62 protein-coding genes and 1 tRNA gene (2 of these 63 only partly in view) are annotated in these 57,671 nt (G+C 43.5%); 24 read left to right on the top strand and 39 right to left on the bottom strand.

What is annotated here, in order from left to right; genetic code table 11:
- The 12 genes from PBV53_RS06720 to coaBC all read right to left on the bottom strand — a co-directional run.
- Window positions 1–1,343: the 5' portion of a DNA-directed RNA polymerase subunit A' gene (locus PBV53_RS06720; RefSeq protein WP_270096676.1), read on the bottom strand. It extends 1,303 nt beyond the left edge of the window; only the first 1,343 of its 2,646 coding nucleotides appear in the window; the start codon lies at window positions 1,341–1,343; the stop codon falls past the left edge of the window.
- Between the two features lie 11 nt (window positions 1,344–1,354).
- On the bottom strand, window positions 1,355–3,169 hold the full coding sequence (gene rpoB / locus PBV53_RS06715; protein ID WP_270096381.1) for a DNA-directed RNA polymerase subunit B: 1,815 nt from the start codon (window positions 3,167–3,169) through the stop codon (window positions 1,355–1,357).
- On the bottom strand, window positions 3,166–4,803 hold the full coding sequence (locus tag PBV53_RS06710; RefSeq protein WP_374708513.1) for a DNA-directed RNA polymerase subunit B'': 1,638 nt from the start codon (window positions 4,801–4,803) through the stop codon (window positions 3,166–3,168). The genes rpoB and PBV53_RS06710 overlap by 4 nt, the downstream gene beginning before the upstream one ends.
- A 240-nt stretch (window positions 4,804–5,043) precedes the next feature.
- A complete protein-coding gene (locus tag PBV53_RS06705) occupies window positions 5,044–5,280 on the bottom strand; it encodes a DNA-directed RNA polymerase subunit H (protein ID WP_270096380.1) in 237 nt (78 codons plus the stop codon).
- Between the two features lie 46 nt (window positions 5,281–5,326).
- A tRNA-Lys gene (locus PBV53_RS06700) sits at window positions 5,327–5,403 on the bottom strand.
- A 555-nt stretch (window positions 5,404–5,958) separates the two neighbouring features.
- A complete protein-coding gene (locus tag PBV53_RS06695) occupies window positions 5,959–7,194 on the bottom strand; it encodes an adenosylhomocysteinase (protein ID WP_270096379.1) in 1,236 nt (411 codons plus the stop codon).
- A 50-nt stretch (window positions 7,195–7,244) separates the two neighbouring features.
- Window positions 7,245–8,549, bottom strand: coding sequence for an amidohydrolase family protein (locus tag PBV53_RS06690; RefSeq protein ID WP_270096378.1), 1,305 nt, complete (start codon window positions 8,547–8,549; stop codon window positions 7,245–7,247).
- Window positions 8,550–8,565: 16 nt separating this feature from the next.
- Entirely contained in the window at window positions 8,566–9,204 is a 639-nt protein-coding gene (locus PBV53_RS06685) for an HD domain-containing protein (protein ID WP_270096377.1), read from the bottom strand.
- Window positions 9,205–9,211: 7 nt separating this feature from the next.
- Window positions 9,212–9,967, bottom strand: coding sequence for a 4-phosphopantoate--beta-alanine ligase (locus PBV53_RS06680; protein WP_270096376.1), 756 nt, complete (start codon window positions 9,965–9,967; stop codon window positions 9,212–9,214).
- 14 nt (window positions 9,968–9,981) lie between these two features.
- Entirely contained in the window at window positions 9,982–10,932 is a 951-nt protein-coding gene (locus PBV53_RS06675; RefSeq protein WP_270096375.1) for a prohibitin family protein, read from the bottom strand.
- 97 nt (window positions 10,933–11,029) lie between these two features.
- On the bottom strand, window positions 11,030–11,911 hold the full coding sequence (locus PBV53_RS06670) for a pantoate kinase (protein ID WP_270096374.1): 882 nt from the start codon (window positions 11,909–11,911) through the stop codon (window positions 11,030–11,032).
- Complete coding sequence (gene coaBC / locus PBV53_RS06665) at window positions 11,901–13,145, bottom strand: bifunctional phosphopantothenoylcysteine decarboxylase/phosphopantothenate--cysteine ligase CoaBC (protein WP_270096373.1); 1,245 nt, start codon at window positions 13,143–13,145, stop codon at window positions 11,901–11,903. Before coaBC ends, PBV53_RS06670 begins: the two co-directional genes overlap by 11 nt.
- 95 nt (window positions 13,146–13,240) lie before the next feature.
- Between coaBC and PBV53_RS06660 the strand changes: the two genes are divergently transcribed.
- From PBV53_RS06660 to PBV53_RS06650, 3 genes are read left to right on the top strand one after another with little or no spacing between them, the layout of a single operon-like run.
- Complete coding sequence (locus PBV53_RS06660) at window positions 13,241–14,251, top strand: Vms1/Ankzf1 family peptidyl-tRNA hydrolase (RefSeq protein WP_270096674.1); 1,011 nt, start codon at window positions 13,241–13,243, stop codon at window positions 14,249–14,251.
- A gap of 11 nt (window positions 14,252–14,262) precedes the next feature.
- Window positions 14,263–15,036: a DUF7109 family protein gene (locus PBV53_RS06655; RefSeq protein ID WP_270096372.1), complete on the top strand. Its 774-nt coding sequence runs from the start codon at window positions 14,263–14,265 to the stop codon at window positions 15,034–15,036.
- Between the two features lie 30 nt (window positions 15,037–15,066).
- A complete protein-coding gene (locus PBV53_RS06650; protein ID WP_270096673.1) occupies window positions 15,067–15,867 on the top strand; it encodes a 23S rRNA (uridine(2552)-2'-O)-methyltransferase in 801 nt (266 codons plus the stop codon).
- A gap of 18 nt (window positions 15,868–15,885) precedes the next feature.
- Here PBV53_RS06650 and PBV53_RS06645 read toward each other — a convergent pair whose 3' ends face one another.
- Window positions 15,886–16,176: a DUF211 domain-containing protein gene (locus PBV53_RS06645; RefSeq protein WP_270096371.1), complete on the bottom strand. Its 291-nt coding sequence runs from the start codon at window positions 16,174–16,176 to the stop codon at window positions 15,886–15,888.
- Window positions 16,177–16,385: 209 nt separating this feature from the next.
- Here PBV53_RS06645 and PBV53_RS06640 point away from each other — a divergent pair, with 209 nt between their 5' ends.
- Complete coding sequence (locus PBV53_RS06640; RefSeq protein ID WP_270096370.1) at window positions 16,386–17,024, top strand: histidinol phosphate phosphatase domain-containing protein; 639 nt, start codon at window positions 16,386–16,388, stop codon at window positions 17,022–17,024.
- 8 nt (window positions 17,025–17,032) lie between these two features.
- Here the strand turns inward: PBV53_RS06640 and PBV53_RS06635 are convergent, their stop codons facing one another.
- From PBV53_RS06635 to PBV53_RS06620, 4 genes are read right to left on the bottom strand one after another with little or no spacing between them, the layout of a single operon-like run.
- A complete protein-coding gene (locus tag PBV53_RS06635) occupies window positions 17,033–17,626 on the bottom strand; it encodes a hypothetical protein (RefSeq protein WP_270096369.1) in 594 nt (197 codons plus the stop codon).
- A gap of 32 nt (window positions 17,627–17,658) precedes the next feature.
- Entirely contained in the window at window positions 17,659–18,204 is a 546-nt protein-coding gene (locus PBV53_RS06630) for an XTP/dITP diphosphatase (RefSeq protein ID WP_270096368.1), read from the bottom strand.
- Window positions 18,197–18,769, bottom strand: coding sequence for a Kae1-associated kinase Bud32 (locus PBV53_RS06625; RefSeq protein WP_270096367.1), 573 nt, complete (start codon window positions 18,767–18,769; stop codon window positions 18,197–18,199). The genes PBV53_RS06630 and PBV53_RS06625 overlap by 8 nt, the downstream gene beginning before the upstream one ends.
- Window positions 18,769–19,776, bottom strand: coding sequence for a bifunctional N(6)-L-threonylcarbamoyladenine synthase/serine/threonine protein kinase (locus tag PBV53_RS06620; RefSeq protein WP_270096366.1), 1,008 nt, complete (start codon window positions 19,774–19,776; stop codon window positions 18,769–18,771). The genes PBV53_RS06625 and PBV53_RS06620 overlap by 1 nt, the downstream gene beginning before the upstream one ends.
- A 116-nt stretch (window positions 19,777–19,892) precedes the next feature.
- Between PBV53_RS06620 and PBV53_RS06615 the strand changes: the two genes are divergently transcribed.
- Complete coding sequence (locus tag PBV53_RS06615; protein WP_270096365.1) at window positions 19,893–20,156, top strand: hypothetical protein; 264 nt, start codon at window positions 19,893–19,895, stop codon at window positions 20,154–20,156.
- Between the two features lie 151 nt (window positions 20,157–20,307).
- On the opposite strand, the gene PBV53_RS06610 is transcribed toward PBV53_RS06615, so the two are convergent.
- The 6 genes from PBV53_RS06610 to PBV53_RS06585 form a co-directional block, all read right to left on the bottom strand.
- Window positions 20,308–21,375: a hypothetical protein gene (locus tag PBV53_RS06610; protein ID WP_270096364.1), complete on the bottom strand. Its 1,068-nt coding sequence runs from the start codon at window positions 21,373–21,375 to the stop codon at window positions 20,308–20,310.
- 159 nt (window positions 21,376–21,534) lie between these two features.
- Window positions 21,535–22,656: a DNA topoisomerase IV subunit A gene (locus PBV53_RS06605; protein ID WP_270096363.1), complete on the bottom strand. Its 1,122-nt coding sequence runs from the start codon at window positions 22,654–22,656 to the stop codon at window positions 21,535–21,537.
- Between the two features lies 1 nt (window position 22,657).
- The gene (locus tag PBV53_RS06600; protein ID WP_270096362.1) at window positions 22,658–24,526 is read right to left on the bottom strand and encodes a DNA topoisomerase VI subunit B; all 1,869 of its coding nucleotides are present in this window, start codon (window positions 24,524–24,526) and stop codon (window positions 22,658–22,660) included.
- Window positions 24,527–24,764: 238 nt separating this feature from the next.
- Window positions 24,765–25,196, bottom strand: a complete 432-nt coding sequence (locus PBV53_RS06595) for a nucleoside deaminase (RefSeq protein WP_270096361.1) — start codon at window positions 25,194–25,196, stop codon at window positions 24,765–24,767.
- A gap of 82 nt (window positions 25,197–25,278) precedes the next feature.
- Window positions 25,279–26,499 carry a peptidase U32 family protein gene (locus tag PBV53_RS06590; RefSeq protein WP_270096360.1) on the bottom strand — a complete coding sequence of 407 codons (1,221 nt, stop codon included), beginning with the start codon at window positions 26,497–26,499 and terminating at the stop codon, window positions 25,279–25,281.
- Between the two features lie 88 nt (window positions 26,500–26,587).
- Complete coding sequence (locus PBV53_RS06585) at window positions 26,588–26,914, bottom strand: hypothetical protein (protein WP_270096359.1); 327 nt, start codon at window positions 26,912–26,914, stop codon at window positions 26,588–26,590.
- Between the two features lie 140 nt (window positions 26,915–27,054).
- On the opposite strand from PBV53_RS06585, the gene PBV53_RS06580 reads away from it, so the two are divergent.
- On the top strand, window positions 27,055–28,251 hold the full coding sequence (locus PBV53_RS06580) for a multidrug effflux MFS transporter (protein WP_270096358.1): 1,197 nt from the start codon (window positions 27,055–27,057) through the stop codon (window positions 28,249–28,251).
- 55 nt (window positions 28,252–28,306) lie between these two features.
- Here PBV53_RS06580 and PBV53_RS06575 read toward each other — a convergent pair whose 3' ends face one another.
- On the bottom strand, window positions 28,307–29,428 hold the full coding sequence (locus PBV53_RS06575) for a cytochrome c biogenesis protein (protein ID WP_270096357.1): 1,122 nt from the start codon (window positions 29,426–29,428) through the stop codon (window positions 28,307–28,309).
- Window positions 29,391–29,846 carry a hypothetical protein gene (locus PBV53_RS06570; RefSeq protein WP_270096356.1) on the bottom strand — a complete coding sequence of 152 codons (456 nt, stop codon included), beginning with the start codon at window positions 29,844–29,846 and terminating at the stop codon, window positions 29,391–29,393. Before PBV53_RS06570 ends, PBV53_RS06575 begins: the two co-directional genes overlap by 38 nt.
- A gap of 398 nt (window positions 29,847–30,244) precedes the next feature.
- On the opposite strand from PBV53_RS06570, the gene PBV53_RS06565 reads away from it, so the two are divergent.
- Both PBV53_RS06565 and PBV53_RS06560 read left to right on the top strand, forming a co-directional pair.
- Window positions 30,245–30,520: a zinc ribbon domain-containing protein gene (locus PBV53_RS06565; protein ID WP_270096355.1), complete on the top strand. Its 276-nt coding sequence runs from the start codon at window positions 30,245–30,247 to the stop codon at window positions 30,518–30,520.
- A 348-nt stretch (window positions 30,521–30,868) separates the two neighbouring features.
- On the top strand, window positions 30,869–31,402 hold the full coding sequence (locus tag PBV53_RS06560) for a J domain-containing protein (protein WP_270096354.1): 534 nt from the start codon (window positions 30,869–30,871) through the stop codon (window positions 31,400–31,402).
- Between the two features lie 23 nt (window positions 31,403–31,425).
- Here the strand turns inward: PBV53_RS06560 and PBV53_RS06555 are convergent, their stop codons facing one another.
- The 4 genes from PBV53_RS06555 to PBV53_RS06540 all read right to left on the bottom strand — a co-directional run bounded on the left by PBV53_RS06555 (window position 31,426) and on the right by PBV53_RS06540 (window position 33,578).
- A complete protein-coding gene (locus tag PBV53_RS06555; protein ID WP_270096353.1) occupies window positions 31,426–31,767 on the bottom strand; it encodes a hypothetical protein in 342 nt (113 codons plus the stop codon).
- Between the two features lie 10 nt (window positions 31,768–31,777).
- A complete protein-coding gene (locus tag PBV53_RS06550) occupies window positions 31,778–32,026 on the bottom strand; it encodes a hypothetical protein (RefSeq protein ID WP_270096352.1) in 249 nt (82 codons plus the stop codon).
- Between the two features lie 166 nt (window positions 32,027–32,192).
- The gene (locus tag PBV53_RS06545; RefSeq protein WP_270096351.1) at window positions 32,193–32,747 is read right to left on the bottom strand and encodes a cohesin domain-containing protein; all 555 of its coding nucleotides are present in this window, start codon (window positions 32,745–32,747) and stop codon (window positions 32,193–32,195) included.
- A 588-nt stretch (window positions 32,748–33,335) separates the two neighbouring features.
- Entirely contained in the window at window positions 33,336–33,578 is a 243-nt protein-coding gene (locus tag PBV53_RS06540; protein ID WP_270096350.1) for a hypothetical protein, read from the bottom strand.
- A 689-nt stretch (window positions 33,579–34,267) separates the two neighbouring features.
- Here PBV53_RS06540 and PBV53_RS06535 point away from each other — a divergent pair.
- On the top strand, window positions 34,268–34,630 hold the full coding sequence (locus PBV53_RS06535; protein ID WP_270096349.1) for a hypothetical protein: 363 nt from the start codon (window positions 34,268–34,270) through the stop codon (window positions 34,628–34,630).
- A 19-nt stretch (window positions 34,631–34,649) separates the two neighbouring features.
- Here PBV53_RS06535 and PBV53_RS06530 read toward each other — a convergent pair whose 3' ends face one another.
- From PBV53_RS06530 to ahbA, 9 genes are all read right to left on the bottom strand, one after another.
- Window positions 34,650–35,429 (bottom strand): dihydroorotate dehydrogenase electron transfer subunit, encoded by a 780-nt coding sequence (locus PBV53_RS06530; RefSeq protein WP_250867742.1) that lies wholly within the window; start codon window positions 35,427–35,429, stop codon window positions 34,650–34,652.
- A complete protein-coding gene (locus tag PBV53_RS06525) occupies window positions 35,429–36,331 on the bottom strand; it encodes a dihydroorotate dehydrogenase (RefSeq protein WP_270096348.1) in 903 nt (300 codons plus the stop codon). The genes PBV53_RS06530 and PBV53_RS06525 overlap by 1 nt, the downstream gene beginning before the upstream one ends.
- Window positions 36,332–36,354: 23 nt before the next feature.
- Window positions 36,355–37,284, bottom strand: coding sequence for a hydroxymethylbilane synthase (gene hemC / locus PBV53_RS06520; RefSeq protein ID WP_270096672.1), 930 nt, complete (start codon window positions 37,282–37,284; stop codon window positions 36,355–36,357).
- Between the two features lie 13 nt (window positions 37,285–37,297).
- On the bottom strand, window positions 37,298–38,566 hold the full coding sequence (gene hemL, locus PBV53_RS06515) for a glutamate-1-semialdehyde 2,1-aminomutase (protein ID WP_270096347.1): 1,269 nt from the start codon (window positions 38,564–38,566) through the stop codon (window positions 37,298–37,300).
- A 72-nt stretch (window positions 38,567–38,638) separates the two neighbouring features.
- A complete protein-coding gene (gene hemB / locus PBV53_RS06510; protein ID WP_270096346.1) occupies window positions 38,639–39,613 on the bottom strand; it encodes a porphobilinogen synthase in 975 nt (324 codons plus the stop codon).
- Window positions 39,614–39,625: 12 nt separating this feature from the next.
- Complete coding sequence (gene hemA, locus PBV53_RS06505) at window positions 39,626–40,894, bottom strand: glutamyl-tRNA reductase (protein ID WP_270096345.1); 1,269 nt, start codon at window positions 40,892–40,894, stop codon at window positions 39,626–39,628.
- Window positions 40,895–40,987: 93 nt separating this feature from the next.
- The gene (locus tag PBV53_RS06500; RefSeq protein WP_270096344.1) at window positions 40,988–41,668 is read right to left on the bottom strand and encodes a precorrin-2 dehydrogenase/sirohydrochlorin ferrochelatase family protein; all 681 of its coding nucleotides are present in this window, start codon (window positions 41,666–41,668) and stop codon (window positions 40,988–40,990) included.
- A complete protein-coding gene (gene ahbB, locus PBV53_RS06495; RefSeq protein WP_270096343.1) occupies window positions 41,669–42,148 on the bottom strand; it encodes a siroheme decarboxylase subunit beta in 480 nt (159 codons plus the stop codon).
- Entirely contained in the window at window positions 42,138–42,593 is a 456-nt protein-coding gene (gene ahbA / locus PBV53_RS06490; protein ID WP_270096342.1) for a siroheme decarboxylase subunit alpha, read from the bottom strand. Before ahbA ends, ahbB begins: the two co-directional genes overlap by 11 nt.
- A gap of 466 nt (window positions 42,594–43,059) precedes the next feature.
- Between ahbA and PBV53_RS06485 the strand changes: the two genes are divergently transcribed.
- Window positions 43,060–44,322 carry a tetratricopeptide repeat protein gene (locus tag PBV53_RS06485; RefSeq protein ID WP_270096341.1) on the top strand — a complete coding sequence of 421 codons (1,263 nt, stop codon included), beginning with the start codon at window positions 43,060–43,062 and terminating at the stop codon, window positions 44,320–44,322.
- Between the two features lie 429 nt (window positions 44,323–44,751).
- On the opposite strand, the gene ahbD is transcribed toward PBV53_RS06485, so the two are convergent.
- Window positions 44,752–45,792: a heme b synthase gene (gene ahbD, locus PBV53_RS06480; protein ID WP_270096340.1), complete on the bottom strand. Its 1,041-nt coding sequence runs from the start codon at window positions 45,790–45,792 to the stop codon at window positions 44,752–44,754.
- A gap of 173 nt (window positions 45,793–45,965) precedes the next feature.
- Between ahbD and PBV53_RS06475 the strand changes: the two genes are divergently transcribed.
- The 14 genes from PBV53_RS06475 to PBV53_RS06410 form a co-directional block, all read left to right on the top strand.
- Entirely contained in the window at window positions 45,966–46,094 is a 129-nt protein-coding gene (locus PBV53_RS06475; protein WP_250867752.1) for a CcmD family protein, read from the top strand.
- 11 nt (window positions 46,095–46,105) lie between these two features.
- Window positions 46,106–46,486, top strand: a complete 381-nt coding sequence (locus tag PBV53_RS06470) for a cytochrome c maturation protein CcmE domain-containing protein (RefSeq protein ID WP_270096339.1) — start codon at window positions 46,106–46,108, stop codon at window positions 46,484–46,486.
- A 39-nt stretch (window positions 46,487–46,525) separates the two neighbouring features.
- Window positions 46,526–47,410, top strand: a complete 885-nt coding sequence (locus PBV53_RS06465; protein ID WP_270096338.1) for a polyprenyl synthetase family protein — start codon at window positions 46,526–46,528, stop codon at window positions 47,408–47,410.
- 5 nt (window positions 47,411–47,415) lie between these two features.
- Window positions 47,416–48,609, top strand: coding sequence for a radical SAM/SPASM domain-containing protein (locus PBV53_RS06460; RefSeq protein WP_270096337.1), 1,194 nt, complete (start codon window positions 47,416–47,418; stop codon window positions 48,607–48,609).
- 248 nt (window positions 48,610–48,857) lie between these two features.
- The gene (gene ahaH, locus PBV53_RS06455; RefSeq protein WP_270096336.1) at window positions 48,858–49,184 is read left to right on the top strand and encodes an ATP synthase archaeal subunit H; all 327 of its coding nucleotides are present in this window, start codon (window positions 48,858–48,860) and stop codon (window positions 49,182–49,184) included.
- Window positions 49,177–51,117 (top strand): V-type ATP synthase subunit I, encoded by a 1,941-nt coding sequence (locus PBV53_RS06450; protein ID WP_270096335.1) that lies wholly within the window; start codon window positions 49,177–49,179, stop codon window positions 51,115–51,117. The genes ahaH and PBV53_RS06450 overlap by 8 nt, the downstream gene beginning before the upstream one ends.
- Before the next feature lie 4 nt (window positions 51,118–51,121).
- The gene (locus PBV53_RS06445) at window positions 51,122–51,355 is read left to right on the top strand and encodes an ATP synthase subunit C-like protein (protein ID WP_270096334.1); all 234 of its coding nucleotides are present in this window, start codon (window positions 51,122–51,124) and stop codon (window positions 51,353–51,355) included.
- A gap of 52 nt (window positions 51,356–51,407) precedes the next feature.
- Complete coding sequence (locus tag PBV53_RS06440; RefSeq protein ID WP_270096333.1) at window positions 51,408–51,959, top strand: V-type ATP synthase subunit E; 552 nt, start codon at window positions 51,408–51,410, stop codon at window positions 51,957–51,959.
- Window positions 51,960–51,966: 7 nt separating this feature from the next.
- On the top strand, window positions 51,967–53,040 hold the full coding sequence (locus PBV53_RS06435; protein WP_270096332.1) for a V-type ATP synthase subunit C: 1,074 nt from the start codon (window positions 51,967–51,969) through the stop codon (window positions 53,038–53,040).
- The gene (locus PBV53_RS06430) at window positions 53,040–53,339 is read left to right on the top strand and encodes a V-type ATP synthase subunit F (RefSeq protein WP_270096331.1); all 300 of its coding nucleotides are present in this window, start codon (window positions 53,040–53,042) and stop codon (window positions 53,337–53,339) included. Before PBV53_RS06435 ends, PBV53_RS06430 begins: the two co-directional genes overlap by 1 nt.
- Entirely contained in the window at window positions 53,330–55,066 is a 1,737-nt protein-coding gene (locus PBV53_RS06425) for an ATP synthase subunit A (protein ID WP_270096330.1), read from the top strand. Before PBV53_RS06430 ends, PBV53_RS06425 begins: the two co-directional genes overlap by 10 nt.
- A gap of 2 nt (window positions 55,067–55,068) precedes the next feature.
- Window positions 55,069–56,451 (top strand): ATP synthase subunit B, encoded by a 1,383-nt coding sequence (locus PBV53_RS06420; RefSeq protein ID WP_270096329.1) that lies wholly within the window; start codon window positions 55,069–55,071, stop codon window positions 56,449–56,451.
- 20 nt (window positions 56,452–56,471) lie between these two features.
- Window positions 56,472–57,092: a V-type ATP synthase subunit D gene (locus PBV53_RS06415; RefSeq protein WP_270096328.1), complete on the top strand. Its 621-nt coding sequence runs from the start codon at window positions 56,472–56,474 to the stop codon at window positions 57,090–57,092.
- Window positions 57,093–57,494: 402 nt separating this feature from the next.
- A protein-coding gene (locus PBV53_RS06410) for a FlaD/FlaE family flagellar protein (protein WP_270096327.1) crosses the window boundary here: on the top strand, window positions 57,495–57,671 show its 5' portion. Its footprint extends 1,764 nt past the window's final position; only the first 177 of its 1,941 coding nucleotides appear in the window; its start codon is at window positions 57,495–57,497; the stop codon falls past the right edge of the window.

The following is a 57,671-nucleotide window of genomic DNA, read 5'->3' as shown; positions in this document are numbered from 1 at the left end:
GCAGGATTGAGCTTGAATGTCTTATTAGGGAGTACCTTTACGCGATGAGCCATGATACTCATCTTGTGCAGTGAAGGCTGCCTGTTGAACAGCACGATATCTCCATCCTGCATCTGCCTTTCAATGGTCCATCCAGGCTCGAGCTTCTCAAGAAGTTCTTCTTTGTTGAGATCAGTGACCTTGATACGACGTTCATCTTCACGGATAACATAATTCGCACCCGGATGAACTTCGCGTCCACGGCGAACATATTCACGCATAAGATCAAGGTTCTTTGAAATGACCCTTACAGGAATTGTCATATGTTGTGCAATAGAAAGGGGAACACCGACTTCATTGATACTAAGGTTGGGATCAGGAGATACCACAGTACGTGCTGAGAAGTTCACACGCTTACCTGACAGACTTCCTCTGAAACGTCCTTCCTTACCCTTAAGACGCTGGGTCAATGTCTTCAGCGGCCTTCCTGACCTGTGTCTGGCAGGAGGTACACCTGAAACCTCATTATCGAAATAAGTTGTAAGGTGATATTGCAAAAGCTCCCAAAGGTCCTCAATGATAAGCTGAGGAGCACCAGCATCCCTGTTTTCCTGGAAACGCTGGTTGATACGAATGATGTCCACTAGCTTGTGGGTCAGATCATCCTCACTGCGCTGACCGGATTCAAGCGTGATGGATGGCCTCACAGTGACCGGAGGTACCGGAAGAACTGTAAGGATCATCCATTCAGGACGGGCAGTATCAGGGTTCATCCCCATTACACGGACATCATCATCTGAGATGTTCTCGAACCTGTCCCTTATCTCGGTAGGGGTCAGCTTATGACCATTCTCAATATACTCACTTGGCTTCTCGAACTTTATATCGAGCTGTTCCTCATTACAGTAAGGGCAGGTCTTTGACTTCCTTGCTTCCTTGAAGACATTATTGATAACATCATCAGGAAGGTGACCCATGCCCTTCTGCTTGGCCAGCTGTTCAAGGAAGTCCCTCTTCTTGCCTTCCTCAAGCAGAAGAGAACTGCACTTGCAACAGACCGAACGTAAGATCTTACGAAGGATCTTATTGAAACCAACGTGGATAACAGGTGCCACAAGTTCGATATGCCCGAAGTGACCAGGGCATTCACCAGCACGGCTTCCACAAGACTTACATTTAAGTCCAGGATCGATCACACCAAGACGCAGGTCCATAAGACCCATGTCTATCGGATAACCGTCATCATCATAGGTATCCGCAGTTATGATCGATGTAACGCTCATTTTACGTACTTCGCGCGGAGAGATCAAACCGAATTTGATCGCACCGATCCTCTTTGGTATTGAAGGTACCATATTGTCCATCTGCATTATTATCACACCGCATCATCAAGTCTAAGTCTTGGAGCAACCCCAAGGGATTTAATCTCATCAAGAAGCAACTTGAACGCATAGCTCATTTCCACCGGGTGAATGTCCGTTTCAGCACCACAGTTCGAACAGTATCTGATATTACGTGTCCTGTCAAAGGTTGCCACCATACCACAGTGTCCACATACGAGTTCTACGACCTTATCAGACTCATCGAGAAGCCTTTCCTTCAAGGTCATCGCAGCACCGTGTCCGATCAGTACATCTCTTTCCATTTCACCAAACCTAAGACCTCCTTCACGAGCACGTCCCTCAGTTGGCTGACGGGTCAATACCTGCACAGGACCTCTGGACCTTGCATGGATCTTTGATGCGACCATGTGGTGAAGCTTCTGGTAAAGGATAACACCAACGAAAACATCTGCCTGGATCTTCTTACCGGTAACCCCATCACTGAACACCTCTTTTCCTGTGTGCGAGAAACCATTACTCTGAAGCCCTGCACGGATACCATCCTCCTTATCACCGGAGAATGCAGTACCCCTCATACGCCGACCTTCAATTGAACCAAGTTTCCCACCGATCATTTCCAGAACGTGGGCAACGGTCATACGTGAAGGGATCGCGTGAGGATTAATAACAAGATCAGGGACCATACCCAGTTCTGTAAATGGCATATCATGATATGGAACTATCAAACCGATAACTCCCTTCTGACCGTGCCTTGATGCGAACTTGTCACCGATCTCAGGGATCCTTTCATCCCTTATCTTCACCTTTGCAAGCCTTGTACCATTGATAGACTCAGTAAGAATAACAGTATCAACGATACCTTTCTCGTTCGAGCGCATCGTAATTGCACTTTCCCTGCGCTGTTCAATGGCTATACCAAAGTCAGACTGCTCTTCAAGGAACCTTGGAGGACTCGTCTTGCCGATAAGCACATCATTTGGACCTACAACTGTCTCAGGGTTCACAAGACCATCAATATCGAGGTTTGCATATGCATCTGCACTGCGGGCACCTCTGAACTCAGAATCAGGGATCTCGAACTTGTCTTCCTGGCCACCAGGATAACGGCGTTCTTCACCTTCAAAGGTTCTCAGGAAGTGGCTTCTTCCAAGACCCCTCTCAATGGAACCTTTATTGAAAACCAGTGCATCCTCAATATTATGCCCTTCGTAGGACATGACAGCGACAACGAAGTTCTGTCCAGCCGGACGGTCATCGAAATGGATAGCATCACAAGTCTGAGTACGCGTCATTGCCTTCTGCGGATAGTGAAGCACATGCGCACGTGTATCAGGCCTAAGTTTCAGGTTGGATGAAGAAACCCCGATACACTGCTTGATCATAGCTGCACCCATGGTGTTCCTCGGAGAAGCATTATGCTCCGGATATGGGACCATACCAGTACAGATACCAAGCATTAGGGAGGGGTCGATCTCAAGATGGGTGTGTTTAGGAGTAAGGTCCTTTTCATAAAGACCAATGAACACATTCTCTTCCTCCTCAGCATCTAGATATTCAACAAAACCCATATCCAGAATATCACGGAACGAGATCTCGCCGTCTCGGAGCTTTTCGATATGTTCCTCAGTGATCAGCGGAACACCATCTTTGACAACGAGGGCAGGCCTTCTTGCACGACCCATATCAGAGCTTATGATTACTTCGTGAATATCCTCATAAAGAGTTACATTCAACTGATCAGGCAACATACCACTGCGGCGCTGCCCCCTTATACTCTCGACAAGCTCTACCGGATCATCGTTAGTTCCGATAAATTCTCCATCGAGGAAGACTTTTGCTTCAGTCATTCTTGCACCTCCGTCTCATCGCCGCCCACGGGATCGGCATTTTCATCCATGTACTTATGATAATCAACAACGTTGGGCTCAGACTCTACCTTGGTTTCGGTTTCGACCTTGACAGCAGGTTCTTCGCCCTCATCATGAGGAGTCAATTCCAAGTCTTCCTCATAATCCACATCAGCAGCCAATTCCAAGATAATTTCCGGAACATAGATCTCCACAGGAGTTACACCAAGTCCGTAAATGACATTCTTAACAACTTCCTTATCCTCTATACCAGTAGAAAGCTCGACCATCTGGGCAAAGTTCTTCACCAGACCACAATTAGGACCTTCGGGAGTCTCTGAAGGACAAAGGCGTCCCCATTGAGTAGGATGCAGATCACGAGCCTCAAAGTGAGGCTGCGCCCTTGAAAGTGGAGAAATGACACGCCTTAAGTGAGAAAGAGTTGAGATGTAATCCGTGCGGTCAAGCAACTGAGAAACACCACTTCTACCGCCTACCCAGTTACCTGTGGCAAGGGGGTGCTGAAGACGGTCTGTAAGAACATCCGCACGCACAAGTGTCGCTACGTTCAATTCCCTGTTCCTCATGTTAGCCCTTTCAAGCTGGTATTTTACATCACGTGCAAGACGGTTGAAAGCTACCCTGAAAAGATCTTCCATAAGGTCACCGGTCAACTTAAGCCTCTTGTTGGAGTAGTGATCCTTATCATCATCTGAGCGCCTTTTAAGAGCAAGCTCGAAACATGACTCTGCCATCCTACCAAGGAAATGTGCCTTTGGTATCCTGTCAGCAGGATCGTTGCCAAGGTGTGGAAGAAGATAACGGTCGATCACATAGTTCGCACGCTTCATCTGGTATTCCCTTGCCTGCCCGGAAGCCACACGACCACCGATCTTCTCAATAGCATCTTCTATTGTGAAGACCTCTGCCTCTTCGAGGTTCTCGAACATGAACTTCATTATCTCAGGATCAGTCGAGACGATCTTTGCGACATCTTCATCGGTCTCAACACCCAGAGCACGCATCAATGTAATGAAGTTGACACGTCCGGATATAGATGGGAATGAGATCTCCAGAAGGGATTTCCTGCCTCTTTCCACAACTACCAGTGCCCTGTAACCTCTCCTCTGAGAGAACACCTTTGAAACTTCGATGGAGTCACCGTACCGCTCACCGAGCTCAGTAAGGATCTTGTTAGGGGCAAGGTCCTCAAGTGTCATCACGACACGTTCAGTACCATTTACAATGAAATATCCCCCAGGATCAAGCGGATCCTCACCATGTTGGATCATTTCGGCATCGTTTATACCAACAAGGTTACAGATCTCCGATTTGATCATTACAGGAAGCTGGCCGACCTTTGCCTCCCTTGGCTCTCCTTCCTCACCATTCTGTACAACAGACATTTCCAGGAAAAGAGGAGCAGAATAAGAAAGGTTACGCAACCTTGCCTCGTTTGGATACAATTTCTCAATTGCACCATCTGCTTCCTTTACTACTGGATGTTCCACCCTTATCTTACCAAGTTTGACATAGATATCCTCGAGATCGGTCTCGATAATACCTTGTTCATTAATGATCTTTTGAAGACCATGTTTGACAAACTTGTTATAAGAGTCAATGTGATGCTGCACAATCTTGTCCTTTGTGAAATAGGCTTCTGATAATACGCTCGTGTCTAACGCGATGATAGCACCCTCTTTTAATTAATTGGATTTTAGAAAGAAAAATTAGTGGAATTAACGGTCACTGCGACCATATAGGCAGTCACAGTATCAACTCGGTCGAATGCACCCTCGAAACAATGCATTAAAAAGCAACCAAAATAAGTGGATAAAGAATAAACAAGATATTTCAAATATTAAAACCTCGTTTCACTCTATTACATATCTGTAATACAGTGCTTCACCTGCAGTCTGGCTTTTGCGAATAACCTTCACAACATTGCCAGGCTCCGCACCAATTTCAAGTGCGATAGGATCTGTTACTTTCAACTTAGGTAACTGTTCCCTTTCAACATTATAATGTGCCAGGACAGTTTTCAGATCATCCTCATCCATAACTTCATGATGGGGGATTAATTCGTGGTCAAGCAGGCTGAACTTACTCAAATTTACTCCTCCTAAAAAATATGCAAGCAATATATCCATGAATTGCTGGCGGGCTTGTAGGGATTTGAACCCTAGACCGTCTGGTTAAAAGCCAGACGCTCTGCCTGACTAAGCTACAAGCCCACGGCGACTACTGCACTGGCACCATAAATGCCACGTCATACAGCGAGGTAACAAGGGAACACTAGTATATAAGCATTCCTATTGCACGTTGCGTATATTTTTGGAGTGAACATACTTGATCCACAAATACAAAATACATATTGAAATATAAATGAAAGAGGTATGAAATTATCAATACATATTTATAGGATTATTTTCACTTTTTACAAAGTTAACCCATTTTCATATGGAATTATTGAACATTCGGCCCTTATCAACATCAAGCGCATATATCAGACCGATAACGCACTAACCAGATCTTTGCAAAGTACTATTCAGCCTGAATAACAACTTACAGATAAAGTTGCACCAATAACCGCAAAGAGAGTTAGAATATTGCATTCTCGGGATTTCCATTATATGCCTCTCATTATATAAGCTTTGACCCCGAAAAGCACCAACAAATGACTTGAATGTATCAAAAAAGAAGATATATACACTGAAATTTTAAATTTTGAACATACTGATCAAAACAATAAAAAGAAAAAACAATTAAAAAAAATAATTACAGGACAATTATGTCCCGCACTCCCATCCTTCCATATATTCGGTCTGATGAGGTTCAAGTTTATCAATTTCAATGCCCATTGATTTCAATTTCAATTCGGCAACATACATATCAAGATCATGAGGCACAGGATGTACACCATTCTCAAGTTTGGTCTCAGCAATATATTTGACACAAAGCGCCTGATTTGCAAAGCTCATATCCATGACCTCTGCAGGATGACCATCGCCTGCTGCAAGATTTACAAGTCTGCCATCTGCAAGAACGTTGATTCTCTTACCCGCAACATTGTACTCCTTGATATTTTTCCTGACCGTCCTTACAGAACTGGCCATGGCAGTCAGCTCCTCAAGATTGATCTCCACATTGAAGTGACCTGAATTTGCAAGAATTGCACCATCTTTCATTACTTCAAAGTGCTTCTTTGAAAGGATATCGACATTACCCGTAGTTGTGACGAATATATCACCATACTTTGCAGCCTCGGTCATGGACATGACCCGGTGACCATCCATACGAGCCTCGAGTGCACGAATAGGGTCGATCTCTGTCACAATGACATCCGCACCAAGTCCTGAAGCACGCAGGGAAGCACCCTTACCACACCAGCCATATCCACCGATAACGACGGTCTTTCCAGCAACCAGAAGATTGGTGGTCCTCATGATACCATCCCATGATGACTGACCTGTACCATACCTATTATCGAAAAGGAATTTTGTCATTGCATCGTTTACCGCAACAACAGGCATCTTCAAGGCACCATCATTCTCCATTGCCTTAAGCCTGTGAATACCGGTAGTGGTCTCCTCACAGCCACCAAGGAGTCCAGAGAGCAGATCTGTGCGCTCGGTATGAAGCTTGAAGATAAGGTCTGCACCATCATCAATAGTGATATCAGGTTTCATATCAAGCACTTTATTGATAGCCTCATAATATTCATCACTGCAGCAATCATACTTTGCATAGCATTTGATATTATCACGCGTATTGAGAGCTACTGAAACATCATCCTGTGTGCTCAACGGATTACAACCTGTAATAGCCACTTCAGCGCCACCGAGGGCAAGTGCCTCCACAAGAGCAGCTGTCTTTGCTTCGACATGCAACGCCATTGCGATCTTATGTCCTTTCAAAGGCTGTTCACGTTCGAAGTTCTCACGAATGATAGAAAGTACAGGCATGTGACTGCGCACCCACCCGATCTTCATATCACCGGATTCTATCAGATCTTTATCACTCATATTTATATCTCCAGTATAAATTCAAATATTGTATAACAAAACGGACCGTATCAGTTCTTGGCATCGACCCTTGCCACCAGATCGGAAGCCGCCTCTTTAGCATCATCGATGATCTTCTGCTCGTCCATGCAAAGCACCTTATGATCATCCATAAGAAGCTTACCATTAACAATAGAAGTCCTCACGTCACTCCCACCTGCCGAATATACCAATTGTGAAGGTACATCGAACAACGGAGTCAGGTGTGATCGGTTCATGTCAACAATTATAACATCTGCATTATAACCTTTCCTCAACATCCCACTCTTAATATCAAGTGCATTTGCCCCACTGACAGTGGCCATCTCAAGCACCTTCCTCGCAGGAAGTGCAGTTGGGTCCATTGTATCCACCTTTTGCAACAATGTGGCAGTTTTCATCTCATCGAACATATCGAGATTATTATTGGAAGCACAACCATCAGTACCAAGACAGACATTTGCCCCCCTATCAAGTAACTTCGTCACCGGTGCGACACCTGATGCCAGCTTCATATTGCTCACCGGATTATGTGAGATATTGACATTATTGTTGGCCAGGATGTCCATGTCCCCATCAGAGAGCCAGACACAATGTGCTGCAAGAACATCAGGTCCAAGGAAATCGATACTATCCAGCATATTAACAGAACACATGCCGTACTGCTCCTTCATCTGGTTAAGTTCAGCCTCGGTCTCAAGCACATGAATATGTATCTTAGCATTATCTGCGACAGCCTGTTCTTTTACTTTAATGAGGAATTCCTTTGAACAGGTATTGGGTGCATGCGGACCATACATTGCAGAGATCCTTCCGTCCGCCTTCCCGTTCCACTCGTTCACAAACCCTTTACCTTTCTTAAGTTCGTTCTTCCCCTTTTCAGCATCCCCCAGTTCGATCATACCATAGGAAAGAGCGGCCCTTAGGCCTGAAGACTCCACGACCGTACCGACCTCTTCCATGAAGAAGTACATATCTGCAAAGGCCACGGTTCCGCTTTTGATCATTTCCAGACATGCAAGGTTCGTACCTGCGACCACGTCTGATGCAGTAAGCTCAGCTTCTGCCGGCCAGATGTGGTCCTGAAGCCAGGACGCAAGCGGAAGATCATCTGCATAACCCCTGAAAAGCGTCATTCCTGCATGGGTATGAGTATTAACAAAACCCGGCATAACGACGCCGCCACGTGCATCGATAACAGTATCTGCTGTAGCTTCAGTTGACTCGGCAACCTCGACTATACTGCCATCGTCTATAACCACAACCCCGTTTTTAAGGTCCCCTAACTCAGGGTCCATTGTCAGAACATAACCATTCTTAATTATAATATCCGCCATATGATCACTATACCTGTTACTTGTTCGATGTTTCGGCCTCAAGTGCATCAAGGTATTGATGCATTATCCTGAGCCTGTCCGCTGCAATCGTCTTTGCAGTCGTAGTGTTTAAGCCATCCATTATTTTAAAAGGTTTCATTTCCATATATTCAGCAAAGCCATCCAGAGGATCTGCTGCATAAGCATTCCGTGATGAACTTTTCTCGACCCCGCTGGAATGTTTCAAGCTACGCAAAGCACCCATTGACATTACCGCCCTGAATATCCCGATAGCTCCAAGAGCATCGATACGATCGGCATCCTGCAATATCTGCCCTTCGAGCGATTCGGCCTTGTGCCCCCGACTGAACCGGTGTGTACGGATGCAGGAAACGACATGATCGACGACCGACAGCTCAACGCCTTCCTTCATGAGAAGATCATACGCCATCTCAGCACTATGAGCAGCATGGTCGCCACCTTCACGATGCTCTTTCACCACACCCACATCATGGAGCAAAGCTGCAAGACGTATGACCTGAAGGTCACCACCTTCCTCACTCTGTATCACCATACAAGTGGATTCCACACGTTCAATGTGAGACATCTCATGAGAACTTGGCTCATCTGCAAGCACATCCGCAACGAACTTACGTGTTCTTTCAATAAGGACCATACAAACCTCACATATCAGTGATCATACCATCGAGCATGTCACGTATCTCAAGAACAGCTTCTGACAATATCCTGCCATTGTCATACTCGTCCACTATTTTCTGAAGCTCAAGAAGATCAAGCTTTTTTAGTTCGATCGCAAGTCCGGCCATATTTGCAAGCGCCCTGACAACATTATCAACAATGGTCACACTTGCGGCCCGGGACGTACGTGACATCGGATTCAGGTCTATGGCGATAACGGTCTTACCCATATCAACAAGTTTCTGACATCGGTCACCATCCTCAAGAGGTACAAGCACGACATCCGCATTGTAAATACCATCCGAGTCCACGATCCCTCGGCCATGGTCCAGAGAAAGCCTTGCATCCCCCTTCCCACCAAGCACCTCAGAAGCACCCTTTTGTTTAAGATGAGAGATTATACGCTCCACGCGTTCATCACTGCGGTGGAACAGATTCACTTCAAGCGGAGCATCGACAAGTTCAGAAAACTCCACAAGGAACTCCGGCACAAGGGCCGCAGCATTTCCATTAACAGAAAGGATAGGACGCTCAGCAAGAAGAAGCATACAGACAGCTACTTTCTCTGCCAGAAAAGCAGAGGTGGTGGTCCTCTCACCAACAAGATAGTCGAAACACTCACCTCTGCCCTGTGCAACCAGTCCCTGTTGACTGGTAATTCCAATATCTACACCCTCGACTATACGCTCCCTTGTCATAAGGGAAGCGTAGCGAGGGTGATCTTTAGGAATATCACTCATACTTACCACATATCTTAGGCAGTAGCATCAAGGATAATTCCCTGGTCCGAAGGTACTATCAAGGTCTGCACTTCCTGACTCTCAAGCATCTGTATGTACTTGTAGTTGATAAGCTTCGGGTTCTTTGCAAGTTCTTGATTGACCAGACGCAGAGCTTCTGCCTCACCGGTTGCCTCAACGATCGTAGCATTGGCGATACCATTAGCTTCGATGATCCTTCTTTCAGCTTCGAGCTGCTCTTTCTGTTTCACGAAGATCATCCTCTGAGCATCCTGATCCGCCTGAAGCTTGGATTCAATAGCATCAGCGATCTTTGTTGGAAGCTGGACATTCCTGAGCAGAACCTCTTCAACTATTATACCATCGGCAACTAGAGCCTTTTCCATCTCCAACTGCATTTCAGTAGCCACAAGGTCCCTTTGCTCACCATATATGGCCATGGCAGTTTGACCGGAAACAACTTCCCTTATAACTGATTTGATAGTAGGTCTGATGATCTTCTGTGCATAAGCAGTACCCAGTTTAGAATGAACAACGCTTGCATCATCTGCAACAAGCCTGTACCTGACAGATATATCAAGCCCAAGTGTCAATCCCTCAATGGTCAATGCATTTATCTGGTCATCTCCGACAACTTCACCTTCTGCAGCTTTGGCACTCATTGTATACATCTCACTCCGGACAGAATACTTTGTAACGCTTACCCAGGGAGGTACAATATGCAAACCTTCACCAAGTTCATCATCCATTACACCACCGAACTGACTGAACTTCACTCCGACCTGTCCTGCACCAATTGAAACGAATATAGATCCGAACACTGCCGAAAAGATAAGCAATATCACAAGAACTATTGCACCACCACGAAGGATGTTTGCCACCATCGGAGGGATATTTATCTCCGGCATCTGTGGGTCTTTAGTACTTTTTGGGCCTTTGGGATCCCAATCATCTTCCATTACCATAATCTTTGCTCCTTTTTTATAGAATAAAACTGAATTATAATATATACACCGATAGTTGTTAGGTCTTCTTCAATGTTGCGAACAGAAAGTACTGAGATCAAATATCCAAAGGAAGGAGATTACAAGAACCAACATTGTAGGTAATGACATCACCGAACTCCTTAAGGGATCCCATCACTTCCTCTCTCGAAGCCTTTCCTGAAATCGCAAAAATAGTGTTCCCCAGCATTGCCTGTGATGGCATACCACCAATAGCACCCACAGCTTCCATAGCATCCAACAAGCAGTCACTGAAAAGCCCGCATCTTAATGTGAACTGTTTCGAGAGTTCCATGAAATTCTCCAGCGTAGGCCTTGAAAGCAACGAGCGCAAAGCTTCCCTGCCAGCAGAATTGATCTCACGCATAATAGCACTGTCCTCAAGAATAGAACCGGTGGAGAGTTCACCCAACACAACACAGATGATCTCGAAAGGAGGAGAGGGGACCCTGTCAAGCTTACCATGCGGAGGACAGCCTGCAGACAGACGGATGGGAATCCCACCCTGTGACTGACCTTCAACATCACCCATCCCACTTCCATTCGTGACCTCTGCAATATGAGCGGTCTCTAACAACTGATTAGAAGTAAGATCCAGAGAGAAGGCTTCGTTCAATGCATAGGCCACGCTCAGCGCACCTGCGGCGGAAGCACCAAAACCACACCCGATCGGAATAGAGGAGGTACAACTGACCTTGACCGGGAAATCAACTAATTGTTCCACAACAGCCCTCGTGGTCTCTGCTAACACAGGGATACCATCAAGGATGATTTCCGTCCTATCCATACTTTCAGAAACTGTGGTCTCAATACCCCCATCAAGAACAAGACCGCAGCCGGTAGAACCGCGCTTTTGAGGCAGAGGGTCATCGTGGATCTCAAAAAAACCGGTAATATGTCCCGGAGCAAAAGCCCTTCCAACAGGACCCTCAGTGGACATTTAATTCCCTTTTGGTCAACATATCTTCTATATTACCCGCCAATGCTTCAGCTATCAGTCTTTTGCTCCCACTGACATGAGTGATCTCACCATTCTCAGCAGGTATTATGTAGACATCGTTCTCAATTGTACCCATGCCGCTGGTACCGACCTCATTGGCCACGACCATGTCCAGATCCGCATCCTTCATCGAATCTTTTGCCCGGGCAATAAGCTCATCTTCAGAAATGTATGCCTCTGCCTTGAACCCAATTACAGAGATATCTGGATAAGCATCACGCACCTCACGTATAAGTTTACGGGTGCTCCTGAACTTCAATGACAGATCACCACCGGACTTGATCTTATCATCCCTGGCATCAATGGTATAATCAGATATCGCTGCCGCACTGATAAGCATATCATAATCGTGCTCAAGTTCCTTTAATGTAGCATCCACCATCTGACCGGCATTCTCCACCAGTATCTCGCTGATACCATCAAACTCGAGATTGCCCCTATGGACCACAGTAACATCTGCACCCCTGCGATAGAATTCCAGTGCGATCTCTCTGCCAGTGACACCTGAAGAACGATTGGTGACAATTCTGATAGGATCAATGGATTCTGCTGTCGCTCCACTCGTAATTAGCACCTTTTTACCTGAAAGGACACTATCCCCAAGAACACGCTCCGCAGCAAGCACTATCTGATCATTCGATGCTATCTTTGCCACACCCTCACTGAGATGAGGACCAACAAATGAAATATCCCAGCTCTTTAGCTTATCGATGTTTTCCATCACTGCCGGATGTTCATACATGGAATTATGCATAGCAGGTACAACTATTACCGAAATACCGGAACCTATGGCCGTGGTCGCAAAAGTAGTTACAGGAGTGTCATCCACTCCAACTGCCATCTTACCAATAGTGTTGGCAGTTGCCGGTGCTATCAGTAGAAGATCGGCACAACCTTCAGCACCACAGAACTTCACATGTTCGACCTCACCGGCAAGGTCAGTGATCACTTCATGTCCTGTTGCATAGTGCAGCGCATCCTTATGGATTATATGCTGTGCAGCCTCGCTCATCACACCATAGACATCTGCACCATTACGAATGAGTTCACGTGCAAGTTCTATGACCCTTACTGCACCTATACTGCCTGTTACTGCAAGAACTATCGTCTTTCCGGAAAGAGAGGCACTTTTCTGCCCCTTTATCCACATGGTAGGATGGCGTGAGGTATTCATCAGACAGGATTTGTATTCTAGTAATAAGTACCTTACTGAATGTTTTAAGGATATATGACAGATTTTTTATTTATGGAGAACTTAACTTGAGTCAAATGGATGATAAGAAAAAAGTGGTGGAGAACCTGAACTCCCTTTTCAGCCGGTATTCAGGAAAAGAGAAGTTGGAGAATGAGATAGAGAAGCTACAGTCACATCTACTTGAGATGGAAATCGACAAAAATCGACTTGAAAAGAACGAAACCAACACAAAAAAGGCCATTGCCGCAAAACAGGAAGCTGAACAGAAGCTGAATGAGGCTGATGTACGTATAGAGACACTTACTTACGAACTTGAAGAGCTCAGGAACAAAGGAACGAATGAGAACTCATTTACCCTTATTGAAGAGATAACACCATCGTCTTTCGAACCTTACATCGAAAGGTTAGCATCCATAACTTCCGGCAACGATCCGTTCATCACTGCATACATGACATATGAACAGGTACAGGCCAACGTGATACAGGGAAAACTCACAAAATATCTCGACCAGGATACATTGCAGTTGCTCAAAAAGATAAATTCCAATACAGGATATGCACTGTTCTACGACAATATGAAGATGGTATGTGAGGTAATAGTACCCCCCATACCTATAACCGAAAGTTTAGTGGAGATCGCCGGCTCGTTCAATGTAGGACCACTTACAAAGCTGTTGGACCGGGAAATGACCGTCTGTGTACTTGCAGCCCATGCAGGAGAATCGCTTATAGGAATAACATCAGATAAGACCGTCTTTGATGAGGACATGGTCATAAGAAGCAGTGTCAAGGCAAAACACACAAAAGGCGGATTTAGCCAGAGACGGTTTGAGAGGCTTCGGGATGAAGATATTGCACACCACGCAGATAAGGTCAGAAGTGCACTGAAAGATCTGCTTGCAAGTTCTGTGGTAGACATCGATATGATGTTCCTCTGCGGCGATATTGTCCTTGCCGACCACATAGTGGATGAGATGAATATCGAGATACCGCTGATGGAAAGGAACATTGATGCAAGGATAGAAAAACATGACACCGACAATATTCTGAGAAGTATTTTTAGTTGCCGTCGTTATAGATTATGAGAGATGTTCACATGATAGAGCCGGAAGAACTCGAAGGGATCGTAGGTGCCCTTGGTGCAGCAACTCATGAAGAAGTGATCAATGTTGTGAAAGAGCTTGCCTATGAAAGGGATGAAGATGAGCCTTTGCATGAAGAAATTGAGATAATGTGTGAAAAGGCTGTTTTAGAACATCTTCTTGAGACCATCTCTTCAGAAGAGCTAAGTGAAGAATATGACAAATGTGAAGAGGACGTGGAGTTCTATATCCTTGGGCCTAATGCATTTCCTGAGTATCCGTTCGAACTCAGCGAAGTATTAGATATACTGAAACTTGACAAGCGCGAAATTGATTCGGAAAAGCTCACACAGAGATATTCCGAAAGGCTAAAAGCAAGACTCATGGAACTCAGGCACAATATAGACATATATTCGGAGAATGTGGAAAAGGGCAGGGAATTCTATATCCTTGGACCGGATCCATTTCCTGAACATCCATTCGAACTCAGCGAAGTAATAGCCATACTGAAACCGGACAGGTGCGAAATTGATTCGAAAAAGCTCACACGAAAGAATTCCGAAAGACTAAAAGCAAGATTCACGAAACTAAAGAACAATATAGACAAATGTTCAGAGAATGTGGAAGGTAGTCTGGACATTCCGACACTTGAACGTCAATACAGCGAGCTTCTGAATGTTTACTACGATTATGATTCATGGCTCGAAGGCGGTATTGCAGATATGGAGAACGACATATTAGCACTTAGCAAACAGATCGATTCCCTTGGTACAGCACAAGATATTTGATGTTTGCATGCGATGAGAGGTCAGATAGACATGGCAAGGGATAGAAGAGATACTTATTATTGGAGAGCGAAAGATGAAGGCTACCGCTCAAGGGCAGCCTACAAGCTTTTCCAGATCAATGAAAAACATGAAGTGATCAAAGAAGGCGATACTATCGTGGACCTGGGTGCCGCTCCAGGAGGATGGTTGGAAGTCGCCAAGAAGATCTCCGGCGGAAAGATAGTAGGAGTTGACCTTCGCCGCATAAAGGAGATCGAAGGTGTGGAGACCATCAAAGGAGATATCACATCTGACGAAACGATCAAAAAGATAATAGAACTGGTAGGTGAAGGAGGCGTTGATGTAGTTATATGTGATGCTGCACCAAACCTTTCAGGCAACTGGAGCCTTGACCATGCACGTTCCATCGACCTTACCACATCTGCCCTTGAATGTGCAAAGAAGATCCTTAAACCAAAGGGACATTTTATTGTGAAAGTATTTCAGGGTGATATGTTCAAAGAATACATGGACAAAGTTCGCGACAGTTTCACGTACACCCGTGCGTTCTCACCAAAAGCCTCAAGGCCAGAGAGTGCAGAGATCTATGTCATCGGTAAGAAATTCCTTACAGCCCCCTTGAAGATCGATGATAAGTTCGATGTCACCATCAAGAAGATAGGAGCAAAAGGGAACGGTATAGCCTTTGTTGAAGACTTTGTCGTTTTTATGCAGGACGAAGTTAAAAAAGGAGAGAACGTCCGTATAAAGATAGTAGACGTTAAACCGGAATTTGCTTTTGCAATTGTCATTGGACGTTATGCGCCTGATGGATCAAAAAAAGAAGAATGAAGAATAAGGTGATATCCTTCAGCGATCCTGAAGGGTTTCCACTTCTTCCACAAGGAGCGAGCCGGCAGCGACCTCATCTATGCTGTGAATGACCGCTCCAAGTTTTTCGATCTCCTTTTTTACCACTTCATATTCAATATTATCACCTTCGATGGTGATCTTGATGTTCTCTGTCCTCTGGTCAACCTCATACAGACCTATATTCACACCCGTAACACCATCAACAACACTCAACTTTCCAGCCAGTTCGATAGTAGAGGGATGATGGGGTTTTAATACATCCAGAACCAATCTTCGAATTCTTGTCAATTTGTTCAGCCTTCCCAAAAACTTCTGGTCAATTCGGAGAGTAATAGAAATATAGATAATTATCTGATAATTAACAATTTAAGTTTTGTCAGCAAACCTTATATAAACATTGATAAGAATACTGTTCGTACACAAACGATTCATATGAACAGGACATTAAAAACAAAAATTAATTCATAATTCATACAATAAAAATCCCAGGTGAGTACATGATCGACCTACACACACACACCATTTTCAGTGATGGAGAACTTATTCCAAGTGAACTTGTACGAAGAGCTGTTACTTTTGGATACAGAGGCATCGGGATTACAGACCATGCTGATCTTACCAACGTGGAACACATACTCTCATGCATCAAGAAAGCAAAATACATGGAAGAGGTCATGGACATCAGAATTATCCCCGGAGTTGAGATAACACACGTACACCCTGATAAGATAGCGTCTCTTGCAAAGATGGCAAGGGAACTTGGAGCAGAGATAGTTGTCGTTCACGGAGAAAGCCCGGTGGAACCTGTTGCACCTGGTACGAACGCTGCAGCAATTGCCTGTGAGGATGTTGATATTCTTGCACACCCCGGTTTTATCACCGAGGAAGAAGCACAGATGGCTGCCGACAATGGGACCTGCCTTGAGATAACCGCAAGGAACGGTCACAACAGAACGAACGGACACGTTGCAAGGCTCGGAACAGAAGTTGGTGCGACCATGGTGGTCAATACGGACACCCACAGTCCGGAAGATCTCATCACAAAAGAGACTGCACTCAAGATCGCCATGGGTGCAGGACTAACTGAGTCACAGGCAAAGAAAGTGCTTGAGAACTCTGTGCGCTTTATCGAGTAAAACGGTTATTAAAAGTGGGTGAGGGTGTATTTGCCCTCACCTTCTACGAACACAAGTTCGAATACGAATTCCCCTGAGATCGGCCCTTCGAGCACGACACCCTTGTCATGACCTGAAGCAGAGCCGTCATCATCAATGACCCAAACGCCTCCGTCATTGGAGATCCCTTTCCTGAACTCTATAGCGTCACCATCGATATGAACACGTGTTTTGAAACCTTCGGAATAGCTACAAAGAATGGTGTTCTTTTCCAATGCCCATGCCGTATTGGTAAGATTACCATCCATATCCGGATCAGGATCGACACCGAATGAGACATATTCCACATGTTCCGGCAATGAAAGATCAAGGACACCCATAATGCCTGCAACATCATTACTTGAGATATCCCTGGCATAACCATTCTGAATAGATGAAATAACGAGTCCAACATCCTCGAGTTGTTTGTCCACATGAGCATCATCGATCACAGGAAAAATGTTGTTCCACGAAAATGCGGTCATCAGTATTATCATGCCTGCAATTGAAAGATAGAACACCATCTTCAACGGTATAGTGTCAACACCCCGAGTATCAGCTAAGAAGCGTTGAAGGGAGTTCATATCATCCACCTATAAATTGCAGTATCATGGGTTCAGTCAAGCCAGGCGAAGAACTTGTCCAATGCCCTTTTGCGATGAGACATCTTATTTTTTTCCTCGGTACCAAGCTCGCCGAACGTCTGACCTTTATAATCGAAGATAGGGTCGTAACCAAAGCCACCACTTCCACGCTCTTCGTAGGCGATCTCACCTTCGACGGTACCGGTAAAGGTCACAGGTTCCCCCCCGGGTTCGCAATAGCCGATGACCGACTTAAAAACAGCACCCCGTTCAGTCTCATCTTCCATGAGCTTTAAGACCCTCTGATTACCAAGATTTTCTTCCACGAATGCGGAATAAGGACCCGGAAAACCATTCAGTGCATTGATGAAAAGACCCGAGTCATCCACCATTACAGGATGTTTTAACTTTTCAGCACAGTATTTTGCACCATATGCAGCTATAGGTTCAAGTTCGTCTTCCTGAAGTTCAGGATAGCCACCCTTATTCTGAATAAGTTCAATGTCCTTGGCTGCAAGTATCTCTTTTGCCTCACTGAACTTACCTTTATTTCCTGTCACAAATACCATTTCACGCATAACGACCCCTCTTTTCAATCTCTTTAACTCTATCCAGCACTTCATCCGCCATATCAAGGGTTATCCTGTAACCACGGCTGAAGGCCTTAATCAATTCCTCATGATCCGAATGTGTGCTCTCAAGTGTCTGGAACAGAACATGGATATCAACACCCCTCGATTCGACCGATCCATCCACATATGCGAGCCCGAAATCGATAAGGTAGATACGATCACCACTGTAAAGCATATTGGAAGTTGTCAGATCCCCATGGATGATACCACCACTGTGAAGCCTTCCGATAAGCTTGCCCATAAGCTTACACATCGTTTCATCAATAACATATTTTACAGGTTTGCCATCGATATATTCCATTTCGATGGTAAAATCATAAATATCATGTATTATCGGAGTAGGTACTCCACAACGCCTTGCATCTGACATCAATCGAGCTTCTGCACGCGTCCTTTCCTTGCGTATCCTCTCGTCGAGTTCCGCAACCCTGTATCTTTTGGGGATACGGTCCTTGATGATATAACCGTCTTTAAGGGAAACCACAGCTTCAGCTCCGCTTTGAAGATACATCACAGAACCTCCTGTTCATCAGTTATCCAGGTCACATCGACAGTATCCGGCCTGAAGCTCGGGTCCACATGAGAACTTTCGATCGGTAAAGTGGTCCCTGAATTGAACATCAACAGACCTGTATAAGCTATCATGGCACCATTGTCACCCATGAAACGTTTTTCAGGCACGTAGAAGCTCGCACCCCTGTCCTCACACATGAGATCAAGCATCTCACGAAGCCGCATGTTCGCACCCACACCCCCTGCAAGAAGCACTTCGCTCTTACCAGTATGGGCCAGTGCACGCTCGGTCACCTCCACAAGCATTGCAAAAGCATTCTCCTGGAAAGAATAACAGACATCTTCAAGAGAATTATCCTTCAAAGCATCCGTTGCAGCCGTGGATAGCCCTGAAAATGAGAAATCCATACCCTTTACAACATATGGCATTTTCACATAATTAGTAGCTTTCCTGGCATACTCTTCCACCTTGGGACCACCCGGATGGGTCAGCCCTGCGCCCCTTGCAAATTTATCGAGGGCATTCCCTATGCCGATATCAAGGGTTTCCCCGAATATCCTATACTTGCCAGCCCTGTGGGCAAGCACCTGCGAATTCCCGCCACTGACATACAGCACCACAGGGTTAACTGCCGGTGTTTTCCAGCGTCCGATCTCAACATGCCCTATACAGTGGTTCACACCCACAAGCGGAATATCCAGCGACAATGCCAGCGCCCTTGCAGATGTCGCAACTGTCCTCAGACATGCCCCCAAACCCGGCCCCTGTGAGAATGCAATAGCATCTATATTTTCAGGAGAATGACCTTTATCCCTATATTCCTTCAGTAATCTTTCAATGACATTCGATGCATGCAAAGCATGATGCTGTGCAGCTTCCCTTGGATGAATACCTCCGGTCTTTGGGCGATATGTCTCAGTCACCTCTGCTATAACATCATCTTCGTCAACAATTGCTGCGCTTAAATTCCAGGCTGTGCCTTCTATACCGAGAACAGTTGTCAATAAATTAGTCTCCTTTTGGGAATAATGGTTTTTGTGTGTATTAGATTTAATGGATTACATATAACTTGTCATTCCATTGAGAAACGTTTTAGTACTTAGCAAACTAATCCACACCCATGGAAGAAAAGGAATCAACAGCAAAAAACCCTGAGTTCAAAAACAAGGAAATGCTCCACACTGTCGGGGAAACGAACCTTGGCCTTCACATTCCACCATCCTTAAGCAATGAACTACCTGCCCTTGATGGCATCGAGTATATGCCACACAAGTCAGCAGGATTACAGTCCGCTTCTGATATGTGGATAGACAAAGCAAGGATGACAGACGGTCTTCAGAACAAGCCTGTCATAGAGAAGATCCTGAAAGGCAGGACACTCTAAAACCTCTATTTTTTTCTTATACATTCTTTTCTACATCTTTTTTAAGGGAAGCTCATGCAGTCATAATAATTTAGCCCCTACTGATCAGCACACATAAATGAAGTATAAGTGGATGAAAGCATACAATTTCATCCGGTTAATATTACATCGATCAGATAGTCTCCAGAAGTTCGTCCAAAGTAAGGGATCTATCGAACTGAGTAACTCGTCCATCATCGGTCAGCGTAAATTTGCCCTGTGAAGCACCAGTGACCACAAAGTGTTCCGGACCAAAATCTTTGGTATCAGTCCATGTGTCATTATTCAGGTAAAGGAAAACCCTTTCCAGGGGAGAAAAAGATGCTTCATCCTCCGCATCTATGGAAACGTAACCGTCACTTCCACCCTGTATTCTAACTATAACTTCTTTTTCTGGCAATGGATTTTTGAGATAGCCACCCACACTGATAATGACATCAGTATAGAGAACATCATGCCAACCCAGATCATAGATATCATCGGTTGGCCTCATTCCGTCAGCAGTGTTCCATTTACTTGGAAGTACTTCCTTGACCGTACCTATTAAAATTATATCAGACCGATCGCTCAGATCTTCATAGCTTAAGAATTCAAGTTCACCACTTACAGCAATATTTATTTTCCCCGTAGTATTATCGACATCTTCAACTGCCAATTCAATGGGTTCTTTCCCATTCACGACATCTATGGTGAAGTTATTGGATTCTGCCATTCCAATCCAGTAAGGTTTTGTAATTGATTCACCCCTTGAAGTGTGATATACGGCATTAAGTATATACTCGCCATTATCCAAGTTCCAACACTTTGAATTAAAGGTAGCATTAAGAGATTGACCAGGATGGAGTTCAACAAGATCATCATTATTTAAAGGCACTCTTGAAATTACTCCACATTCATATGGCACTTTAGAACCATTTGGAAATAAGAAATTAATATCATAACTCACTTGTTCTTCCATCTTCCACACATTGATAGTTTTGTTACCAACGTTTGTTAACATCAAGTGAATTTTGAAAATTTCACCTTCCTGTACCTGTGTCTTTTCAGGCACTAGAATAAAATTCAATTCACCGATCTGCTGATCGGGTTCTTTTGAATCTATACATCCCCCTGCAAGCAACATTGAGCCAATTAGGAGCAGTATTAGTATTATTTTGCTAATTTCTATATTGCTGAGATCTTTGATGTATTTAAAATCCATCCCCACCTAAGCAATAAATTAGGCATAAGAGTTATATTATTTTTTCTGTTCGCCATTTTCTTTATTGACACACAAAATTGACAAGTATGTCAAAATTGTGTTTTAGTCAATTTGAGGGGGGCGCAGATCCTAATTATTTTCAAAAAAAATATGAGAGGATCATATAATATCCATCTCACTCAACCTGTTCGGCAGGTACGTATCAGTTACAAAATCAAGACCCTTTCCGGCAAAAGCTTGTTGTTCCGCCTTTTTCTTGATACTAAGCTGTAAGCTTATCTGCTCTTTCCAGTAATCGTTTGCGAACCTCGGATCTGTAAGCTCACTTCTGAGAGCATCAATATCCTTGTCAGTCAGCTTATCGGTTGAAAGCTCATACTCAACGATATCCGTTGGCTGAACACCAATGAACTTTGCAGCTGGGGTTGCCATGAACTCTGAAAGATGGGCACTCTTGATAGCACCGTATGCGACTGAAGCGAAGATCCTGTAAGACCAGGGATCGCCATCAGTGAAGACAACGACAGGGATACCAAGCTCCTCGTTCATCCTCTTGATAAGACGGCGTGTTGACCTTGCAGGCTGTCCTTTCAGGTGTACAAGTATAGCATTGTACTTCTCATCAAAGCCGTTCTCAATAAGCCTTGCATACATACCACCAGTCTCTATGGCAATGATGAACTTGGCATCGTGGTCAAGGAACTCGATGTTCTCCACATTGAAAGGGATCTGATAGCCACTTTCACCGATATCTTCCTGACAGTGAATGATACGGGAGCCACGTTTGGTCTCCTCTCGTATCCTTATCGGACCGAACATTGTCGCACCATCTTCTTCAGGACGCATATGGAAATATTCCCTCTGAAGGGACGTGATGATCTCAAGGTCTTCAATGAGGCGATTGCTCTCCGCCTGCTCGCGGAATTTAGCAATATCCCAGTTCTCGGAGATATAGTACAGCTCCCTTAAGGTCGAACCACGGTCCTGTGCCAGATGGTTCTTCACAAGGAAATCGATGGAATGTACGGTCTTAAGCAACTGGAAAGCCCCTTTGACCGTTTTTGCGGTCCTTTGGGTTTCCTTATCACCATATACCCACACATCACTCTCATTACTGTATTCGATATTGTTCTTGGTACGGCTGGATATAGACACGTTTGGAACGGTCTCATCAATGAACTGGTCGTACAGCCCCTCTGCTAAGCCCATCAGCCTGTTCTTTGCCAGATGGTCGTTCTGTTTTTTCTGCTCTGTGTAATTGGAATTAATAGTATCTACCATTTCAGATCAACCCTTTGATAGCTTTCGCACCTGTGACCAGCTCTTCATCCAGACCTTCAACGATCAATTGAGGTAGCCTCTTTATCTCGTCCTCGCTCATGGAACTCAACGAATATGTTATCGCTTTAGAGCCTTCAGGAGAAACCTTCATAGCCCATACATAATCAAAATCACTGCCCATGGAGATCACCTTTGGTTCTGGCGATACATCACTTATCTCATAAGGAAGCATATCGTGCAGCTTGAACTCCGTAAGCTTACTGCCAAAATTCTTCACTTTAATTGTGACCGCTGCATCCCCGTTAGCCCCATGTTCCACATTGCGCATAACAAGAAGATTACCCATTACCTTTGCGACTACCGGATTGATGTCCGGAAGATCACGCTCAAGTGTATCCGCAAGTTTCTGGGCCATCTTAGGCAATACCTTAGTGATGATGATCTCCTTCTCACGCCTTTTCTTAAGTGAGACCTGTCGATTCAGATAACGGTTCATCTTCCTCGAGACCTCTTTAATTGCAAGTTCCACCTCATCCCTTATCTCAGGAATATCAGCAATGGCATCCTTGGATTCTGATGTGAACGGTACGTTCGTAGAAGCCACATGGATAAGCAGGACAACCGGACCTGAGGGCATTCCGCCTCCGGGCTGGTTCAGACCATACTGTTTCCACTTGATGCCTTCGACAGCATGGGTCGAGGCACATCCACCCTGTTGATAAAGCAAGGGAACACGGTTTGCAAATCTCATGATATCAATACGATCATCTTTCTGGAGACCACCACCGTATGCGATACCGACCTCCACAACGAAAGGATTGCCTGAAAATACAGAAGGGCTACGAGTGGTCGTTGCAATGAAATCAACATTGAACTCCTTTTCAAGACCTTTGTAGATGAGTTCCTCACCAATAGGAGAAAGACAATCCGTCGGTGGCGCCATGATCTTCACTTTTTTGAAGGCATCCAGTAATTTCTTTGTCTGGTCCCTTGTAAGCTCCGAAGGTACCATCTCCGTATCAAGTCCCGCTGCCTTGCAGATCTCCTCGGCTGTAAGCAGACCTATCTTGGAGAACGAATAGCGTAAGAACGGAGCTAATTTCTGGCGGTCGGTGTAGCGCAGCATCTTCATGAGAGTACCAAGCTCAATTCCATGAGGATGCGGCAATATTTCCTTTGCAGGAATTGGAAGCTTGTCGGTAGCCCTATCAAATATGACCTCATTGCCATCCGGCTCTATCAAAGTGAGCCGTGCATGAGGATTAACGATAGCAGTTGCCTTCAGATATTCATAGATGGACTGTCTGCGTCCCTTTACATAAGACGCTTCCATTTCCAGCTCCACACGAGTACCATGCGGCCTATCCCAGTCGATCACCTCATCAAGAAGGATCTCAGGGTCATTGGTACTGGTATTTATCATTACTTCATAGTGATGCGCAGGGGAATCCGGACCGATCTTGGAAATGACACTTGTCGGATGACCTGATGTCAATTGTGCATAAAGGACAGAAGCTGAAATACCAATACCCTGTTGACCCCGGCTTTGTTTCAGTGCATGGAAACGTGAGCCGTAGAGCAACTTGGCAAATACCTTGGGTATTTGCTCTTTAACGATACCAGGACCATTGTCCTCTACTATAACACTTACATTATCCTTTCCGACACGCTCGATATGAAGCAAGATATCAGGAAGGATCTCTGCTTCCTCACATGCATCAAGGGAATTGTCCACTGCTTCTTTTACGGTAGTTATAAGACTACGCGGAGCAGAGTCAAAACCAAGAATCTGCCGGTTCTTCTCAAAGAATTCTGCAACACTTATTGCTTGCTGCTTTTTTGCAAGTTCTTCTGCAATTGGGGCTGCCATATAATACTCATCCTACATTACTAAAAAATTGGTTGAAACAACGACTATACATTTTCTGATAGAAATATCAGGAGCTATTGACTGTGATCATTAAAAAATAGAATGCAAGATATTTATTCGTTTGCAGCCATTTTAAATTTCAGCATGATCACTACAATAGATCTCTGCGAACCAGATCCACTAAATGACATACCGGGGCAGGATACTACACCGAACACCATAGCAGATCATGTTAAGATCATTTTCCAATATCTTCGTTCCAGAGTTCCGGCTCTTTACTGATAAAATCATCCATCATTGCCACACATTCATCAAGGTCAAGGTCGACCACTTCAACCCCATGGGATTCCATAAATTCCCTTGCTCCTGAGAAGGTCCTGGATTCGCCAACAATTACCTTTTTTATGCCAAATTGTACTACAGCACCGGCACAAAGATAGCAGGGCATCAAAGTGGAATAAAGAATTGAATCGCGATAGCTCCCAACCCGTCCGGCATCCCTGAGGCATGAAATTTCAGCATGTGCCATTGGATCATCCTGTTGGACACGTAAATTGTGACCCTTACCGATAATTAGATCATCCCTTACAAGAACCGAACCAATGGGAATGCCACCACTATTAAGTCCCGATCTCGCTTCATCTATTGCTGCCTGCATAAATTCATCCATATATTTACACCCCGAGAATTCAAATAGAAATATTAATATGTATAAATATATTAAAGATTATAAATGTTTTGAAAAAAAGGATTCAGTCCGGGATCTCCAACCTGTAGACCCTGTCATTTTCACGCACCTTATCCTTGACAGCAATTCCCACGACATCCCCTGAGGATGCAGATAGGACAGGACCTTCATCCGACCTTATCTCAGTGACATCCTGTTCAAAGTATGTACTTTTGCCTTCGATGATAATGTGGTCTCCAACAGCGAGACCCGTTTCTAGAAGCTTTACTTCTGCCGCCCCACTCTTCCGGAAATAATTGATAACCACGCCTACAGCATGTCTTTTGGTAGTTGATACGTTCATATCAGATTCGATGGAAATACCATCCGGACCGGGTACCCCGAAGTAGAACCCTGTGGAAAAGCCACGGTTAAAGACCGAAGCCAGCTCTTCTTTCCATGACCTCGCTTTTTCAAGTGTGTACGAACCATCACAATAGGAATCGAGGGCTTCACGATAACAGCGGGATACCGTAGATGTATATCTCGCATCCTTCAACCTGCCTTCGACCTTGAAAGCATCCACACCAGCATCGATCAGCTCAGGGATGTGTTCGATCATGCACAGGTCCCTTGCACTTAACAGATATTTCCCTTCAAGGTCGACCTCGCTGCCATCCTCACCAACAAGTTTCCAACCCCATCGGCACGGTTGGGAACATTCACCACAATTAGCGGACTTGCCGAGAACATAAGCGGAAAGGTAGCACCTGCCTGAGATAGCCTGACACATGGCACCATGAATGAAAACCTCAAGCTCAATATCGGTGTTCCGGCGAATCTCCTTTATGTTCTCCATACTGAGCTCCCTTGCCAGAACGACCCGGGAAGCCCCCAGGGAACCATAGAATTCCACTGTCTGCCAATTCGATACATTCGCCTGAGTAGATATGTGAACCCTCAGACCGGCATCAACTGCCTTTGTAATAACTGCCGGATCCCACGCAATGACAGCATCCACATCCGAGGATGCTACAGAATCGATAACGACATCAAGATCATCAATGTCATCGGGATAGATAACCGTGTTCAGCGCAAGATAAGCATTGAGGTCATTCTCTTTGATATCCCCTATAAAATCGTTGAGACCATCAAGAGTAATATCACATGCCCTTGCCCTGAGACTGAACCTGTCGATAGAGAAGTAGACCCCGTCTGCATAGTCCCTGCACGCAGCCAGAGCTGCACGATTCTTGACACCCATCATAAGTTCAGGGATCTTTACAGATGATCCAGAGCAGTTCATGGAGTAGCATCGTAAATGATAGTTTAAATCAGTTATTGTTGGAAAAGAAAAAAGGAGACAGAGAGATATTAATCAACTCTTAAGGGCATCATTCCCCGACAAATGGACGGGATACTCTGATAATAATAACTGACACCAGACCCCAGGCAAATGGAAGCCAGAGTGGGATGTTAAAGAAAAAAGCAGCAGCGTATGTCCAGACCCCGAGATAAGTGCCGATGAACTCTGCACTACATCCAATGATGACACCGGATACAAATACAATATTATCCCCTTTCTCAGACCAGAAATATTCACGTATGCCATATATCGATAATATCAGAAAGGTTAGCAAAAGGTTGTTTTCCCAGAATTGTACTGCCACGATCAGTGCTAGCACAAAGATTAACAGGTCCCTGAAGATCGCTTTTTTCATGTAGTTCTCCATGTAGCATTAGAAGCCATAATTATATAAATAAAATTGGGGGCTTATATTCGATGCTACTTGTTTATATTAAAAGGAAGAACAAACACCATCAGACCTATAGACCACAAATAAAGTTAAAGGATGTAACAATGTCATTTCAACAAAGAGAAAGCAGCATAGATGGGAAGTTAAAGGGTTCAGTGCCTCTCCTTGCACTTCTAACGGCATTTCCTGCACTTTCGACTGACATGATCCTACCAGCCATCCCGCTACTTGCGGAGACCTGGAACCATTCCCTTGCTTATATTAACCTGATCCTGATATGTTTTTTTGTCACGTTTGGGTTCTTTCTTCTCTTCTACGGTCCGATCTCAGACCGTTTTGGCCGCCGTCGCCCTTTGCTTTTTGGACTTGGTGTGTACATACTTGCAAGCGTGCTCTGTGCTCTTGCTACCAGTGCTCAAATGCTGATAATCTTTCGAATACTTCAGGCTTCAGGAGCAGCAGCAAGTTCATCATTGTCCATGGCTATGACCAAGGATATATTTTCTGGAAAGGAGAGAGAAAGGATCCTTGCTCACATAGCGATCATCATGGCCCTTGCCCCAATGATGGCTCCGGTCCTCGGCGGCTGGATACTGGTAAATCTTTCATGGCCCTGGATATTCATTATTCAGGGTTTTCTGGGAGTTATCGGGCTTTTTGGGGTCATACGCTTTCCAGAAACTCTACCCCATACATCCAATGCCCCTCTTTCCAGGGTCATGCATGCTTATGGCCGGTTGATGCTAAACCCATCCTATGTTGTCATGGTCTTTATCGTTTCAGCAACTCTTTTTCCAATGTACAGCTTCATTGCAGGCTCTTCTGCCATCTACATAAATGGATTCGGCCTGACCGAACAGAAATATAGCTACTTTTTTGCCTTTAATGCCCTTGCCCTGATGATGGGATCCTTTTTTTGCCTTCGGTTAACAAGATCCATCAATTCAAAGCATCTGATGACGTTCGGTTTTGTAGGCATTTTACTAGGTGGACTTTTCCTCATAATGAACAAACATCAAAGCCCCTGGGGTTTTGCTCTTCCCATGTTCCTCGTTACATTCTCGATCGGTTTGAGCCGTCCCCCTAGCAACAACCTTGTGCTTGAACAGGTTGATAGATATGCGGGTTCAGCTTCTTCTCTGCTCATCTTCACATATTTCACCATGGGTGCCATTGGAATGTGGCTCATCTCCCATGAATGGGCAGACAAGATACACGTACTTGGATCGATCGCTCTTGGGTGTAGTTCCCTGGTTCTGGTTGCATGGTTGATCTTGCAAAAAAAGGGAATAGGAAGCTAAATCAAAATAGAAAGTTGAAGACAGGTCAAGCAGACCTAACTACCTCCAACTCTTTTCAGATAACATTGAAATACAAGAGCAGAGCAAGTAATAACAATACAACACCTGTAACAAACCTTATCCCAGAGCGTCTTTTCTCCCTGAATTGCATTATAGTTTCAGGACTCATCCCGAACGCCAGAAATACACCCAGGCCTAACACCGGAAGCACGACTCCGAAATTGTAGAGGAAGAGATATACAGCTCCTTCCAGCAGATTTGTCCTTGCTATTAACATGTCCAGTATAGAAAGATAAACTGCACCTACACATGGAGCTTTGACCAATGAGAATAAACCGCCTGCAAAGAACGATAGAGCAAGAGCATTCTTCCCGTGTATGCTATCCATAAAAGATACTATTGAACCCGGTGTTTTGAAGGTCGATCTTGAGTGACACTTGAGGTGGTATGCGTCATAGATGTGCCAGATACCGAGTACCCCTATCAACACCGTCATGAACAATGTGATGGAGTCCCTTGATCCGGGGAAGATAGTAACGGCTTTCAGGAAACTTATTCCGAATATCATGTAAGTGGTGAATATACCAGCGCAGAAACCACCGATGACCACCAGCATTTCTTTCTTTCCACCGTTGGAGGATATCGTGACCGAAGCCAAGAATGCCATCACCGCGAGAAGGCAGGGATTGAAGCCGGCGAGCAGGCCTGTGATCAATACAATTAACGGTGAGAGTTTAAAGGAAGTAACGCTTCCATCAACATTTTTGGCTAAGGGTAAAGTACCATTGGCAGGAATTACCGGTGCGTTCTCAATAGCTTCTATCAGAAGGCTTTCAAGTAATACATCATCCCCATCGTAATCGGAATAGGCGATAACCGTACTCTTGTTTATGACAATAGCAGGAACAGTGTATACTCCGTATCCTTTCATGATACTGTAGGAGGTCGCTACGTTTTGACTTGTGTAATTGATACTTTCAAGCCTGCCGATCACCGAATCTATGACAGGAGATGTTTGCTGGCATTTCAGGCAGCCATCCTCGTAGAAATATTCAACCAACACTTCGTCTGATCGGGCTGCTGAAGCAGGCATAATGCTTGAAATGACAAGCAGAAGTATCAATAAGGTCAATATCGATTTAGTGGCATACTGTCGTAGCACATGTCTGTTTATCATATTCACTCTCTGAAACTATCTGTTTTGAGATTTCCAGCACTTCACCGGTATCTGCCGAGACATAACCTTCCAGAACATACAGATCGCTGATCTTCTGACAAGAACAGCTGCGTTCCATGATCTCAACTTTCCAAATATCGTTTCCCTGCATAACAGTACCATTCTGGTCGTAAGGTGTTTCCTGGACAAACGTGGTTCTGGTTACCCTCCAATCCGGTTCTTTGAAGTGACGTGACATGTAATCGGATGCAATCGGATCTTTCATCGTGATCTCTACGGCTTGAGATACATTAAAATTAGACGTCGATTGCACATAGTTCTCCTGCTGAGAGTAACTGGCATAAACAAGACCTACCCCCACAAGACAAAATAAAACCACTACAGCTACTGCTGCTGCAACTAAATTTGATCTTTGCATAAACGTACCCCCTTATTATATACAAATTATAATTCATCTAATATAAGGCTAATTAGCTAATTTTTGTATATCATATATTATTTACTCAAGAAAGTTAATGCTAAGTTTAATTTTGTGATGAAATATAAAGTTGAATATAGAGGAAAGAATAGTTATTGGGATTAAAGCAAGAGAGCCAATCTATCGTCTTGTTGGGAAGAAGAAAACGGTTGATCTTGTTAAGCATTTTTATGTGGGGAAAAGAGATGATTCCGATCTGTTGAGGTTGGAGATGTGGGAAGAGTGTTGTTAAGATCCATTGATCCATAAAACATGGACAAGATCATTCTACTGTGCCATTGATATAGAATACTGTTCAAAGATTCAATGAAGATCAACTAAATGAGTGGGGTTAAAACATGGATATGAAAGAATTCGAAGGTATGGTTTTCTGCCAGAGCTGCGGAATGCCTTTGGGGAAAGATGAAGATTTTGGAACTAATGCCGACGGGATAAAAAATGATGAATATTGTCTCTATTGCTATCAGACTGGGAAGTTCACACAACCTGATATTACTCTGGAAGAAATGATCGAACAAACTTCAAAAGCAATAGATAAAGAGGGAGTTATGTCTTTGGAAGAAGCAAAGGAACTGAGCCAACAGAATATTCCAAAATTAAAGAGATGGAAGTGAATTTGTTAATTAATACTATTGGAGTTGCTTTACCTGAAACATAATGCAAATTCAGGAAAGCCTTTCAGGCTTAATTATCTATGAAATGAGAGTTGACATTCGGACACACAATTGTGATGAATCCATGCCTGATGATATGAATAAGGTGAATTTGATAGCCGACCCGACAGAAGAAGACTGTCCTGACTTCACAGGTATTTGCCACTCCATTAAATTATGACTGCAACGCTCATGTTTTTTCGCAATTTCAACATAGATGAGGAAGAAAGTTGTTCCAGAAAATGCATATTTTTATATAAAGGAGCATAGTACTAACGAAGTCTTCAAAAACGAAAATGAGTGAATCAAATGATAAAAATAAAAGGACATGAAATTGACCCAGTAATTATTAAGAACGCTGGTAATCGCAGAGCTATGCAATTCAAGAATAATATTGTTACGGCTTTAAGAAGGGTAGGTGTTAATGAAAATGATATTGATGTCCCTCTTGAACGTCTAGCGATGAAAAAAACTCATGCTTCTGCAACCTGGTACCAGGATGGACATCGAATGCATTACACCCATGGCCTACAAAATAAATATGTAGAAAATCTTCATATCCTGTCCAAGGTAATTGAGATCGAAGCAAATAGGGTCATTTCCGGGGAAAAACCACTGTCCGACTTTATTTTAGAGTTCAAAGAAGATAAAGATGTTCATGATAAGCGCAAAGAGGCGCGAGAGTTTTTCGAATGTGCTCATGATGAGATCGATTTTGAGGTCATTAATAAAAAATACAAGGATATGGCAAAAGAATTGCATCCAGATAAGCCAACTGGTGACACTGAGAAATTCAAGCAACTAAATATTGCACATAAGATATTGAAGAGAGAATTGACATAAGCTCCCTTCAGACCTCTTACTTTTCATTCATCTCTGATCTGGCAGGATCCATTACACATCGCCCTTACAAACCCGGATACACTATCGTAATTTTCCTTTGTACAGAACACGATACCCTTTTCACCGTATCCGGCTGAAACAGTAATGTTGCTGCTTGCAGAGTAGAATGTAGCCTTTTTAATACTTTTCCATTTCAGATCATGATCCTGACCGGAATGTGCAAGAAAACCTACACCTACTGCCGTGGGATTTCGGGCAAGGATCCCGAAGATCACCAACAGGAAGTTCAACTTACTGTTCCTGCTGCGTTGTTCTGTTCTGGTGATGGTACTTACACCCTTATTGTCCATCTTGTAGGAAAGCATGTAATTATTCTCATAGTACGCGAATATGAACAGCGCCTAGCAAGAACATCGATCCTATCAAGATCAAGGCATACTTCATATCTCGCGCATTACTGCGGTTGGAATGAAGGTCACCACGGAGAACAGAAGGAAGCGTTATCAAAAGCACGATGCCAACTGTGAAGAAAGTTGCAATTCCCAGGACTTTTAGCAGTTCTTTCATAATGAACTGATTAGTCAATATTGAAACATCAATATCCCATTTCATCTCGTCTTTCATGTTCGTACCCTTCACCATCTGCAATAATGGACTGGTCGTATGTCAGCGGGATTAATTCGTACACTAATATGGAATAAGATTCATAAAATTATCATTATCATTAGTTAAAGAATTCAAGACATTTAAAAAAATAGAGGTTGAGAGATTAATCACTCTCAATTAATTCTTAACAATATGGCTTACCTGTACGATACAGATCTATCAGTTCACTAACATCTGCAATCGATGTTGAACCCTGTAAACGGTAGTCATCGATTGCCGCATTCACTTCACCAATATCGATCATACAGTTCTTATTTTCATCGTACGGGTTGTATGTAACTACAGGGGCTTCATTAATAGTCAGAGTCGTATTTATAACCAGGGCTTCTATGGCAGATCCTAATGAGTCACTTATTATCACGTTTTTCAGACTAATTGTTGATGTGCCTGTGGCCTGCTCTTTTACACTCATTGTGATGCTTGCAACTGACTCAGGTTCTAAGATGCCTGGAGAACCCATTATCAAACTGTAAACACCTGAAAGTGTTCCTGCATTGTTGTCTATGTTTCCGGCGTTGAAAAATGTTGGATCTCCATTCTGGCTAAAGAATAAGCCTTCAGATACGCTGTCTACCTGTATTTTGGAGCTGTCAAACTCGAGATCGAGCTGTAATCCTGCAATTGTAGTATCAGGTGATACAAAGACATCTACTGTGAAACTTTCACCGGTTGTAGGCATTTGAGTTGATGGTTCAAGTGTTACTTCTGTTGCAGTTGAATTGAAACAACCAAAAACAAGCAGAAGTAAAAATATAGTAATTATTGTAACGTTTTTGATGGATAACCCTCCTATTTTAGAACTCGTTGATCTATAACCATATATACCCATATGATTAGTTGAATAACAATATAATAATCTGCCCTAAATAAAATCATTTTGGTACGTTTCAAATAGAGATTTCATAAAAAAGTTAAAAGGATATACTTTATTTGATTTATCAGAACAAAAATTATTGCTTGAAAATTAACCTAAATACTCCAAATTTTTCCAAACAATAGCATTATTGAAAGTTCTGGGTGAACTTTCTGCTTATTAATTTAAAGCAGGTCTATGCAATGCTTGGTATTAACTCAAATACTATATTCATAGCAAAGATCTCATGTCCATTATCATCGAGATCACAATTGCAATTATCGAGAAGGTGATGATGAGCAGATAGTTCAAACGTTCTTTTGAAACTGAAAGGCTCCATATAATGTATTTCAGTCCATCCAGATCCTTTTCTGTAAGTACCTCACGCTTTTCAATCTTGTCAAGCAGTTCAAGTTAATTCAGGACATTTGTGCGGCGCTTTGCTATACGATATCGGTGAGCAAAAAATGCCATGTACCCCATAACTCCGAGATAGAATAGCATGCGTGCAACATTATCATTGTAGTAGTCGGCTATGATTATGACCCTCAAGGCTATTGCAGAAACAAGACCCACCCAGAAATATAAGCTGATGGTCCTGTTGCTATACCCTTTTGGAATCTTTACGCCTGAGAGATTAATTTTACAGCTACCCATGTAAGTAGATATGCAATCATTTTTAATAAAGGTATTGGATATACTTATATATTAAAATGAAGGCAAGAACTTTCCTTTTGCCTTTTATGAATTTTGGCGAACAGGGGGTTAAGCTATCATTTTGTTGGAAAAAGAAAAACAATTGAGTTCAGCAGCTCTGTTTATGTGGCTAAAAGAGATATATGAACAATGGACATAATTAACTTAAATGAATTGCAATCTATGAATTACAATATTGAGTAAATAGAAGTTATTCTCTTGATAAAGAAAAAAGAAAGACTAGAATACATTCCACATGGAACTTCATTCCGTTCTGTTCCAGTTTCACAAAACAAAATAATGAATAAAAAGAATTTCAACAAAATGTTAATTGTAGTTTTTTTTGTAATAGCACTACTGTATTGGTACCTTTACTAAACTTTTGTTCTATACTTTTTGTTCCTATTGGATGGTTGTGTGATTTAAATACTCAACCCCGTTGCCATATTTTTCTTTGTATATATCTCCGACTTGCTATGCAAGGGCTGAGATTCGAACCTTTTATATCCCTCACCTAACCCAACCACCACCAAAATTCCTTCCCGAAGAAAAACGTATATATTGTGTGGAAAAGAATGTATAAATAGTACAATCGTCTCTGCAGATATTTCAAATCGTACCTTAAAATGCTAAAAGTGGTGGTGGTAACCATGATAGAAATTGATGGTATAGAAAGCTCTAGTGAAGCAAAGACCTATGCAATGACATACTTGCACAACTGTAGAATCTCAAATGAATACAGGAAGCAATTGCTCAATTGGGTAGGCACGTATCTTGATGAGAATATGCTTGAGAACATTATTGTTTACAAGAATTCAGAACACTGGGACCAGCCCTTCGAATCCATAAAGAACGAGGCTGAAAATGACCTGGAAATTGCAGCTCTTTATGCACCTTCAAGTGAACACTTCAACATCGAGATGATGGTCTTTGAAGGTAATTTGCTGTCCATTTTCAACATATTGCTTTCCAGGACAGTAGAACATCTGGAAGAAAGGACGATAGCTCACTAAAATAGGATTACGGGGTCTATCAGACCCGTACTCTCTGACTGCTGGAATTCCTTTTGTGGTCGCCCAGTTCGGAATCAATAAGGAGGGAACCGTTTAGCACCGGGCCATCCTTACATACCCTCAGACCTTGAGGGTCCATACAGCAAGCGCCGCAAACCCCGATCGCACATTTGAAGTACCTGTGCATACTGAACTCTGAGCGGTCAAGTGCATCCTTTTCCTGTAACACTTTCATTACATTGGCCATCATTATCTCAGGGCCGCAAACACATATCCTGTCATATACAGAAACATCCATGTCCGCAAGCACTGTAGTAACAAAACCGCATGTTCCGGCAGAGCCATCATCTGTGGTGATATGAAGTTCACCCGCTGAAGAGAAACGATCCTCAAAGACCAGTTCGTAACATTCCCTTGAACCAAGGATCGTAGTTACCTTTGCACCACATTCCGATGCATAATCGGCAAGAGGTCCCAGAGGTGCAGCTCCAACACCGCCTGCGATTATCAGTATGTGCTCATCTTTTTTAGGCAAAGTGAAACCTTTACCGAACGGTCCTCGCAGACCCACAGAATCGCCAACCTTCATGTCGAAAAGCTTGGAAGTAGCATCTCCTACCTTCTGCACAGTGATCCCGTTCAGGTATGAAGAACCCATTGGAACTTCATCCACACCACGTACCCAGACCATGACGAACTGTCCCGGAAGGGCATCATCAAAGGAAACATCGAAACGGAACGTCCTTATGGAAGGGGATTCCTCGACTATCTCAACTATCTTTGCATCTACTGGTTTCATTAGATCACCTTATGGCTCAGACCAATAATATCTTCTACAGCCGAGTACCCTTTGTCCTGAAGGAAAAGCTCTATTCCTGATGCAATATCTGAAAAGATATCCACACTCTCATGGACAGCTGAACCTATCTGAACACCACTTGCTCCTGCCATCATCATTTCCACTGCATCTTCCCATGTGGAAACACCGCCAACCCCTATAACAGGAATAGCGAGGGCTTCATAGAGATCATAGACACATTTTATTGCAACCGGTTTTACAGCCGAGCCGGAAAGCCCTCCAAAGCGATTGCCCAGTATAGGATAACCGGAATTGATATCGATGGCCATACCACGAAGGGTATTGATAGCCACAACTGCATCCGCACCACCGTCCTGTGCTGCTTTTCCTATGGCCTTGATATCGGTCACGTTGGGAGTAAGTTTTACCCACACCGGCACGTCCACAGCATCACAAACAGCAGCTGTAATTGATTCCACCATGCAGGTATCGGTTCCTATAGTGGCACCATAACCTTCCGCATGAGGACAGCTCACATTAAGCTCAAAAGCGGCCGGTTCAGAATCGGCAAGCCCCTCTGCAACCTTTACAAAATCCTCGGCATTGCCACCGAAGATGCTTGCTATCACCGGTACATCAGTGCCGGATCGAGCTAACTTTATCTCGTTATCAAATTCATTATAGGAAGGATTTGGAAGACCCATGGCATTCAAAAAACCGCATTCCAGTTTGATCATGCTGGGATTCGGATGACCTGCCTTGGGCTCAGGTCCAATTGATTTGGTCACAACCCCGCCTGCACCACATTCTGCAATGCGGAGCAGGGATGCACCGGTAGTTCCCATTATACCGGATGCGAGCATGGTCGGATTCTTGAAATTAATACCTGTAATAGTTACCATAAGCTTCTAATTCCCATCATCAATTATTCATCATCGCAGCCGGACATCTGGCAGACCGCTTCCCGCACAAGCTCTTTACCGCCCATCTCCACAAGCATCTTACCAATACTTTGAGCATGTTCGCGATAGTTCCTTACAGGAATGTCATCCTCAATACGGATCTCACGTGTACCATCAACTGCGAGCACTTCCACGAGCACATGGATCTCGTCTCCGTCCTCGTTCATCTGTGCAAAGGAACCAATAGGAACGATGCAACCGCCTTCAACCTCCGTAATAAGAAGGCGCTCCACTTCCGTCTCCATCCTTGAGCGTTCATGGTTCAAAGCAGAACATGCCCTCTCGGCCTCATCATCGGCCCTTGTGACAACCACAATGGTCCCCTGATTCGCAGACGGACAGAAGCTTGAGGCAGGAAGGCGTTGCACATCCATTTCCCAACCCATACGCTGAAGACCCGCTTCTGCGAGCAGTATACCATCATACTGACCTGCTTTAAGCTTCTGTATGCGTGTATTGATGTTTCCCCGGAGGTCCTCTACGTTAAGATCAGGCCGATACCTGAGAAGTTGCGCCCTTCTGCGCATGGAGGTAGTTCCGATGATAGCACCATCCGGAAGCTCATCCAGAGTGGAACCGTCTGCTGTTAAAAGCACATCGTATGGAGAATCACGTTTCAGGACCGCAGCAATAGCAAGTTCAGGCGGTCTTACGGTTGGAAGGTCTTTCATGGAGTGGACCGCGATGTCCACTTCACCTTCGATCATCCTGTCATCGAGCTCGCGTACGAACACGCCTACTCCGGCAACTTCATGGAGCGGGCGGTCCGTGAACACATCACCAGATGTTTTGATAACATTCCTTGTAAGTTCATGGTCTTTCTCTTCAAGCATCTTTGTAACAAGGTCAGCCTGGGCGATGGCCAGAGCACTTCCGCGGGTTCCGAGTATCATCTTAGGCATCTCCTCACTTCAAGTTAGCTGCATAAGCTTCGAGTGTTGTTTCGAGATCAGCTTCTGTGTGTGCAGTTGACAAAAAGTTCGTCTCGAACTGGGACGGTGGGAGGAAGACATTACTGTCAAGCATGTCATGGAAGAACTGAAGGTAACCTTCCTTGTCGCATTTCAGTACATCCTGGTAATTCAGAGGTTTGTCACCGAAGAACACCTTGAACATGGAAGCAATACCACCAACATGATAATCAAGTCCTTTGTCAGCGATTATGTCATTAAGACCGGCACGAAGCATATTTCCTGTAGCTTCGAGTTTCTCATGGACCTTCTCCTTTTCCAATATATCCACCGCTGCAATACCTGCTGCAACGGATGCCGGACTGCCACTGAACGTACCTGCCTGGTAAACTGAACCTGATGGCGAGATCATATCGAGGATCTCACGTTTACCACCGAAAACACCGATAGGCAAGCCGCCTCCGACTATCTTTCCAAGAGTTGTCATATCAGGTGTCACACCGAAATATTCCTGTGCTCCGCCCATTGCAAGCCTGAAACCGGTGATGACCTCATCGAATATAAGAACAACATCATTCTCTTCCGTTACCTTCCTCACTTCCTTGAGATAGTCACCCTCTGGAAGTATAGGACCAATGTTACCCAATACCGGCTCTATGATAACAGCAGCCATATCGTCCTGATTCGATTCGATGACCTCTGTCATTGCCTCGATATCATTGTAAGCCACTTGAAGGGTGTTCTTAGTGAAATCTTCCGGTATGCCAAGGGAATCCGGCTTACCGTGTGTAGTTGCGCCTGAACCTGCCTTGACCAGGACAGCGTCATGGGCTCCATGGAAACCCCCTTCGATCTTAACGAACTTGTTCTTCCGGGTAAAACCACGGGCAGCCCTGAGAGCACTCATTGTAGCTTCGGTCCCTGTGGAAACAAATCTAAGCATGTCAATGCTTGGATAAAGGGAAGCTATCTTTTCAGCAAGGGTAACTTCAAGACCTGTTGGCGTTCCATAAAGCCAGCCTTTATCAAGCTGGTCTATGATAGCCTGTTTGATAACAGGATTTGCATGTCCCAGAATATTAGGGCCGTATGCCAGACAATAATCAATGTACTCGTTCCCGTCAATATCCTTTATACGGCAACCATTTGCAGATTCCGTATAGAACGGATATGGTTTGATAGCACGAACCGGACTGCTGACCCCACCTGGAAGGATCACTCTTGCTTTGTCGAATAGGTCTTTGGACTTGTCTAAAGTAACCATGATAACACCATTTGATATTTAATTGTAAATTTTGTATTCCTTAGAAATATATCGTATTTGTACCCACAAAGCTCATTTAAGCATACGTGCGAGATCCTTTGCGAAGTATGTAAGTATCATATCAGCACCGGCACGCTTGATGGACAGGAGGGATTCATACATGACCAACTTTTCGTCAAGCCAGCCTTTTTCAGCTGCCGCTTTTAGCATGGAATATTCCCCACTGACATTGTACGCAGCAGTAGGCATCTTGAACTCATTCTTGATGCGATAGATAATATCAAGATAAGGAAGAGCAGGTTTCACCATAATGATGTCCGCACCTTCCAGGATGTCCAGTTCCGCTTCACGGATAGCCTCATTTGAATTTGCAGGGTCCATCTGGTACGTTGAACGATCACCGAACTGGAAAGCGGAATCAGCAGCCTCCCTGAACGGACCGTAGAATGCCGAGGTGTATTTTGCAGCATAGGACATGATAGGGGTGTTCTCAAAATGGTTTTCATCGAGAGAATTACGGATAGCACCTATCATACCATCCATCATGCCTGACGGTGCAACTATGTCCGCTCCGGCTTCAACATGACTCGTGGCGATCTTGCCGAGAATATCAAGAGTAGGGTCATTTAGTACTTCCTCAGTTTCCATATCGACAATACCACAGTGACCGTGATCGGTATATTCACACATGCAGACATCGGTGATGACCACCATATCTTTACCAAGGTCTTCCTTGATGCTTCGGACCGCCTGTTGTACGATGTCGTCCTCACCATAAGAACAGGTTCCGACAGCGTCCTTGCTCTTAGGAATGCCGAAAAGTACCAATGCCGGAATACCGAGATCTGCTGCTTCCTTTGCATCATCTACCACTTTGTCCAGCGGTAAACGCTGTACTCCGGGCATAGATGATATGTCCACGGAAGAATCAGTGGTCTCATCAACGAACATTGGATATATCAGGTCATCTACGCCAAGTGAGGTCTCCCGCACCAGATCGCGTATCTTACCACTTCTTAACCTTCGCATTCTAACCTGTGGGAACATTAGTATCAACTCTTATTTTGTAATTCCATCGTTCTTCTTAATTGGGCGTACATCAAATAAACGAGATACGGAATCAAGGAACTTATCGTCATCATATTCCGCTGCGTTGCGTAATTTCTTGGTGGGTTCTGCAAGGATCTTGTTCGTGATCGCATGCGTGAGATCTTCAAGCACCTTGCGCTCAATGTCCCCAATGGTATGGTAGGCACTCAGTTTATTGATGGCATGCTCCATCTCGTCATGCCTGAGACCATGGGACTGGCTATAAAGATCCGAGATGATAGCATCAGCCTTTTGGCGTTTGTACTGAGCCTTCAACATATCCAGTTCATCATCAATGATGATCTCGGCCTTCTTGGCCTCCACCATCCTCATCTGAAGATTCTTTTCATTAATGACACGTAAACCGTCGATATTACGGAGAATGACATGCGGGATTTTCTCCACCGCAGGATCGATATCTCTCGGACTTGCGATATCTATGAGGAGAAGGTCGTTCTCACGGCCTTCCATCACTTTAGCCACGAGATCATCCTTCAATACATAATGAGGAGCAGAAGTAGCACTGATGACCACATCGGCAGCACGGACGTATTTTTCCAGCTGGTCGAACATGACAGCTTCCCCGCCAAGTTCTTCGGCCAAGTCCTTTGCCTTCTCGTAAGTACGATTTGCAAGATAGATAACATGCATATCCCGGTGTGAAAGTGCTCTCGTGACCAATGTGCCCATTTCACCGGTACCGATCACAAGAATATGCTTGTCATTCAGACCGTTAAGGATATCTTCTGCAAGATCGACCGCTGCCGAAGCAATGGAAACTGCACCCCTGTTGATGAAGGTCTCTGTACGAACCCTCTTGCCCACCTGGATCGCCTTGCTGAATGCAGTACTAAGCACTTTCCCAACAGTTCCGGCCTCTTTGGCCAGCAGGAAAAAGTCCTTGATCTGACCGAGGATCTGGTCCTCCCCGATTATCATCGATTCGAGACCGCATGCAAGCCTGAGCAGATGTCTTAACGATTCATCATGGTCATAGAACTCCACGATCTTTGCAGAAACGCCCATCTCTTTTGCATAGTGGAAAAGCACACTGCTACCTTTTGAAGATACCACATATATCTCCACACGATTACAGGTCTTGAGGACTGCACACTCATAAACAAGCTCATTTGAGTAAAGCTGGCTCAGGACAAGCTCGATGTCACCGTGCCAGGAGTCTTCCATTTCCTCAACAGTAGCCTTTGCGTGTGTAATTACCATACTGGATATTTCTGTCACTCCAAGCCTCCACGAACGGCGTGTGATAAGTGTAACATATTCCCATGAATACGAGCATTGGACTTAAACCTAATGTAATATTTCATGATAACATCAACCTTTCTTGTCTATGTGCTCCTGAACTATATTGTATGCTACATTATACCCTTTTTCATACGAAACTTCCAGAGCATCCCATATAGCCTTGTCCTCGAGTATCTTCCAGAGAAGGGCTTTACGCTCTTTCTGCAAGTCCACTTTACTTTTGAGCAACGTTCGCATCTCATCCTGCAAGCGTATCATCTCCCCATATTGAGGAGTGATGATAGATTCCAGTTTCCTGCGAGTATATTTTGAGACCGCAGGACTTGAACCAAAGGTCGATATGCCTATGGAAAGTCCATCCCGCTGTATAACAGAGGGAATTACGACCTCTCCCGCCATATCAATTCGGTTTACAAGGATCCCACGCCCTTGTGCAAGTTTCCTGATCCGATCATTCAATGAAGGAACGTTCGTTGCAGGAATCACAAGAAAAGCATCTTCCATCAGGGCAAGTATGGATCCATCGGAAACAGAAGAAAGGTCTGACCCGATCAATTCAACCAATGAAGAAGAAGCAAGCTCTTCAAGTTCAGGAGAGAAATCGATGCTTATTACAGCAGTTTCTGCATATTCTGCAAAGAGGGAGGCTTTTCGAAATCCCACAGAACCTCCACCGAAGACCACCACTTTCCGACCTTCCATATCAATAAAAAGAGGCAGATATTTCCGACCAAGGTCCATCCCTGTCATTTACAGCCTCACGCCAGTCTTTTTGAATTCACGTACACTGTACAGAAGATTGTAATCAGAGATCCCTGTTGCAATGGATATCTTTTTAGCAACACGCTCACAGTCATCACGAGTATATGAATGTACCATTGTGAAGAGATTGTAAGGCCAGTCCGGGTAACGAGGTCTTTCGTAGCAATGTGTCACTTCGGTAAAACCTGCCATGACCGCACCGACCTCTTCCACAAGCTCATCAGGAACATTCCAGGTGCACATTGCATTTGCGGTTATGCCAATGGCACGATGTCCGATAGATGCACCGAACCTTCGAATAAAACCGTTCGCCTGAAGATGTTTGATCCTATCGACAACATCCTCTTCGGTCATGCCAAGCTCCTTTGCCACATCAGCAAAAGGAGAATGAGTGAGCGGAATTCCATCCTGGGTAAATTTGAGAATACGTATGTCAAGCTCATCCATTTGGACATTATCATCTGACATCGAATATCACCCCGATCTTAAAAAGACGTTTTGTCGGAAGATCGATCAATGGACAACCAGTCTCATCCTTGAGATCGTTTATTATCTGCTCCAGACGTTCCCGGTTCGCAGCGGAAACCGTGAACCAGATGTTATAATCTGCCTGACGCAAATAGTTGTGTGAAACTTCCTGATGCTGATTGATCAATTCTGCGACCTCATCGATGCGGGATCCAGGCACCTTCAGAGCAACAAGTGTACTGATGCCACCAACCCTTTTCGTGTTGATGATCGGACCTATACGCCTTATAGCGCCTTCCCTGCTAAGTCGTTCCATGCGTTCCAGCAAGTCCTCTTCAGAAATACCAAGCTGTTTGCTTAATTTCTCAAATGGGTGAGGATCAAGAGGAAAATCCAGCTGTATCAGGTTCAGGATCGACTTATCGACCTCATCAAGTTGTATCATGTAAATTTACACCATTTTTATTTGCAATCGATCTGAATGCTAGGCAGAGTTCATGCTACCATTAGATTATTTTTGTATGGTCGGATTTATACTCAAATGTTGTATAACAGCAAGTGTTTATAACAAGTAATAATTTGAGAGTTATGAATGTATAATAATCAATGACTGTTACAATCTCTCTTTCTTCTTGATGTATGTGTTTATATTTGTTTCCTTCCATGCGAATATTGAAATTTAAATCAAAGGAGTTACTTAGGACTTTTTATTTTCGAGAGTAAAAATCTCATCAATAAACATGCGAAGTTTGACCACTGCATTTAGTTGCACGAGTATATTTAGTACTATTATATTAATTTGACAATTTACAATAAAAAAAGCTTCTCACATACTCAGATAATTTTAAGAAGGATTTGTGACTATAGGGGGATGCTTTATTATTATTCAGTGGCAAAATTGGAGTAAGTAGATGAATTTTTCTAAACAATGTATTATATTTATACTTTCAATTCTGATTTTTTCATCTATAAGCTATGCATCAGTTGCTAATGAAGATATGGTTTATAATAATACTACAATACATAATTCACCAACATCTGCCGTAGATACTGGAGAAACAATTCGTTCTGAAGATACAATGAATGATGAAAATTATTTATTACTTGCAAACCAAAATTTAGATCGTTCTCTCAATTTACTGAGTTCAATACTGGATTCAATAATGCTTTTACTCACATTTATCGGAATAATAATTACTGCCCTTTCTGGCATAGCACTTTACATAATTAGGAATTACAATAATAAATTTAAAAATATTAAAAATGAAGCGGATGTTTTACTTAATGATGCAAAAGAAAAGCATGCGGAATTATCTAGGATTTTGACTTCTGCTAGAGATAAGTTTGAAGATGAAGTTAAAGATGTTGGCGACATTACGATTGAAAAACACCCTAGCTCCGAAACATTAGAAAAAGTTAAAAAGTTTGACTCGTTGGCTAATTTAACTGAATTTTTAGAAATGTTTGGAGCAAAATTAAATTTTGATTATTACTTCAACCTCTCATCATCTAATTATTATAAAAATGAATACGAAAAATCACTGAAAGCAATTAATAAAGCACTTGATCTCAATCCAGATGATGCAGAAGCCTGGAACAATAAAGGTGTTACTTTGGGAGACCTTGGTCGACATGAAGAAGCACTTGAAGCTCACAACAAAGCTCTTGAGTTAAATCCTGATTATGCAGACGCTTGGAACAATAAAGGTGTTGTATTGGGTAATCTTGATCGACATGAAGAAGCACTTGAAGCTTACAAAAAAGCACTTGAGTTAAATCCTGATTATGCAGACGCTTGGAACAATAAAGGTGTTGCATTGAGTTATCTTGGTCGACATGAAGAAGCACTTGAAGCTTACAAAAAAGCTATTGACCTCGATCCAGAAAATGCAGAAGCTTGGAACAATAAAGGTGTTGCTTTGAGAGACCTTGGTCGACATGAAGAAGCACTTGAAGCTTACAAAAAAGCTCTTGATCTCAATCCAGATGATGCAGAAATTTGGTATAATAAAGCAGGTATTGAAGCTATTAACAATTCAATAAGCGAATCACTTTTTGATTTAAAAATGGCCATTAAAATTGATTCTAAATTCAGAGAAACAGCAAAAACGGAAGATGATTTTGACAATATTAAAAGTAACCACGACTTTGTGATGCTAGTACATGGCAAATAAGTACTTAAAAAATCGTCCTTATCAATGTATCATCCATTTGCTCTGTAGAAATCCTCGATATTCGGACACTAATCCAATTTGAAATGATCATTGAATGTATTACATGGTGTTGGAATATAATCCCAATTCCAGCCTATATATGTTGATTTTGATAGGTATTCTACAGAGCCCATCCATCATCCACTTATATAAGGTGAATGTTTTTTGATACATTCATTCATAATACAAGTCATCTTAGAGAAAGATCTCTTCATAGCCATATTATTTAATTTATGTATTTAAACCACAAAATAAGATTATCCATCATCAATAAAGTCCATTATTCGTTTTTCTAAAAGAATACAGAACCCAGACATGTGAGATATTAAAATACCTCATATTTCACCCCTAAGTTCTGCAATTGATAGATTATTTTCCTATAACCAGAGTTCATCTGGGATTATATATACAGTATGGCTCTTCCGCCATGTAGTCACCAGTGGCTGCATAAGCACGGGCACGACAGCCGCCACATACACTTTTGTAGCTGCATCTTCCACATTTACCACCGAGCTTATCATAATCGCGAAGATCGTTAAAAAGGACTGAGTCCTCCCAGATCTCCTTGAAGCTATTTTCCTTCACGTTACCTGCGACCACAGGAAGATATCCACAGGGCTGGACATCCCCTGTACTGGAAACGAAGCAAAAGCTTATGCCACCGAGACAGCCCCGGGTCATTGCTTCATAGCCATGTGTCTTAACAGTGACCTCAGTACCTTCTCTTTTTGCACGCTGGCGCATTATTCTAAAATAGTGAGGAGCGCATGTGGCCTTCAACTGGATCTTGACGTGCTTCTGCTGATCATAGAACCAGTTCAGCACGCGTTCATATTCAGCAGGAGGGATCTCTTCGTTCTCGAGTTCCTTACCTCTGCCTGTTGGCACAAGAAGGAAGATATGATGGGCTTCCGCACCGATCTTGGTTGCAATTTCAAGAATGGCAGGGATCTCATCGACGTTCCTTTTTGTTATGGTCGTATTTATCTGAAAACCAAGGCCGCCTGCCTTCAGGTACTCGATACCACGCATCGTGCTCTCGAATGCACCGGGAACTCCGCGGAAGTCGTCATGTGTCTGTGCAGTTGAACCATCGATGCTTATACTGACACGCTGCACTCCTGCATCTTTCAGTTTTTTCACAACATCGTCATTGAGAAGGGTGCCGTTGGTCGCAAGAGCCACACGCAGACCTTTGTCAGTAGCGTATCTTGCGATCTCATAGACATCCTTGCGAACAAGAGGTTCGCCTCCGGTCAGAATGAGAATGGGATCCCCCATCTCTACGATCTCATCTACGAAATGTTTTGCTTCAGACGTGGAAAGTTCACCCTCAGGTATCTCCGATGTAGATGAACCTCTGCAATGAACACATGCAAGATTACATCCCCATGTCAGTTCCCATGCTATAATTCGTGGAGGTTTTACCATGTATGATCATACTCCTATTTACTTAATATAATGTAAGCTATTATCAAAGGTAATTCTTTCAATTTGCTTAAATAGTATGGAACTATACTACACAGAACCCATATAAATCGTATCGTCAAGATACATAAAATAACAACATATAATGCCCTTTTTGGAGCTAAGGATGATAAGATATGGCAATGGGAGAACAGGCATTTCAGACAGCATTCGCAATTACATGGATAATAATACTTTCCTACATTGTTTATCTGATACGCACACGCATGCGTCTTGCATCCCTGATCCGAAAGCTTAAAGATTGATGGTGTTTGCAATGGAAAAAAAACGAAAGGCGATCCTCACCATTTTTGCGATAGTAGCAGTTATGGTGATCGGACTTTGGGGCGTTGATGTTGAACAGGGATATATGATGGTATCTGAGATCACGACCAGCCCACAGGATCATGTCGGGCAGAAAGTCAGTACAATGGGACTTGTCAAGAATGGGACATTGAGTATCTCAACGGAAATGGTCTCGTTCACCCTTACGGATGCTGAAGACGAGGAACAGGAGATATATATTGAATACATAGCTGACCTTCCTGCAAATCTTGTAGAAGGGAACAGCGTTAGCCTTACAGGGACCATGATATCAGAATCAAAGATAGAGGCAGACCAGATCGTTATCGGCTGCCCTTCAAAGTATTCCGAATGAAACCTGGAACATATCACATTCATATTATGAGGACATGCGATGAATATCGAACAATGGGATGAATACCGGCAGATCACCGATGCCATGAACGAAATGATAAGCAACATGGATGATTCACCCCAGATGAAAAACGTCGTTGGACATATTTGCAGATCGGGCGGAAAGAAGGTCAGACCTATTATATTACTACTGGCTTCCCGAATATGCAGAGAAGACTCCGACAATAGTATAAATGCAGCACTTGCCATTGAGCTTATCCACTCCGCATCCCTTATACACGATGATATCCTGGATGAAGGGGTCATACGAAGAGGGGTAGAGTCCGCACATAAGAAGTTCGGACCTGCAGCCGCCATGCTTGCTGGAGATTATATGATCTCAAAGTCCATTGAGCTTATTTCAATATACAGTACACCGGTAGTGCGGGAGTTCGGACGTGCGGGAATGGCAATGGCAGAGGGAGAGACCATTGACATAAAAAGCACATCCGAGGATTTTGTAGAGATGAACTATTTTGATTGCATCGACAAGAAGACCGCATCCCTCTTTGCAGCCAGTGCGGTAATGGGTGCATATATAGCAGGTGCTGATGAAAGGACTGCAAGTAAATTGAAGGATTATGGAGAAAAGCTCGGAAGAGCATATCAGATCGTTGACGACATTCTGGAATATACCGAGAATGTCGAGAATAAGAGATCGGATAATGAGTCCATATCGATCTTGCAGATATATAGAAGGACCATGCCATATGAGAGCGCTGTAGAAAAAGCGACCTTGCTGGCAATGGAGAACGTGAGAATGGCAAAAGACATATTGGAAGAGTTCGAGCCTTCCGATTCAAGAAGCAAGCTCATGGAAGTTACAGACCATATTACAACGGAAATGCTTCCAAAAACATTGAAAAATACTATAAGATCCAGGTGAACATCATGCGGGTATATGACAAATCAGTTATCAAAGTAAATGCCAGTACAGAAAATGGAAAGGTCGTTCTCGATACAGAAGGACCACTAGCAGCTGTATCGAAGCCTGTGATAAAACGCATTAATAAGATATTCCGGGAAGAGAAGCCAATATTAGTGGACGATGAGAATATCATTTTTTCCACATGGGTGCCACCGGTCCCAAGTCCCGCATTCAACAGGGTCATAAGTGCACAGATCGGCGCAGTTATGAAAAAACGTATCCCTGACCAGTTCTCGATCGGGATAACAGACAGATGCCCATACAATTGCATACACTGTGGTGCTGCCGGCATTGTCGCAGACCCTGAATTTACGCTTGAAGAAATAAACAGAGTGGTCGATGAGGCAGTAGACCTTGGAGCATACCTGATATCTTTCGATGGTGGCGAGACCATGCTTCGAAACGATATTGTGGACATGGTCGCCAGTGTTGATAAAACAAAGGCAATAGCCACCTGTTTTACATCAGGTTTCAAGTTGACACCTGAAAGGGCACGGGACCTTAAGAATGCAGGCCTTTATTCAGCACATATCAGTGTGGATAGCCCGGATGAGAAAGAGCATGACCGCGTAAGGGGTTGTGAAGGGGCATTCCAGAGCAGTATGACAGGCATCAAGAATACGCTGGATGCAGGGATCATGGCAGATATGTTCGTTGTGGCATCACCGGATAATATTGATGACCTTGAGGAGTTCTATACCCTGGCAGATGATCTTGGCATGCAGGAAATGTCGATATATGAGATCATTGCTGTGGGAAGATGGCTGGACCATGAAGACGAGACCCTCACCAAGAAAGATGTTGTAACGCTTGAAAGGTTCCAGAAGAACAAGAACAAGGGAACTGACGGACCTAGGGTCACTGCATTCCCTTATTTCAACGGACCTGAGCAGTTCGGTTGCTTTGCAGGCAGGAGATGGATGCATGTTGCTGCGGGCGGAGATGTTATGCCATGCGCTTATACCCCGCTCTCCTTCGGGAACGTTAGAGAAGAAGGTCTTGCAGAAATATGGAAACGTATGGGAAAACATGCGGCATACAAGGGATCTGCAGATTATTGTATGATGCGTAACCCGGAATTCAGAAAGGAGTATATACACACCATACCAAAGGATGCTCAAATTCCTTTAAGGGTTGACCTGCAATACAAAAACTAAGTTCAAAATAGAGCAAACATAAGAGAATTAAATATCCCTTACTTTTTTAGTACACATTTGTTCTGGCAAACTGCACATGAGGTTTGCAGATAGTCAGAACATAAGTATTTTTTTCGTATTAATTTCCATGATAAATTATTAACATTTCCGCAAACAGAAAGGCATAACCGAATAACTTATATGCAAGTTTGTTATTAGGAATGTAAATTACGCCAAGTTATCATTTTATAGATGTATCGAGGATTTACATGGCCAAAGACAAAATCTTATCCGAAATCAAGGAAGCAGAACAAAGTGCGGCCAAAATGGTGGATGAAGGGCTTAAGAACAAGAGCGAGCGCATTATAGCAGCTCGTGCTGAAGCCAGAGAGATCATCAAACAGGCGGAAACTGATGCAGCACAATCTGCCCAGAATGCACTGAAGTCAGCTGAAGAGACTATTAAACACGAATCTGAAGATATTATCTCCAAAGGCGTGAACGAAGCCAAAAAGATCAGCGACAAAGCTGAGGGTAACGTTGACAAAGCCGTTGAAAATCTGGTCACAGAGTTTGAGAGGGCAATACATGCTTAAGCCAAAACCGATGAGTCGTGCCGTCATTGTAGGACACAAGGACATAATGGAAGCTACCGTGGAAGCAATTCACGGCAGCAACTTGTTCCACCTTGAAGATTACAATGAAGACGGTTCCGGACTTAAACTTGGCAGACCATTTAAAAATGCAGGCGAAGTTTCCAAGAAACTTATCCAATTAAGATCTATCTCATCCTTCCTTGGTGTTAAGAAAGAATCAATGCCAAAAAAGAAGGAGACAACTGTTATCAATGAGCTCGATTCAATGCTGGACCAGCTTGATATCGAGGTTAGTACTAAAACAGAGAAAAAGTCTGAACTGGATTCACGACTCAAGGAACTTGAAACACTGAAAAAGGACATTAGTCCATTTTCAGCGATCCCTATAGATATGGAATTATACCATAACTATGAGAGCATTAAGGTCTTTGCAGGAACTGTCAAGGAAAACATTGGTCCTGCTATCTCACAGGTAACATCGACCTATGAGATGGAATATGACCAAAGTACCGGAACTGTGGTATTATTCATTAAGAAAGAAGATGAAGCTAAGATATCAGAGATCCTTTCGAATTTCGAGTTCAGAGAGATAAGGATACCGCAGATAAGCGGAACCCCTTCGACCCTGATAGCAGATATTACAAGGGAAGAAGAGGGAATCCAGAAGCAGATCACTTCACTGGAAACGGATATTTCATCTATCAAAGATAAATATTCAGAGTTCATACTCGCCAGTGAGGAATTGCTTACTATCGAATCTGAAAAAGCAGAGGCTCCAGTAAAGATAGCAACATCAGAACACACATTCATCATAGATGGATGGATACCTGATGATCAATTCGCAACTCTTGAAAGGACAATTGAATCTGCTACAAGCGGAAGAGCTTTTGTTTCAAAACAGAAGATCACAAACGCTGATACAGATATCATACCTATCGAATATGATAATCCAAAGATCACCCAGCCATTCCAGGAGATCATGGACCTTTATGCACGTCCAAAGTACAAGGAGATCGATCCAACTTCTCTGATATTCATATCATTCCCACTTTTCTATGGAATGATCCTTGGAGACATAGGATATGCATTGATCCTTCTGGCACTTGCATTAGGCATCAAAAAGATGGTCAAGTCAGATGCAGTAAAGCCTTTGATGAATGTACTTATCTATTGTCAGATATCAACATTGATCTTTGGTGTTCTGTATGGTGAGTTCCTTGGGTTCCCACTTGCAAGTTTGCATACAGACCACGGAATTATACCTGGATTAATAGCAGGGTTCGAGACCATAACTCTCTTCAACTCCCCAGTTGGAGGAGAAGTTATCACATATCCGATACACCGCACACACATTGTTATGACGATGATCATTGCAACGGCACTTATCGGTTCGATCCATGTCAATTGTGGATATATAGTTGGATTCATAAACGAAAGAAGAAATCACGGATTCGCTGCAGCTATGTTCGAAAAGGGCAGCTGGCTTGTAGTCGAACTCGGAATAATCCTAGGTGTACTCGGATATGCAAATATCGCACCTACGGAGATCATAGGAATTATAGTGTTCCTTATAGGATTCGTCATGCTCATTAAAGGAGAAGGCGCACAAGGAATTGTAGAATTGCCTAGCTTATTAAGTAATGCACTTTCCTACACTCGTTTAATAGCAGTAGGATTGTCATCAATCTATATTGCATCAACTGTCAATCTCATAGCTTTTGAGATGATCCTTCCACAGGGCGGGATCGTGGCAGTGATAGGTGCAATAATCGTATTCATATTCGGACATGCTTTAAACACAGTCCTGAGTATAATAGCCCCTGGATTGCATGCACTTAGGTTGCAATATGTAGAGTTTTTCGGAAAATTCTACGAAGGTGGCGGAAGAAAATACAACCCATTCGGATACATTAGGAAATACACGGAGGAATAAACAAATGGCAGTAGAAGCAGTAGCATATATGGACCCGGCAGGATTAAAAGCAATTGGAGCAGGACTCGCAGTAGGACTTACTGGACTTGCATCAGGAATTGCAGAAAGAGATATTGGTTCAGCAGCAATCGGCGCAATGGCAGAGAACGAAAGTCTGTTCGGTAAAGGCTTGATCCTTACCGTAATTCCAGAAACAATCGTTATCTTCGGACTTGTTGTCGCACTGCTTATCAGCTAAGTTAATTTGAGAGCAATTATATTGCTCTTAAATTCTTTTAAGGTGTCAGAGCATGGGACTCGAAACAGTTATAAAAGATATCATGGGTGCTGCCCAGACAGAAGCAAACATGGTCAACGCAGATGCTGATGCAGAAGTATCACAGATACTGGATGATGTTAGGCAGACTGCAAAGAAGATCATGGGCGACCGTCTGGCGAAAGCAGAAGATGATATCAAGAGATTACGCCAACAGGAGATCTCCAGCGCAAATCTGGAAGTCAAACGTACAATGCTTAATGCTCGCAAAGAAGTCCTTGATAAAGTATACGACAATGCAATAGAGACTATTGCATCCCTTCCTGAAACAAAGCAGGAAGAGCTGTTAAAAGCAATCATTGATGAAAATGATAGCAATGGCAGTAAAATATACTCAAACAAGGACTCAGAAGAACTTGTCAAAAAGTTATCTTCCCTTGAATATACCGGCAATATCGATTGTATTGGCGGATTGATCATAGAGAACGATAATGGAACAGTTCGTTTAGATTATACATACGATATAATCATGAAGAATGTTAATGAGCAATCATTGAAACAGACATCTGATATCTTGTTCGGGTGATATCCAAATGGGGCTTTTGCAAAAATTCACAAGAAAAAGTAGTCCGAAGCAGAGCGGAAGTGGCTCCAATTACGCTTATGTGACTGCACGCGTTCGCGCAATGAAAAGCAATCTTCTCCCTAGGGAAACATATCCTCGATTAATGAACATGGGGATCGACGAGATCACCCGTTTTATCGAGGAGTCACAGTATAAGCAGGATGTCGATGAACTGGCAAGAACATATGACGGTGTGGATCTGTTTGAACACGCATTGAACAGGAATCTTGCGGTCACTTTTACAAAACTGATCAATATCTCCGAAGGAGAGTTGAACTATCTGATCTCTGAATATCTTAGGAAATATGATATATGGAGCATCAAGACCATTCTACGTGGAAAGTACTGTGATGCATCAGTAGAAGAGATCAATGATAGCATAGTCTCCGCCGGACAACTGTCTTATCCATTTTTGTCAAGCCTTTCAGAAAAAGAATCATATGAAAGCATCATCGATGCTCTCAGTGGAACCGATTATTACCCAACATTAAAAGAATATGATGGGACTAACCTCTCTGAGATCGAAAACCAGCTTGATAAGCTGTACTATACCGGACTGTCCACTACAGTAGACAATCCAAAATCCAATGATAGTAAACTGTTCTCAAAGTTCATCCGTACTGAGATCGACATAAAGAACCTGAGTACCCTTTTCAGGTTGAAGAATGCCGGTGTGGAAAAGGATGAAATTGCAGACCTGATTCTTGAAGGCGGTCTTCATTTAAGCATTAAAGAGATCGAAAAGCTATTACCACTTCCATTCAGTGAATTTGTTCAGTCACTTGAGAAGTATCCTTATTGGGAGGATATATCTGGAATAGTGAAAACTGAAATGGATTCACTGGTAGAACTGGAAACTCAACTCACGAAGTCCAACATCAAATCCGCTTCAAGCTTTTCACATGTGTACCCATTATCTATTGTTCCGATCATGGATTATGTACTGAACAAGACGAACGAAGTACACAACTTGCGTATCATTCTGCGCGGAAAAGCAGCAGATCTTGATGAAGAAATAATCAGGAACCAGTTGGTGATCTAATGGAATTAGCAGTAGTAGGTAGCAGCGAGTTTGTAACAGGATTCAGACTAGCTGGTATTAAAAAGATATACGAAGCTAAAAGTGATGAGTTGGAATCTGTTGTCACAAAAGTGCTCAAAGATTCAGATGTAGGTATCTTTGTGATGCATGAGGATGACTTTAATAAACTACCGGAAATTTTGAGAGATACTCTTAGTGAGTCTGTTGACCCCCCAGTGGTCACTCTCGGAGGAACTGGTGAAAGTTCAAACTTAAGGGAAAAGATAAAACAATCGGTAGGTGTAGATCTGTGGAAGTAAATGGTGAAATTTATCGTGTGGCAGGACCTGTTGTTACGGTTATAGGAATTAAACCGAGAATGTACGACGTGGTCAAAGTAGGTCACGAGGGACTGATGGGAGAAGTCATCAGGATCAAAGGCGAACAGGCTACTGTTCAGGTATATGAGGATACTTCCGGTCTCAAACCGGGAGAACCTGTAATGAACACCGGACTGCCTTTGTCCGTTGAACTTGGACCCGGATTATTAGAAAGTATTTATGATGGTATTCAGAGACCTCTGCCTGTGTTGCAGGAAAAGATGGGAAACTTCATTCAGAGAGGAGTTACCGCAAACGGACTGGACCGTGAAAGGGTCTGGGAGTTCAAACCAACAGCAAGCAAAGGTAATGAGGTAAAAGGTGGTAGCATACTCGGTTTGGTCCAGGAGACCAAAAATATCGAGCACAAGATCATGGTCCCACCCGCGATCTCTGGTACTATCAAAGAGATAAAAGCAGGCAGCTTCAAGGTAGATGAGACTATCTGTGTTCTCACAGATGGAACAGAGATCTCAATGATGCAGAAGTGGCCAGTACGAGGACCACGCCCTGTAGCAAAGAAACTCATGCCAACCAAGCCTCTTATCACAGGACAGAGGATCCTTGATGGTATGTTCCCTATAGCAAAAGGCGGAACCGCTGCAATTCCAGGTCCATTTGGATCAGGAAAGACAGTTACTCAGCAGCAGCTTGCTAAGTGGAGTGACACTGATATTGTGGTTTACATCGGTTGCGGAGAACGCGGCAATGAAATGGCTGATGTATTGAACGAGTTCCCGGAACTCGAGGATCCAAAGACAGGTCGTCCACTCATGGAGAGGACAGTTCTTATCGCAAATACATCCAACATGCCTGTAGCTGCTCGTGAAGCATCAGTTTACACTGGTATCACAATTGCAGAGTATTACAGAGACATGGGATACGATGTATCACTCATGGCAGACTCAAGTTCAAGATGGGCAGAAGCAATGAGAGAAATTTCTTCAAGGCTTGAAGAAATGCCTGGAGAAGAAGGTTATCCAGCATACCTCTCTGCAAGGCTCTCTGAATTCTATGAGCGTGCAGGAGCAGTTAACTCACTTGCAGGACTTGATGGATCAATTACTGTAATTGGCGCAGTATCACCACCTGGTGGTGACTTCTCAGAGCCTGTTACACAAAACACCCTTCGTATCGTAAAGGTATTCTGGGCACTTGATGCAAAGCTCTCACAGAGAAGACACTTCCCCTCCATTAACTGGCTTACAAGTTACAGTTTGTACACAGAGGGACTTGCTGACTGGTACAGCGAGAACGTCGGAGCTGACTGGACACAGCTCAGGGATGATGCAATGGACCTTCTCCAACAGGAATCCGAACTTCAGGAGATCGTGCAGCTCGTAGGTTCCGATGCACTTCCAGAAGATCAGCAGCTCACACTTGAAGTTGCACGTATGGTAAGGGAATATTTCCTCCAGCAGAACGCATTCCACCCTGTTGACACATACTGTCCTTTCGACAAGCAGTACAAGCTTCTCAAGTCTATCACAAGATATGGAGAGATGGCAACCGCTGCACTTGAAGCAGGAGCTCCAATGAACAAGATCATCACCATCAAGGCAAAGGATGAACTTGCAAAAATCAAATACGAGGAAGACTTCGATGCAGCACTTGATGCAGTCATGAAGAAGATGGATGAAGAATTTGCACAGATCGGAGGCAACTGAACATGACCAAAGAATACAAAACGATCGTAGAGGTCTCCGGACCACTTATTTTCCTTGAGAAGACCGAACCTGTAGGATATGGTGAACTTGTTCAGATCAACCTTCCTGATGGAACCACCAAGAGAGGACAGGTACTCGATACCTCTGCAGATATGGTAGTCGTGCAGGTCTTCGAAGGTACAGTAGGACTCAACGAAGAATCCGGTGTAGTATTCAGTGGCGAGACCATCAAGCTCCCTGTATCAAAGGACATGCTTGGTAGGATCCTTTCAGGGGCTGGTGAACCACTGGATGGTGGACCAAGAATCATACCTGACAAGAGAGTAGATATCAATGGTGCATCAATGAACCCATATTCCAGAATGCCACCAGAAGATTTCATTCAGACAGGTATCTCCACCATTGACGGTACAAATACCCTTGTAAGAGGACAGAAGCTTCCTATCTTCTCCGGATCTGGTCTCCCACATAACGAGATCGCACTTCAGATCGCAAGACAGGCTAAAGTTCCTGGCAGCGATGAGCCTTTTGCGGTAGTTTTCGCTGCAATGGGCATCACCAACGAAGAAGCACAGTATTTCATGGAAGATTTCGAGAAGACCGGTGCTCTTGAGAGAGCTGTTGTTTTCCTGAACCTTGCAGATGACCCTGCTGTCGAGCGTATCGTTACACCTAGGATGGCCCTTACAGCTGCAGAATACCTTGCATACGAACATGATATGCACGTACTCGTTATTCTGACAGATATCACAAACTACTGTGAAGCACTACGTCAGATGGGTGCAGCAAGAGAAGAGGTTCCAGGTAGACGTGGTTACCCAGGTTACATGTACACTGACCTTGCATCACTGTATGAAAGGGCAGGAGTTATCAAAGGAATTAAGGGATCTGTTACTCAGTTCTCCATCCTTACCATGCCTGGTGACGATATCACCCACCCGATCCCTGATCTTTCCGGTTACATCACCGAAGGACAGATCGTGGTTTCCCGTGAACTTCACAGGAAGGGTATCTACCCACCGATCAATGTATTGCCATCACTCTCACGTCTTATGAACTCCGGTATCGGAGAAGGGAAGACAAGGGACGATCACAAGGCAGTGTCTGACCAGATGTATGCAGCATACGCAGAAGGCCGTGACCTTCGTGGACTTGTTGCTATCGTTGGTAAAGAAGCACTGTCCGAAAGAGACAGGATGTTGTTGGAGTTTGCGGACTTGTTCGAAGACAGGTTTGTACGCCAGAGCAGAGACGAGGACCGTACCATCGACGATACACTAAGAATCGCATGGGAGATCCTTGCAGAGCTGCCTGAAGCACAGCTTACCAGGATCGATAACAAGTACCTTGACAAGTACCACCCTGCCCACCAGAAAAGCGAGTGAATCAGTATTGAGGGATCACAATGGGCGCAAAAGAAGTAAAACCGACTCGTTCAGAACTCATTGAGCTGAAGAAAAAGATCAAACTTTCAGAAGGCGGTCACAAGCTGCTTAAAATGAAAAGGGATGGTCTTATCCTTGAGTTCTTTGAAATTCTTGGCAAAGCAAAGGATGTTCGCTCCGAGTTGGATGCTGCCTATGAAAAGGCCAATGTGAAGATCGGTATCGCAGAAGCAGTGGAAGGCAGAATAACTGTAAAATCCACTGCATTTGCAATGAAGGATGCACCACAGATCGTGCTCGAAAGCCACAATATCATGGGCGTAGTAGTGCCGAAGATCGAATCCTCAAGTGTGCGTAAACCCATAAACAAGCGTGGATACGGACTTCTCGGAACAAGCTCTTACATTGACGAAGCTGTCGATTCATATGAAGAACTGGTTGAAAAGATAATTCTGGCAGCAGAGATCGAAACAACTATGAAGAAGCTTCTTGATGACATCGAAAAGACAAAGAGGCGTGTCAATGCTCTTGAGTTCAAGGTCATACCTGAACTCACAGAAGCAATGGTATTCATTCGTCTGCGTCTTGAAGAAATGGAAAGAGAAAATACATTCCGCTTGAAGAGAATCAAAAAAGCATAAGGCTTTCTCATGCAACAAAACTCATCTGATCGGCCAAACCTGGTCGACAGAGCTTTTTCTTTATTAACTCGACCTGAAAATCTAGCACGCATATTAAGATGGGCGTGGTTAGTTTCACTTGGTATGTTGATCTTAGGCTATCTTATTATTTACTTAAAAGTAAAATCCCACATCAACTTCTTACCATAAGAAGATCTTTCCTGTTTCTCCAGATCTTATATCGGGCAAATGTATTTACGTAAGGAAAAACTGAAATTATATCAGTAATACTTAAATAAATATAATACCTATAATATATGAAATATGGTAATATCTTCGATCTGTGGAGTAAAATATTTTTTAAATCATATATGATATAATCTCCCAAATAATAAATTCATCGAACTCAAAGGTTGATCCACAATGAGTGAACTACCATGGGAAAATAAAAAAGGAAATGTAAATTCCTCTAATGAGCATTCATCTGAGTCTGGCCTACCTTGGGAATCAGAAAGGAAGAAGGATATATCTATTGATGAAAAGGCTGAAGATGTTCCAGATATTTTTGTAAATGCCGTCACACCCTCTGGAGAAAGAAAT

It is taken from the genome of Methanococcoides alaskense, from assembly GCF_027594145.1.
Lineage (GTDB): Archaea > Halobacteriota > Methanosarcinia > Methanosarcinales > Methanosarcinaceae > Methanococcoides > Methanococcoides alaskense.
This window is presented reverse-complemented; position numbering and strand designations above follow the sequence as displayed.

Bases quoted from the DNA above. Each gene is read 5' to 3' on its own strand.
- PBV53_RS06605 (WP_270096363.1), bottom strand. From the start codon at position 22,656: ATGGTAGATACTATTAATTCCAATTACACAGAGCAGAAAAAACAGAAC.
- PBV53_RS06540 (WP_270096350.1), bottom strand. From the start codon at position 33,578: ATGGGTAGCTGTAAAATTAATCTCTCAGGCGTAAAGATTCCAAAAGGG.
- PBV53_RS06525 (WP_270096348.1), bottom strand. From the start codon at position 36,331: ATGGTAACTATTACAGGTATTAATTTCAAGAATCCGACCATGCTCGCA.
- PBV53_RS06670 (WP_270096374.1), bottom strand. From the start codon at position 11,911: ATGTCCACTGAGGGTCCTGTTGGAAGGGCTTTTGCTCCGGGACATATT.
- PBV53_RS06560 (WP_270096354.1), top strand. From the start codon at position 30,869: ATGATAAAAATAAAAGGACATGAAATTGACCCAGTAATTATTAAGAAC.
- PBV53_RS06465 (WP_270096338.1), top strand. From the start codon at position 46,526: ATGAATATCGAACAATGGGATGAATACCGGCAGATCACCGATGCCATG.
- PBV53_RS06650 (WP_270096673.1), top strand. From the start codon at position 15,067: ATGGCAAGGGATAGAAGAGATACTTATTATTGGAGAGCGAAAGATGAA.
- PBV53_RS06535 (WP_270096349.1), top strand. From the start codon at position 34,268: ATGATAGAAATTGATGGTATAGAAAGCTCTAGTGAAGCAAAGACCTAT.
- PBV53_RS06655 (WP_270096372.1), top strand. From the start codon at position 14,263: ATGATAGAGCCGGAAGAACTCGAAGGGATCGTAGGTGCCCTTGGTGCA.
- PBV53_RS06630 (WP_270096368.1), bottom strand. From the start codon at position 18,204: ATGCGTGAAATGGTATTTGTGACAGGAAATAAAGGTAAGTTCAGTGAG.
- PBV53_RS06660 (WP_270096674.1), top strand. From the start codon at position 13,241: ATGGATGATAAGAAAAAAGTGGTGGAGAACCTGAACTCCCTTTTCAGC.
- PBV53_RS06600 (WP_270096362.1), bottom strand. From the start codon at position 24,526: ATGGCAGCCCCAATTGCAGAAGAACTTGCAAAAAAGCAGCAAGCAATA.
- hemC (WP_270096672.1), bottom strand. From the start codon at position 37,284: ATGATACTCGGAACCCGCGGAAGTGCTCTGGCCATCGCCCAGGCTGAC.
- PBV53_RS06680 (WP_270096376.1), bottom strand. From the start codon at position 9,967: ATGAGTGATATTCCTAAAGATCACCCTCGCTACGCTTCCCTTATGACA.
- PBV53_RS06595 (WP_270096361.1), bottom strand. From the start codon at position 25,196: ATGGATGAATTTATGCAGGCAGCAATAGATGAAGCGAGATCGGGACTT.
- PBV53_RS06635 (WP_270096369.1), bottom strand. From the start codon at position 17,626: ATGAACTCCCTTCAACGCTTCTTAGCTGATACTCGGGGTGTTGACACT.
- PBV53_RS06500 (WP_270096344.1), bottom strand. From the start codon at position 41,668: ATGACAGGGATGGACCTTGGTCGGAAATATCTGCCTCTTTTTATTGAT.
- PBV53_RS06570 (WP_270096356.1), bottom strand. From the start codon at position 29,846: ATGCAAAGATCAAATTTAGTTGCAGCAGCAGTAGCTGTAGTGGTTTTA.
- PBV53_RS06580 (WP_270096358.1), top strand. From the start codon at position 27,055: ATGTCATTTCAACAAAGAGAAAGCAGCATAGATGGGAAGTTAAAGGGT.
- PBV53_RS06615 (WP_270096365.1), top strand. From the start codon at position 19,893: ATGGAAGAAAAGGAATCAACAGCAAAAAACCCTGAGTTCAAAAACAAG.
- PBV53_RS06450 (WP_270096335.1), top strand. From the start codon at position 49,177: ATGCTTAAGCCAAAACCGATGAGTCGTGCCGTCATTGTAGGACACAAG.
- hemB (WP_270096346.1), bottom strand. From the start codon at position 39,613: ATGTTCCCACAGGTTAGAATGCGAAGGTTAAGAAGTGGTAAGATACGC.
- coaBC (WP_270096373.1), bottom strand. From the start codon at position 13,145: ATGAATACCTCACGCCATCCTACCATGTGGATAAAGGGGCAGAAAAGT.
- PBV53_RS06475 (WP_250867752.1), top strand. From the start codon at position 45,966: ATGGCAATGGGAGAACAGGCATTTCAGACAGCATTCGCAATTACATGG.
- PBV53_RS06470 (WP_270096339.1), top strand. From the start codon at position 46,106: ATGGAAAAAAAACGAAAGGCGATCCTCACCATTTTTGCGATAGTAGCA.
- PBV53_RS06640 (WP_270096370.1), top strand. From the start codon at position 16,386: ATGATCGACCTACACACACACACCATTTTCAGTGATGGAGAACTTATT.
- PBV53_RS06555 (WP_270096353.1), bottom strand. From the start codon at position 31,767: ATGCTTTCCTACAAGATGGACAATAAGGGTGTAAGTACCATCACCAGA.
- PBV53_RS06575 (WP_270096357.1), bottom strand. From the start codon at position 29,428: ATGATAAACAGACATGTGCTACGACAGTATGCCACTAAATCGATATTG.
- PBV53_RS06690 (WP_270096378.1), bottom strand. From the start codon at position 8,549: ATGGCGGATATTATAATTAAGAATGGTTATGTTCTGACAATGGACCCT.
- hemL (WP_270096347.1), bottom strand. From the start codon at position 38,566: ATGGTTACTTTAGACAAGTCCAAAGACCTATTCGACAAAGCAAGAGTG.
- PBV53_RS06545 (WP_270096351.1), bottom strand. From the start codon at position 32,747: ATGCCTACAACCGGTGAAAGTTTCACAGTAGATGTCTTTGTATCACCT.
- PBV53_RS06435 (WP_270096332.1), top strand. From the start codon at position 51,967: ATGGGGCTTTTGCAAAAATTCACAAGAAAAAGTAGTCCGAAGCAGAGC.
- PBV53_RS06675 (WP_270096375.1), bottom strand. From the start codon at position 10,932: ATGGTAATGGAAGATGATTGGGATCCCAAAGGCCCAAAAAGTACTAAA.
- PBV53_RS06565 (WP_270096355.1), top strand. From the start codon at position 30,245: ATGGATATGAAAGAATTCGAAGGTATGGTTTTCTGCCAGAGCTGCGGA.
- PBV53_RS06415 (WP_270096328.1), top strand. From the start codon at position 56,472: ATGGGCGCAAAAGAAGTAAAACCGACTCGTTCAGAACTCATTGAGCTG.
- ahbD (WP_270096340.1), bottom strand. From the start codon at position 45,792: ATGGTAAAACCTCCACGAATTATAGCATGGGAACTGACATGGGGATGT.
- PBV53_RS06430 (WP_270096331.1), top strand. From the start codon at position 53,040: ATGGAATTAGCAGTAGTAGGTAGCAGCGAGTTTGTAACAGGATTCAGA.
- PBV53_RS06695 (WP_270096379.1), bottom strand. From the start codon at position 7,194: ATGAGTGATAAAGATCTGATAGAATCCGGTGATATGAAGATCGGGTGG.
- PBV53_RS06485 (WP_270096341.1), top strand. From the start codon at position 43,060: ATGAATTTTTCTAAACAATGTATTATATTTATACTTTCAATTCTGATT.
- PBV53_RS06625 (WP_270096367.1), bottom strand. From the start codon at position 18,769: ATGTATCTTCAAAGCGGAGCTGAAGCTGTGGTTTCCCTTAAAGACGGT.
- ahbA (WP_270096342.1), bottom strand. From the start codon at position 42,593: ATGATACAACTTGATGAGGTCGATAAGTCGATCCTGAACCTGATACAG.
- PBV53_RS06445 (WP_270096334.1), top strand. From the start codon at position 51,122: ATGGCAGTAGAAGCAGTAGCATATATGGACCCGGCAGGATTAAAAGCA.
- PBV53_RS06685 (WP_270096377.1), bottom strand. From the start codon at position 9,204: ATGGTCCTTATTGAAAGAACACGTAAGTTCGTTGCGGATGTGCTTGCA.
- PBV53_RS06440 (WP_270096333.1), top strand. From the start codon at position 51,408: ATGGGACTCGAAACAGTTATAAAAGATATCATGGGTGCTGCCCAGACA.
- PBV53_RS06585 (WP_270096359.1), bottom strand. From the start codon at position 26,914: ATGAAAAAAGCGATCTTCAGGGACCTGTTAATCTTTGTGCTAGCACTG.
- PBV53_RS06460 (WP_270096337.1), top strand. From the start codon at position 47,416: ATGCGGGTATATGACAAATCAGTTATCAAAGTAAATGCCAGTACAGAA.
- PBV53_RS06550 (WP_270096352.1), bottom strand. From the start codon at position 32,026: ATGAAAGACGAGATGAAATGGGATATTGATGTTTCAATATTGACTAAT.
- PBV53_RS06420 (WP_270096329.1), top strand. From the start codon at position 55,069: ATGACCAAAGAATACAAAACGATCGTAGAGGTCTCCGGACCACTTATT.
- ahaH (WP_270096336.1), top strand. From the start codon at position 48,858: ATGGCCAAAGACAAAATCTTATCCGAAATCAAGGAAGCAGAACAAAGT.
- ahbB (WP_270096343.1), bottom strand. From the start codon at position 42,148: ATGTCAGATGATAATGTCCAAATGGATGAGCTTGACATACGTATTCTC.
- PBV53_RS06610 (WP_270096364.1), bottom strand. From the start codon at position 21,375: ATGGATTTTAAATACATCAAAGATCTCAGCAATATAGAAATTAGCAAA.
- rpoB (WP_270096381.1), bottom strand. From the start codon at position 3,169: ATGACTGAAGCAAAAGTCTTCCTCGATGGAGAATTTATCGGAACTAAC.
- PBV53_RS06530 (WP_250867742.1), bottom strand. From the start codon at position 35,429: ATGAAACCAGTAGATGCAAAGATAGTTGAGATAGTCGAGGAATCCCCT.
- PBV53_RS06590 (WP_270096360.1), bottom strand. From the start codon at position 26,499: ATGAACTGCTCTGGATCATCTGTAAAGATCCCTGAACTTATGATGGGT.